Annotated in this window: 53 protein-coding genes and 2 pseudogenes (1 of these 55 only partly in view); 28 read left to right on the top strand and 27 right to left on the bottom strand. The window is 72.4% G+C overall.

The features are described from left to right. From JWP64_RS29135 to JWP64_RS29150, 4 genes are all read left to right on the top strand, one after another. On the top strand, positions 1-503 hold a 503-nt coding region (locus JWP64_RS29135), incomplete at its 5' end, for a sugar phosphate isomerase/epimerase (RefSeq protein WP_297503328.1). A 9-nt stretch (positions 504-512) separates the two neighbouring features. After that, the gene (locus JWP64_RS29140) at positions 513-1,400 is read left to right on the top strand and encodes an alpha/beta hydrolase (RefSeq protein ID WP_297503330.1); all 888 of its coding nucleotides are present in this window, start codon (positions 513-515) and stop codon (positions 1,398-1,400) included. Between the two features lies 1 nt (position 1,401). Continuing rightward, complete coding sequence (locus JWP64_RS29145) at positions 1,402-2,496, top strand: agarase (RefSeq protein WP_297503332.1); 1,095 nt, start codon at positions 1,402-1,404, stop codon at positions 2,494-2,496. A 1-nt stretch (position 2,497) separates the two neighbouring features. After that, positions 2,498-3,310 (top strand): mycofactocin-coupled SDR family oxidoreductase, encoded by an 813-nt coding sequence (locus JWP64_RS29150; RefSeq protein WP_297503334.1) that lies wholly within the window; start codon positions 2,498-2,500, stop codon positions 3,308-3,310. A 40-nt stretch (positions 3,311-3,350) separates the two neighbouring features. On the opposite strand, the gene JWP64_RS29155 is transcribed toward JWP64_RS29150, so the two are convergent. From JWP64_RS29155 to JWP64_RS29170, 4 genes are all read right to left on the bottom strand, one after another. Continuing rightward, positions 3,351-4,892, bottom strand: a complete 1,542-nt coding sequence (locus JWP64_RS29155) for an adenylate/guanylate cyclase domain-containing protein (protein ID WP_297503336.1) — start codon at positions 4,890-4,892, stop codon at positions 3,351-3,353. A 141-nt stretch (positions 4,893-5,033) separates the two neighbouring features. Further along, positions 5,034-5,858: a MaoC/PaaZ C-terminal domain-containing protein gene (locus JWP64_RS29160; RefSeq protein WP_297503535.1), complete on the bottom strand. Its 825-nt coding sequence runs from the start codon at positions 5,856-5,858 to the stop codon at positions 5,034-5,036. Continuing rightward, positions 5,858-7,213 carry a 3-oxoacyl-ACP reductase gene (locus JWP64_RS29165; RefSeq protein ID WP_297503338.1) on the bottom strand — a complete coding sequence of 452 codons (1,356 nt, stop codon included), beginning with the start codon at positions 7,211-7,213 and terminating at the stop codon, positions 5,858-5,860. The genes JWP64_RS29160 and JWP64_RS29165 overlap by 1 nt, the downstream gene beginning before the upstream one ends. Positions 7,214-7,247: 34 nt before the next feature. Then, positions 7,248-8,543, bottom strand: a complete 1,296-nt coding sequence (locus JWP64_RS29170; protein WP_297503340.1) for an acetyl-CoA C-acetyltransferase — start codon at positions 8,541-8,543, stop codon at positions 7,248-7,250. Positions 8,544-8,656: 113 nt separating this feature from the next. On the opposite strand from JWP64_RS29170, the gene JWP64_RS29175 reads away from it, so the two are divergent. Both JWP64_RS29175 and JWP64_RS29180 read left to right on the top strand, forming a co-directional pair. Then, positions 8,657-9,316 carry a TetR/AcrR family transcriptional regulator gene (locus JWP64_RS29175; protein WP_297503341.1) on the top strand — a complete coding sequence of 220 codons (660 nt, stop codon included), beginning with the start codon at positions 8,657-8,659 and terminating at the stop codon, positions 9,314-9,316. Then, the gene (locus tag JWP64_RS29180; protein WP_297503343.1) at positions 9,313-11,253 is read left to right on the top strand and encodes an acyl-CoA dehydrogenase; all 1,941 of its coding nucleotides are present in this window, start codon (positions 9,313-9,315) and stop codon (positions 11,251-11,253) included. Before JWP64_RS29175 ends, JWP64_RS29180 begins: the two co-directional genes overlap by 4 nt. A gap of 95 nt (positions 11,254-11,348) precedes the next feature. Here JWP64_RS29180 and JWP64_RS29185 read toward each other — a convergent pair whose 3' ends face one another. Beyond that, positions 11,349-11,699 carry a tetratricopeptide repeat protein gene (locus JWP64_RS29185; RefSeq protein ID WP_297503345.1) on the bottom strand — a complete coding sequence of 117 codons (351 nt, stop codon included), beginning with the start codon at positions 11,697-11,699 and terminating at the stop codon, positions 11,349-11,351. Positions 11,700-11,751: 52 nt separating this feature from the next. Here JWP64_RS29185 and JWP64_RS29190 point away from each other — a divergent pair, with 52 nt between their 5' ends. Then, positions 11,752-12,381, top strand: a complete 630-nt coding sequence (locus JWP64_RS29190) for an HAD-IA family hydrolase (protein WP_297503347.1) — start codon at positions 11,752-11,754, stop codon at positions 12,379-12,381. Between the two features lie 8 nt (positions 12,382-12,389). On the opposite strand, the gene JWP64_RS29195 is transcribed toward JWP64_RS29190, so the two are convergent. Continuing rightward, on the bottom strand, positions 12,390-12,761 hold the full coding sequence (locus JWP64_RS29195; RefSeq protein WP_297503349.1) for a helix-turn-helix domain-containing protein: 372 nt from the start codon (positions 12,759-12,761) through the stop codon (positions 12,390-12,392). A 98-nt stretch (positions 12,762-12,859) separates the two neighbouring features. Here JWP64_RS29195 and JWP64_RS29200 point away from each other — a divergent pair, with 98 nt between their 5' ends. Beyond that, the gene (locus JWP64_RS29200; RefSeq protein ID WP_297503351.1) at positions 12,860-13,675 is read left to right on the top strand and encodes an NAD(P)H-binding protein; all 816 of its coding nucleotides are present in this window, start codon (positions 12,860-12,862) and stop codon (positions 13,673-13,675) included. A 55-nt stretch (positions 13,676-13,730) separates the two neighbouring features. Here the strand turns inward: JWP64_RS29200 and JWP64_RS29205 are convergent, their stop codons facing one another. From JWP64_RS29205 to map, 3 genes are all read right to left on the bottom strand, one after another. Then, positions 13,731-15,263 carry an acyl-CoA synthetase gene (locus JWP64_RS29205; protein WP_297503352.1) on the bottom strand — a complete coding sequence of 511 codons (1,533 nt, stop codon included), beginning with the start codon at positions 15,261-15,263 and terminating at the stop codon, positions 13,731-13,733. Positions 15,264-15,300: 37 nt separating this feature from the next. Beyond that, positions 15,301-16,902 carry an acyl-CoA synthetase gene (locus JWP64_RS29210; RefSeq protein ID WP_297503354.1) on the bottom strand — a complete coding sequence of 534 codons (1,602 nt, stop codon included), beginning with the start codon at positions 16,900-16,902 and terminating at the stop codon, positions 15,301-15,303. A 78-nt stretch (positions 16,903-16,980) separates the two neighbouring features. Further along, positions 16,981-17,751, bottom strand: a complete 771-nt coding sequence (map, locus tag JWP64_RS29215) for a type I methionyl aminopeptidase (RefSeq protein ID WP_297503356.1) — start codon at positions 17,749-17,751, stop codon at positions 16,981-16,983. Between the two features lie 31 nt (positions 17,752-17,782). Between map and JWP64_RS29220 the strand changes: the two genes are divergently transcribed. The 3 genes from JWP64_RS29220 to JWP64_RS29230 all read left to right on the top strand — a co-directional run bounded on the left by JWP64_RS29220 (position 17,783) and on the right by JWP64_RS29230 (position 21,250). Then, complete coding sequence (locus JWP64_RS29220) at positions 17,783-18,043, top strand: helix-turn-helix transcriptional regulator (RefSeq protein ID WP_297503358.1); 261 nt, start codon at positions 17,783-17,785, stop codon at positions 18,041-18,043. A gap of 50 nt (positions 18,044-18,093) precedes the next feature. After that, positions 18,094-20,394: an FdhF/YdeP family oxidoreductase gene (locus tag JWP64_RS29225; RefSeq protein ID WP_297503360.1), complete on the top strand. Its 2,301-nt coding sequence runs from the start codon at positions 18,094-18,096 to the stop codon at positions 20,392-20,394. Positions 20,395-20,632: 238 nt separating this feature from the next. Beyond that, complete coding sequence (locus JWP64_RS29230) at positions 20,633-21,250, top strand: AMP-binding protein (RefSeq protein ID WP_297503537.1); 618 nt, start codon at positions 20,633-20,635, stop codon at positions 21,248-21,250. 360 nt (positions 21,251-21,610) lie between these two features. Here the strand turns inward: JWP64_RS29230 and JWP64_RS29235 are convergent, their stop codons facing one another. Both JWP64_RS29235 and JWP64_RS29240 read right to left on the bottom strand, forming a co-directional pair. Continuing rightward, positions 21,611-22,516, bottom strand: a complete 906-nt coding sequence (locus tag JWP64_RS29235; RefSeq protein WP_297503362.1) for an NADP-dependent oxidoreductase — start codon at positions 22,514-22,516, stop codon at positions 21,611-21,613. Continuing rightward, entirely contained in the window at positions 22,513-23,694 is a 1,182-nt protein-coding gene (locus JWP64_RS29240; protein ID WP_297503364.1) for a pyridoxal phosphate-dependent aminotransferase, read from the bottom strand. The genes JWP64_RS29235 and JWP64_RS29240 overlap by 4 nt, the downstream gene beginning before the upstream one ends. Before the next feature lie 57 nt (positions 23,695-23,751). Here JWP64_RS29240 and JWP64_RS29245 point away from each other — a divergent pair, with 57 nt between their 5' ends. Next, positions 23,752-25,092, top strand: a complete 1,341-nt coding sequence (locus JWP64_RS29245) for a glutamine synthetase family protein (RefSeq protein WP_297503367.1) — start codon at positions 23,752-23,754, stop codon at positions 25,090-25,092. Here the strand turns inward: JWP64_RS29245 and JWP64_RS29250 are convergent. Beyond that, positions 25,086-26,765 carry an SDR family oxidoreductase gene (locus JWP64_RS29250; protein WP_297503369.1) on the bottom strand — a complete coding sequence of 560 codons (1,680 nt, stop codon included), beginning with the start codon at positions 26,763-26,765 and terminating at the stop codon, positions 25,086-25,088. The genes JWP64_RS29245 and JWP64_RS29250 overlap by 7 nt on opposite strands. Positions 26,766-26,920: 155 nt before the next feature. Between JWP64_RS29250 and JWP64_RS29255 the strand changes: the two genes are divergently transcribed. After that, entirely contained in the window at positions 26,921-28,201 is a 1,281-nt protein-coding gene (locus JWP64_RS29255; RefSeq protein WP_297503371.1) for a multidrug effflux MFS transporter, read from the top strand. A 64-nt stretch (positions 28,202-28,265) separates the two neighbouring features. Here the strand turns inward: JWP64_RS29255 and JWP64_RS29260 are convergent, their stop codons facing one another. Beyond that, a complete protein-coding gene (locus JWP64_RS29260) occupies positions 28,266-28,808 on the bottom strand; it encodes a PadR family transcriptional regulator (RefSeq protein ID WP_297503373.1) in 543 nt (180 codons plus the stop codon). A gap of 93 nt (positions 28,809-28,901) precedes the next feature. Between JWP64_RS29260 and JWP64_RS29265 the strand changes: the two genes are divergently transcribed. Next, on the top strand, positions 28,902-30,269 hold the full coding sequence (locus JWP64_RS29265) for a carotenoid oxygenase family protein (protein WP_297503375.1): 1,368 nt from the start codon (positions 28,902-28,904) through the stop codon (positions 30,267-30,269). Then, positions 30,266-30,907 carry a VC0807 family protein gene (locus tag JWP64_RS29270; RefSeq protein WP_297503377.1) on the top strand — a complete coding sequence of 214 codons (642 nt, stop codon included), beginning with the start codon at positions 30,266-30,268 and terminating at the stop codon, positions 30,905-30,907. The genes JWP64_RS29265 and JWP64_RS29270 overlap by 4 nt, the downstream gene beginning before the upstream one ends. Here the strand turns inward: JWP64_RS29270 and JWP64_RS29275 are convergent. After that, entirely contained in the window at positions 30,894-31,529 is a 636-nt protein-coding gene (locus tag JWP64_RS29275; protein WP_297503379.1) for a hypothetical protein, read from the bottom strand. The genes JWP64_RS29270 and JWP64_RS29275 overlap by 14 nt on opposite strands. A 172-nt stretch (positions 31,530-31,701) precedes the next feature. Here JWP64_RS29275 and JWP64_RS29280 point away from each other — a divergent pair, with 172 nt between their 5' ends. Beyond that, positions 31,702-32,562 (top strand): tetrahydrofolate dehydrogenase/cyclohydrolase catalytic domain-containing protein, encoded by an 861-nt coding sequence (locus JWP64_RS29280; protein WP_297503382.1) that lies wholly within the window; start codon positions 31,702-31,704, stop codon positions 32,560-32,562. Positions 32,563-32,626: 64 nt separating this feature from the next. On the opposite strand, the gene JWP64_RS29285 is transcribed toward JWP64_RS29280, so the two are convergent. From JWP64_RS29285 to fdhA, 3 genes are all read right to left on the bottom strand, one after another. Beyond that, positions 32,627-33,532, bottom strand: a complete 906-nt coding sequence (locus JWP64_RS29285) for an alpha/beta hydrolase (RefSeq protein ID WP_297503385.1) — start codon at positions 33,530-33,532, stop codon at positions 32,627-32,629. Positions 33,533-33,563: 31 nt separating this feature from the next. After that, a complete protein-coding gene (locus tag JWP64_RS29290) occupies positions 33,564-34,565 on the bottom strand; it encodes a helix-turn-helix domain-containing protein (RefSeq protein WP_297503387.1) in 1,002 nt (333 codons plus the stop codon). 90 nt (positions 34,566-34,655) lie between these two features. Continuing rightward, on the bottom strand, positions 34,656-35,870 hold the full coding sequence (fdhA, locus tag JWP64_RS29295; protein WP_297503389.1) for a formaldehyde dehydrogenase, glutathione-independent: 1,215 nt from the start codon (positions 35,868-35,870) through the stop codon (positions 34,656-34,658). Between the two features lie 111 nt (positions 35,871-35,981). Here fdhA and JWP64_RS29300 point away from each other — a divergent pair, with 111 nt between their 5' ends. After that, the gene (locus tag JWP64_RS29300; protein WP_297503391.1) at positions 35,982-37,856 is read left to right on the top strand and encodes an ABC transporter ATP-binding protein; all 1,875 of its coding nucleotides are present in this window, start codon (positions 35,982-35,984) and stop codon (positions 37,854-37,856) included. A 367-nt stretch (positions 37,857-38,223) separates the two neighbouring features. On the opposite strand, the gene JWP64_RS29305 is transcribed toward JWP64_RS29300, so the two are convergent. Genes JWP64_RS29305 through JWP64_RS29315 form a run of 3 tightly spaced genes read right to left on the bottom strand, consistent with a single transcriptional unit; the run spans position 38,224 to position 41,102 of the window. Then, complete coding sequence (locus JWP64_RS29305) at positions 38,224-38,703, bottom strand: bifunctional nuclease family protein (protein WP_297503393.1); 480 nt, start codon at positions 38,701-38,703, stop codon at positions 38,224-38,226. A gap of 59 nt (positions 38,704-38,762) precedes the next feature. Then, the gene (locus JWP64_RS29310; protein WP_297503395.1) at positions 38,763-39,503 is read right to left on the bottom strand and encodes an SDR family oxidoreductase; all 741 of its coding nucleotides are present in this window, start codon (positions 39,501-39,503) and stop codon (positions 38,763-38,765) included. Beyond that, entirely contained in the window at positions 39,504-41,102 is a 1,599-nt protein-coding gene (locus JWP64_RS29315; RefSeq protein WP_297503396.1) for a helix-turn-helix domain-containing protein, read from the bottom strand. A 126-nt stretch (positions 41,103-41,228) separates the two neighbouring features. Here JWP64_RS29315 and JWP64_RS29320 point away from each other — a divergent pair, with 126 nt between their 5' ends. Next, positions 41,229-42,320, top strand: a complete 1,092-nt coding sequence (locus JWP64_RS29320; RefSeq protein WP_297503398.1) for an LLM class flavin-dependent oxidoreductase — start codon at positions 41,229-41,231, stop codon at positions 42,318-42,320. 100 nt (positions 42,321-42,420) lie between these two features. Next, entirely contained in the window at positions 42,421-43,032 is a 612-nt protein-coding gene (locus JWP64_RS29325) for a TetR/AcrR family transcriptional regulator (protein WP_297503400.1), read from the top strand. Between the two features lie 72 nt (positions 43,033-43,104). Here the strand turns inward: JWP64_RS29325 and JWP64_RS29330 are convergent, their stop codons facing one another. Both JWP64_RS29330 and JWP64_RS29335 read right to left on the bottom strand, forming a co-directional pair. Then, positions 43,105-43,905 (bottom strand): alpha/beta hydrolase, encoded by an 801-nt coding sequence (locus JWP64_RS29330; RefSeq protein WP_297503402.1) that lies wholly within the window; start codon positions 43,903-43,905, stop codon positions 43,105-43,107. A gap of 44 nt (positions 43,906-43,949) precedes the next feature. After that, complete coding sequence (locus JWP64_RS29335; RefSeq protein WP_297503404.1) at positions 43,950-44,969, bottom strand: LLM class flavin-dependent oxidoreductase; 1,020 nt, start codon at positions 44,967-44,969, stop codon at positions 43,950-43,952. 247 nt (positions 44,970-45,216) lie between these two features. Here JWP64_RS29335 and JWP64_RS29340 point away from each other — a divergent pair, with 247 nt between their 5' ends. Next, positions 45,217-46,239, top strand: coding sequence for a hypothetical protein (locus JWP64_RS29340; protein WP_297503406.1), 1,023 nt, complete (start codon positions 45,217-45,219; stop codon positions 46,237-46,239). Further along, a pseudogene (locus tag JWP64_RS29345) lies at positions 46,154-46,741 on the top strand (FBP domain-containing protein); the annotation flags it as partial. The gene JWP64_RS29340 and the pseudogene JWP64_RS29345, both read left to right, overlap by 86 nt. Before the next feature lie 9 nt (positions 46,742-46,750). On the opposite strand, the gene JWP64_RS29350 reads toward JWP64_RS29345, so the two are convergent. Then, positions 46,751-47,155, bottom strand: coding sequence for an SRPBCC family protein (locus JWP64_RS29350; protein ID WP_297503408.1), 405 nt, complete (start codon positions 47,153-47,155; stop codon positions 46,751-46,753). 133 nt (positions 47,156-47,288) lie between these two features. Between JWP64_RS29350 and JWP64_RS29355 the strand changes: the two genes are divergently transcribed. Beyond that, positions 47,289-48,425 (top strand): hypothetical protein, encoded by a 1,137-nt coding sequence (locus JWP64_RS29355; protein WP_297503541.1) that lies wholly within the window; start codon positions 47,289-47,291, stop codon positions 48,423-48,425. Positions 48,426-48,586: 161 nt separating this feature from the next. Here JWP64_RS29355 and JWP64_RS29360 read toward each other — a convergent pair. Beyond that, a pseudogene (locus JWP64_RS29360) lies at positions 48,587-48,892 on the bottom strand (AraC family transcriptional regulator); the annotation flags it as partial. Between JWP64_RS29360 and JWP64_RS29365 the strand changes: the two are divergent. The 3 genes from JWP64_RS29365 to JWP64_RS29375 all read left to right on the top strand — a co-directional run bounded on the left by JWP64_RS29365 (position 48,840) and on the right by JWP64_RS29375 (position 49,687). After that, entirely contained in the window at positions 48,840-49,064 is a 225-nt protein-coding gene (locus JWP64_RS29365; protein WP_297503543.1) for a hypothetical protein, read from the top strand. The pseudogene JWP64_RS29360 and the gene JWP64_RS29365 overlap by 53 nt on opposite strands. Continuing rightward, positions 49,061-49,300, top strand: a complete 240-nt coding sequence (locus tag JWP64_RS29370; protein WP_297503410.1) for a hypothetical protein — start codon at positions 49,061-49,063, stop codon at positions 49,298-49,300. Before JWP64_RS29365 ends, JWP64_RS29370 begins: the two co-directional genes overlap by 4 nt. 111 nt (positions 49,301-49,411) lie before the next feature. Further along, a complete protein-coding gene (locus JWP64_RS29375) occupies positions 49,412-49,687 on the top strand; it encodes a hypothetical protein (protein ID WP_297503411.1) in 276 nt (91 codons plus the stop codon). Between the two features lie 76 nt (positions 49,688-49,763). On the opposite strand, the gene JWP64_RS29380 is transcribed toward JWP64_RS29375, so the two are convergent. Together JWP64_RS29380 and JWP64_RS29385 are read right to left on the bottom strand one after the other, a co-directional pair. Continuing rightward, entirely contained in the window at positions 49,764-50,756 is a 993-nt protein-coding gene (locus JWP64_RS29380) for a Gfo/Idh/MocA family oxidoreductase (RefSeq protein WP_297503413.1), read from the bottom strand. Then, on the bottom strand, positions 50,757-52,223 hold the full coding sequence (locus JWP64_RS29385; protein ID WP_297503415.1) for an oligopeptide:H+ symporter: 1,467 nt from the start codon (positions 52,221-52,223) through the stop codon (positions 50,757-50,759). Between JWP64_RS29385 and JWP64_RS31755 the strand changes: the two genes are divergently transcribed. Continuing rightward, positions 52,180-52,557, top strand: coding sequence for a helix-turn-helix domain-containing protein (locus JWP64_RS31755; protein ID WP_366890790.1), 378 nt, complete (start codon positions 52,180-52,182; stop codon positions 52,555-52,557). The two genes, JWP64_RS29385 and JWP64_RS31755, sit on opposite strands and share 44 nt — an antisense overlap. 448 nt (positions 52,558-53,005) lie before the next feature. Then, the gene (locus JWP64_RS29395) at positions 53,006-54,787 is read left to right on the top strand and encodes an FAD-dependent monooxygenase (protein ID WP_297503419.1); all 1,782 of its coding nucleotides are present in this window, start codon (positions 53,006-53,008) and stop codon (positions 54,785-54,787) included. 157 nt (positions 54,788-54,944) lie between these two features. Here JWP64_RS29395 and JWP64_RS29400 read toward each other — a convergent pair whose 3' ends face one another. Next, entirely contained in the window at positions 54,945-55,439 is a 495-nt protein-coding gene (locus JWP64_RS29400) for a hypothetical protein (protein WP_297503421.1), read from the bottom strand. 366 nt (positions 55,440-55,805) lie between these two features. Between JWP64_RS29400 and JWP64_RS29405 the strand changes: the two genes are divergently transcribed. Then, positions 55,806-55,845 carry the start of a Rieske (2Fe-2S) protein gene (locus tag JWP64_RS29405; RefSeq protein WP_297503423.1) on the top strand. The gene runs 515 nt beyond the window's last position, so the window shows 40 of its 555 coding nt (coding positions 1-40); it begins with the start codon at positions 55,806-55,808; its stop codon lies beyond the right edge, outside the window.

Below are 55,845 nucleotides of genomic sequence, written 5' to 3' on the forward strand. Positions count from 1 at the left end.
GCGCCGGGGAGAAGGGCGTCAAGCTCATCATCGAGAACTGCGTGATGGAGGGCTGGCACCCCGACGGCTACCCCGGCAACCTCGCCTACTCCCCCGAGCTGTGGGAGTGGATGTTCTCGCTCGGGCTGTACCTGAACTACGACCCGAGCCACCTCGTGTGGATGGGCATCGACCCCGTCGAGGCACTCAAGCCCTACGTCGACCGGATCCCGCACGCCCAGGCCAAGGACATCCAGCTCTTCCCGGAGAAGCGGAACCACTACGGGTGGCCGGGCAAGGCCGTGGTCCGCGAGGACCCGTTCGACGTGGGGTGGTGGCGCTACCGCGTCCCCGGGCTCGGCGACGTCGACTGGCTCCGCGTCGTGGACGCGCTCTACGAGGGCGGCTTCGACGGCGTGCTGTCGGTCGAGCACGAGGACCCGGTCTGGGGCGGCACCGAGGACAGGATCCACACCGGGCTGCAGGTCGCGCACCGCACGCTGCGCCCGCTGATCGTCGCCTGAGGAGGCGCTATGAAGATCGTCGACCACGAGGGGAACCCCGTCCGCCACGGCCGCGCGACCGTGAACGGGGTGCGCCTGCACTACCTCACGGCGGGCAGCGGCGAACCCGTCCTGCTGCTGCACGGCGTGCCGAAGACCTCCTACCACTGGCGGCACGTGATCCCCCTGCTCACGCCGCAGTACACCGTGGTGGTCCCGGACATGCGCGGCCTCGGCGACTCCGAGCACGCGACGAGCGGCTACGACATGCGCAACGTGGCCGAGGACTTCGCGCAGCTGATGACCGAGCTGGGCCACGAGCACTTCCGCCTCGTCGGCGAGGACTGGGGAGCCGCCGCGGCGTACCAGCTCGCGTCGGCCTACCCGAAGCGCGTCCGGCAGCTCGTCTACCAGGAGATGATCCTGCCTGGCTTCGGTCTGGAGGACTACTCGTTCCTCACCGCGGAGAACGTCCGCAGCTACGTGTGGCTCTGGCACATCAACTTCTACTCGGTGCCCGAGTTCCCGGAGATGCTGATCAACGGGCACGAGCGGGAGTACTTCTCGTACTTCATGAAGCACGAGACGCACGATCCGGCGGCGATCACGCCCGACGCGCTCGACGAGTACGTGCGGTGCTACTCCTCGCCCGGTGGCGTGCGCTGCATGTGCGAGATCTACCGGGCGACGCTGACCGACGGCGACCAGAACCGCGAGTCCGCGAAGACGAAGCTGCCGATGCCGGTCCTCGCCGTCGGCAGCGAGCACTTCATCGGCGCCGACAACGAGCGGCAGATGAGGGAGGTCGCCGACGACGTCCGCGCCGTGATCCTGCCGTGGGGCCACCAGCTGGCCGAGGAGTCGCCGGACGAGCTCGCCGGGCGCTACCTGCGGTTCTTCGCCGGGGAGGAGATCTGACGTGGCGGCCTTCACGATCCGGGACGGGCGGCTCGTCGACCCCGACGGCGCCCCGTTCCTGTCCCTCGGCCTCAACCACGCCGACGAGACCGCGCTGAAGTTCCCGCGCAACGTCGACGTCTGGCGCGAGCGGTACGGCTCCCGGGAGAGCTGGATCCGCGACGGGGTGGTGTCCGACCTGCGCAGCTGGTCCTTCAACACCCTCGGCTGGACCCAGGAGTACGTCGCCGGTGGTTGGGGCGAGGCGCTCGACTGGTTCGGCGACCCGATCGACCTCAAGCACTCCACGCCGTGGTCGGCGGCCGAGCTGCGTGGGGCCGGGATGCCCTACGTCGCACAGCTGCCCGTGCAGGAGATCGAGGACTGGAACGGTCACCCCGCGTTCCGCCCGCTGGACGACGACTTCGAGGTCTGGTGCGACTACCTGGCCCGCAGCATCGTGGTCGAGCACGCGGAGTCGCCGGACCTGCTCGGGTACTTCCTGGTGGACATCCCGGCCTGGCTGCCGCACTCGTCCGGCCGGGACTTCGCCGAGCTGCAGGGACTCGACCCGGCCGAACGGGAGAAGCGGCTCTACGACGTCGCGAGCCGCTACTACGAGACGGTCGCGGCCGCGATCCGCCGCTACGACCCGGACCACCTGATCCTGGGCGACCGGTTCAACGGCAACAAGGGCATCCCCGAGCCGGTCCTGCGGGCGATGGCGCCGCACGTCGACGTGCTGTCGGTGCAGTACTTCACCGAGCCGACCGCGGAGTCCCGCACGCGGCTGCACGACGACCTGGCGGCGTGGCGCGAGCAGTGCGGCGACAAGCCGGTGATCGTCGCCGACGTCGGCAACTGGACGCCCACGCAGCTCAACCCGCACCGCGAGGGCCTGCCCGACCACGCCGCGCGCGGCGCCGACTACGGCGCAGCCCTCGACGCGGTGCTGCACGAGCCGTGGCTGGCGGGCTGGCACTGGTGCGGCTACGTCGAGAACACCGGTGGCCGGGGCTGGGGCCTCAAGGACCCCTGGGACGAGCCCTACCGCGACCTCACGGACGCGATCACCGAACACAACCGCCGCGCGCTGGCGCGGTACGGAAGGAACTGAGATGGGACAGCTGGACGGGAAGGTCGCCGTGATCACCGGCGGCGGCCGGGGACAGGGCCGCTCGCACGCGATCCGGCTGGCGGAGGAGGGCGCGGACATCGTGGTCTGCGACATCACCGAGCAGGTCGGGTCGGTGCCGTTCCCGACCGGGCGCCCGGGTGACCTCGAGGAGACCGTGGCCGCGGTCGAGAAGCTCGACCGGCGCTGCGTCGCGCTGCAGGCCGACGTCCGCAGCACCGCGGACATGAACCGGCTCGCGGACACCGCGATGAAGGAGTTCGGGCGGATCGACATCCTGCTCGCCAACGCCGGCATCCTCAGCCTGTCGGAGAACACCTGGGAGCTCGACGACGAGACCTGGGACGACATGATCGACATCAACCTGACCGGCGTGTTCAAGGCCTGTCGGGCCGTGGTGCCGCACATCCGGGCCGGCGGCAGGGGCGGCTCGATCGTCATCACGTCGTCGATCGCGGGGCTGCGCGGCGTCGCGGGCTGCACGCACTACGCGGCGGCCAAGCACGGCATCGTCGGCCTGATGCGCACGCTGGCGCGCGAGCTGGCGCCCGAGTCGATCCGGGTGAACACGCTCCACCCCACGGGCGTGGACTCGCCGATGTCGAACAACGACTTCTTCCCGAAGTGGCTCGACGAGCACAAGGAGCTCGGCGACGCGATGCGGTTCAACCTGATGCCGGTCGACGCCATGCCGATGCGCGACGTCTCCGACGTGGTCGCGTTCCTCGTCTCCGACGCCGGCAAGTGGGTCACCGGCACGACCATGCAGGTGGACGCGGGCTTCATGCTCAAGTGACGACCGTCCCGGGTGACCGGTCCCGGACCGCCGGGACCGGTCACCCGGCGGGGGCGGGGACCGCGATCCGGGTGGCCTCGGTGCGGCCGCGGAGGACGACGGAGTCCTCGACGCGCCAGCGCTCCGCCTCCCGCCCGCTCGCCAGTGACACCGCCGCGCCCGAGGCGACGACGCCGCCTGGCGCGGTCTTCGCCAGCTCGGTGAGCCGCGCGGCCTCGTTCACCGGGTCCCCGATCACCGTGTACTCGTAGCGGCGGACGTCCCCGACGTTGCCCGCGACGGCGTCCCCCGCGGAGACGCCGATGCCGGCGGTGAGGTCCGGCAGCTCCTCGGCCAGCCGTTCGGCCAGCTCCCGGCCCGCGGCCAGCGCGCACCCGGCGACGTCCGGGAGGTGGTTCGGGGCGCCGAAGACGGCCAACGCGGCGTCGCCCTCGAACTTGTTGATCCAGCCGCCGTGCCGCTCCACCACCTCGACGACCACGGCGAAGAACGCGTTGAGCACGCCCACGACCTCGGTCGGCGGGCGCTGCGCGGCCATTGCCGTCGACCCGACGAGATCGACGAAGAGCACCGCGACCCGCCGCACCTCGCCGCCGAGCTCCACTCCGTCCGACGCCGCCGCGGCCCGCGCGACCTCGTGCCCGACGTGCCGGCCGAACAGGTCCCGGATCCGCTCGCGCTCGGCGAGGCCCTCGGCCATGGTGTTGAACCCGGCCTGCAGCCGGCCGAGCTCGGTGTTGTCGTAGACGGGGACGCGGACGTCGAAGTCGCCCTGCTCCACCCGCTGCATCGCCCGCCGCACCGCGACCACCGGGTCCGAGGTCGCCCGCGCGGCCCCGATCGTCGTCAGCACCCCGGCCAGCAGCGCGCTCCCGCCGATGGCCAGCACCATCACCGCGAGCCGCTCCGCGGTGACGTCGCCGAACACCAGGGCCGCGACCCCCGCGAGCAGCAGCCCACCGACCGGGACCGCGGTGCCGAGCGCCCAGAACAGCACCGCCCGCACGAGCACGCCGGGGATGAACCGCCGCTGCCGGGGCGGGGTGCGGGACAGCACACGGGAGGCGGCGCCGCGCAGGATCCGCTCGGTGAGCAGGTAGGACAGCGAGCAGGTCGCGATTCCACCGATCGTGATCGTCTCGGCGATCTGCATGGCGAGCCGCGGGGAGAAGCGCAGGTTGAACAGTCCGAACAGGACGACGGCGCCGATCCAGAGCGTCGCCAGGATCGTGACGATCCGCAGCGGCCCGTAGAGCACGAGGTGGCGGATCCGGCGTTCCGGGTCCCTCCGCGCGGTGCGCCCCAGCCGGAACCGCAGGCTGCCCCACACGAACCCGAGCGGCACGCAGACCACGAGGTAGCCCGCGAACAGCAGCACGTTGACGACGCGGGCCCGCCCGGGATCGGCGAGCTCGCCCGTGGGGAGCACCCACGCCCCGAGCACGAACACGATCAGCGCACCGCCGACGTTCGCCACCGCCACGACGGCGGCCAGCAGCAACCGGACCGGCCAGCCGATGACCGAGCGTCCGGGTCTCAGGTCACGGCTGCGGGGGAGCGCACGCGACGGCAGGTCCGCCATGGCGGGAGTGTAGGCCGAACGGCCGCGCACCATGGAGCCACAACGCGCTCCTCGGACCCCGAACTCTCGCGTTATGGAGCCACAACGCGCTTTTCAGGCCTCCGAGGTCGCGTTATGGCTCCATAACGCGAGTTCGGGAGGTCAGTGGACCTGGGCCGCGAGGTGGGCTGCGGAGGTGCGGCGGTTGCGGACGGACAGGTTCCAGCCGCCCCTGGCGGGCTGCGTCACCAGTTCCACGGCGGACGGCAGCAACAACGGCTTCCGGAACAGCACCTCGTACGTCGCCGCGTCCGGGACCCGGCCCTGCAGCGCCGCGACCGCGCGGGCCGCCGTCCACATCCCGTGCGCGATGGCCCGCGGGAAACCGAAGGCCCTGGCCGTCAAAGGGTTCAGATGGATCGGGTTCACGTCCCCGCTGACCGCCGCGTACCGGCGGCCGGTGTCCTTCTCCACCCGCCAGACCGCGGACGCCGGTCCGTCCACATCGGACATCTCGGGCATCTCCCCGGCGAACCCGGTGGGCGCGGACCCGCCGCGGGCCAGGTACGTGCTCCGCCCGTCCCAGACCGGTTCGCCGGCCACGGAGACGGCCGCGACCAGGTCCACCTGCGCGCCCTTGGGGTGCGCAGCGAACCGCTCCGCCCTCACCCGGACATCGAGCGGCTCGCCGGCCCGGATCGCCCGGTGCGCGGTGATCCGGTTCGCGACGTGCACGAGCCCGGGCAGCGGCAGCGGGAACGCGCGGCACGCCATCAGCTCGACCTGCAGCGGGAACGCGAGGACGTGCGGGTACGTCATCGGAAGGGTGTCGGTGAGCGCGAACCCGCAGACCCGCGCATAGTCCGCGAGATGCCCGAGATCGACGGTGAGACCCTCGCGCGCGATCTCCCGGTCCGGCAGCGTCTTCCCGCGGCCGGGGAGCACCGCCCCGACCGCGGCCTTCGCATAGAGCGCCCCCAGAGCCATCACGCCCCCAGGATCGACTGGCCGCACACCCGCACGACCTGCCCGTTCACGCCGCCGCTCGAGGACTGCCCGAGCCAGCCGATCGTCTCCGCGACGTCGACCGGCAGGCCGCCCTGGCGGAGGCTGTTGACCCGGCGCCCGGCCTCGCGGGTGCCGAGCGGCATCTTCTGGGTCATCTCGGTCTCGATGAACCCCGGCGCGACGGCGTTGATCGTCGCCCCGCGCTCGGCGAACCGCGGCGCGTACGCCCGCACCATGCCGATGATCCCGGCCTTGGACGCCGCGTAGTTCGTCTGCCCGCGGTTGCCCGCGATCCCGCTCTGCGACGAGACGCAGACGATCCGGCCGGCCTCGCGCAGCACGGTCTCGTCGGTGAGCAGCGCGTCGTTGATCCGCAGCTGCGCGGCCAGGTTGACGGCCAGGACCGAGTCCCAGCGCGCCGCGTCCATGTTGGCCAGCAGCTTGTCCCGGGTGATCCCGGCGTTGTGCACCACCAGGTCCACCCCGCCGTGCCGCTCGCGCAGGTGCCCGAGGAGCCGCTCGGGCGCGTCGGCGGCGGTGATGTCCAGCTGCAGCGCGACACCCGCGGTGCGGTTCGCGACCTTCGCCAGGTTCTCGCCCGCCGCCGGGATGTCGACGGCGACGATCGACGCCCCGTCCCGGGCCAGGGTGTCCGCGATGGCCGCACCGATCCCGCGCGCGGCGCCGGTGACGACGGCGACCCGCCCGGCGAGCGGCCGGTCCGGGTCGATCGGATCGTCCATCCCGACCGGGTCCTGCGGCGCCCCCACCGGCACGCCGACGTGCACGACCTGCCCGTCGACGTACGCGGAGCGCGCGGACAGGAAGAACCGCACCGAGCTGTCGACGGCGGCGGGCAGCGCGTCCGCGGCGACGACCAGCAGGTTCGCGGTCGCCCCCGCCCGCAGCTCCTTGCCGATCGAGCGGACCAGCCCGTCGAGGGCCTGGGCGACGGCGGCCGCCTCCCCGGTCGACGCCTCCGCCGGCTCGGGCCCGAGCACGAGCAGCCTGCCCGACGGCGCGATCTTCCGCACCGCCGGCGTCAGGATCTGCTGAGCCGCGGCGAGGTCGGCGAGGGACGCGGCGGCCGTCAGGTCGAGGACGACGGCGGCCAGCTTGTCCTCACCGGCGCTCTCGACGACGCTCTGCCCAGACTCCTCGACGAGTGCTCCGATCGGCTTCGCGAACCGGCCCGCGCCCACGGCGCTGACCAGCGCGGGGCCCGGCAGCAGGGGCCGGCCGGGCTCGTGGCGCCGGAGCAAGGGAACGCGCGGCACGCCGAGCCGGCCGGCGATGCCGGTGTTGGAGAAGTCCCGCAGGCGGTCGTTGCTCATTTCTCCTCCGCGGAAAAGATCACGTCGTCGGTCCTCACTTCACAGCCTCCAGGATCGCGACGACGCCCTGCCCACCCGCGGCGCAGATCGAGATGAGCCCGCGCCCGGAGCCCTTCTCGTGCAGGGCCTTCGCCAGCGACGCGACGATCCGTCCGCCCGTCGCGGCGAAGGGGTGCCCCGCGGCGAGCGAGGAGCCGTTGACGTTGAGCCTGCTGCGGTCGATCGAGCCGAGCGGGCTGTCCAGGCCGAGCCGCTCCTTGCTGAACGCCGGGTCCTCCCAGGCCTTCAACGTGGCGAGCACGGTGGACGCGAACGCCTCGTGGATCTCGTAGAAGTCGAAGTCCTGCAACGTGAGCCCGTTGCGCTCGAGCAGCCGCGGGACGGCGTAGACCGGCGCGGTGAGCAACCCGTCACGGCCGTGCACGTAGTCCACGGCGGCGGTCTCGGCGTCCACGAAGTGCGCCAGGACCGGGAGCTTGTGCTCGGCGGCCCACTCGTCCGAACCGAGCAGGACCAGCGCGGAGCCGTCCGTGAGCGGGGTCGAGTTCCCGGCCGTCATCGTCGCGTCCTCGCCGCGGCCGAACACGGGCTTCAGCTTCGCGAGCTTCTCGACGCTGCTGTCCGGGCGCAGGTTGTCGTCCCGCGTGACCCCCAGGTACGGCGTGACGAGGTCGTCGAAGAAGCCGCGGTCGTAAGCGGCGGCGAGGTGCCGGTGGCTGGCGGCGGCCAGCTCGTCCTGCGCCTCGCGGGAGACACCCCACTCCTTCGCGGTGATCGCCGCGTGCTCGCCCATGGACAGGCCGGTGCGCGGCTCGGAGTTCTGCGGGATCTCCGGGACGATCTGGCCGGGGCGCAGCTTGCCCAGCAGCTTCAGCCGGGCGCTCGCGCTCCGGGCGCCGTTGAGCGCCACCAGGATCCGGCGGAGGTCCTCGTTGACGGCGATCGGCGCGTCGCTCGCGGTGTCCACACCACCCGCGACGCCGCTCTCGATCTGCCCCAGCCTGATCTTGTTGGAGACGGCGATGGCGGCCTCGAGACCGGTGCCGCAGGCCTGCTGGACGTCGTAGGCCGGGGTCGACGGGGCGAGCCGGCTGCCGAGCACGGCCTCGCGGGTGAGGTTGAAGTCCCGGGAGTGCTTGAGCACCGCCCCGGCGACCACCTCACCGAGGCGCTCGCCGGCCAGCCCGTAGCGGGCCACCAGCCCGTCGAGCGTGGCGGTGAGCATGTCGAGGTTCGACGCGCGGGCGTACTTGCCGTTGGCGCGCGCGAACGGGATCCGGTTGCCCCCGATCACCGCGGCCTGGCGGGTCTGACGAGTCTTCGCGGCCATGAGCCCTTCTCTCCTGTGGGGGTGCCCTGCCTGTCCCGGTGCCCTGTCCTGTCCGGGTGAACAGCATTACCCACGAGTAGCTTGTACCCAAAGTACACGGTACTGTGGGTTTCATGAAGACCGCCCGGGACCGTCGGGACAGCCGGTGGGACACCCACCGGGAGCAGCGGCGTGTCGAGCTGGTCGCCGCCACCATCACCGCGGTCCGCCGGCACGGCGCCGGTGTCGGCATGGACGACATCGCCGCCGAGGCCGGCACCAGCAAGACCGCCGTCTACCGGCACTTCCGCGACCGCACCGGCCTGTACGTGGCCGTGTGCGGGACCGTCGCGAAGGTCCTTGTCGGACAGATCCGCAAGGCCACGGACCGGGAGTTCGGCGCTTCCGGACGCGGGCCCCGCTTCGCCCTCTCCGAAGGTATCGACGCATACCTGCGACTGATCGAGTCGGACCGTGAGGTCTACCTGTTCGTGGTACACCGGCCGCTCCTCGATCCCGCGGTCCACGCCGCGGACCCCGTGACCGACCTCGTCGCCATGATCGGCGACCACGTCGCCGGCGTGATCGCGAAGCAGTTCCGCCGCAACGGCCAGGACGACCCCGCCCGCGCCCGCTCGTGGGGGCACGGGCTCGTCGGCCTGGTCCGCGGTGCCGCGGACGACTGGATCACCCGGCCCGACGGCACCACCCGCGACGAGCTCACCGCCCGTCTCACCGACCTCGCCTGGGCCGGACTCGCCGGCCCGGCACCCTCCCCGGAGGTGACCGCATGACCGCCACACCCTCAGTAGAAGCACTCCGCACCGTCCTCGACGGCCGCTGGGCGAACGTCCGCGAGGACGTCCGATCCCGGATGGGCCTGTTCCGGCCCGCGAACCCGGACCTGAGCACCGAGGAGTACCGCGCCCGCGTCCTCGAGCTCGTCGAGGAGCTCGCGAAGACCGGGCACCCGCACACCGGGTTCGCCGAGGAGTACGGCGGCAAGGGGGACGTCGGTGGGGTCGTCGTCGCCTTCCAGGCCCTCGGCTACGGCGACCTGTCCCTCCTGGTCAAGGCGGGGGTGCAGTGGGGCCTGTTCGGTGGCGCCGTGCAGGTCCTCGGCACCAAGCGTCACCATGACGAGTACCTGCGCCGGATCATGGACGGCGAGCTGCTCGGCTGCTTCGCGATGACCGAGACCGGCCACGGGTCGGACGTCCAGCACCTGCGCACGACCGCGACCTACGACCCGTCGACGCGCGAGTTCGTGATCGACACCCCGGAGCCCGGGGCGCGCAAGGACTACATCGGCAACGCCGCACGGGACGGGCGGATGGCCGTCGTGTTCGCACAGCTGGTCACCGAGGGCACCTCGCACGGCGTGCACGCGTTCCTGACTCCGATCCGGGACGACGAGGGCAAGGCCATGCCCGGTGTCGAGATCTCCGACTGCGGGCAGAAGGCCGGGCTGAACGGCGTCGACAACGGCCGCCTCACGTTCGACCACGTGCGCGTGCCGCGGGAGGCGCTGCTCAACCGGTTCGCGGATGTGGCCGAGGACGGCACCTACTCGAGCTCGATCGAGAACGAGAACCGCCGGTTCTTCACGATGCTCGGCACCCTGGTCCGCGGCCGGATCAGCGTCGCGGGCGGCGCCGGCAGCGCCGCCCAGAAGGCGCTGGCCATCGCGATCCGCTACGGCGAGAAGCGCAGGCAGTTCAGCGACCCGGCCTCCGGTGAGGAGGTGGTGGTCCTGGACTACCGCGCCCACCAGCGCAAGCTGCTCCCGGCGCTCGCCACGACCTACGCCCTGCAGTTCGCCCAGGACGACCTGGTAGCCGAGATGCACCGGCTGCAGTCGCCCGGCGCCCCGGAGGACGAGGCCGCACAGCGCGAGCTGGAGAACCGCGCGGCCGGGCTCAAGGCCGTGGGGACATGGCACGCGACGGCCACGATCCAGGCCTGCCGCGAGGCCTGCGGCGGGGCGGGCTACCTGTCCGAGAACCTGATCCCGCAGCTCAAGGCGGACACGGACGTCTTCACGACGTTCGAGGGTGACAACACGGTGCTGCTGCAGCTCGTCGGCAAGGGACTCCTCGGGGACTACGGCAAGCGGGTCGGGAAGCTCGGCCCGCTCGGCATCGCCCGGTTCGCCGGGGAGCAGGTGCTGGCGTCGGTGACCGAGCGGACCGGCGCCAACAAGCTCCCGAGCCGGCTGCCCGGGCGCGGCTTCGCGCCGCGGGACCGCGCGCAGCAGCGGAAGCTGATCACGGACCGCGCCGAGCACCTGCTCGCCGGGCTCGCCCGCCGGATGCGGCCCGCGCTGAAGAAGGGCGCGGACCAGTTCGGCATCTTCAACGCCGCCCAGGACCACATGCTCGCCGCGGCCCGCGCGCACGTCGACGCGCTGGTCTTCGAGTCGTTCGTGGACGCGATCGGACGGGTCACGGACCCGGCGGTGCGGGCGCTGGTCGAGACGATCTCCGACCTGCACGCGCTCGCGGTGATCGAGCGGGACCGGGCGTGGTTCCTGGAGCACGGCCGGCTCACCGCCGCCGAGAGCCGGGCCGTCACGGGCGCCGTCAACGACCTGTGCGCGGAGCTGCGGCCGCACGCCCGGCTCCTGGTCGACGCCTTCGGGATCCCGGAGGGCTGGCTCGCCTGCCCGATCCTGGCGGACGAGGGGGCCACCGAGGCCGACTCCGAGCCCGTCCCGTCCATGGTGGGCTGAGTCCCGCCCCTTGCATGCATGAACGGCACTCTCGCGCGGTAGTTCCGCACGGGAGTGCCGTTCATGCGCCAGAGGCAGGGCGGGGCAGAGGCGGGTCAGGCCACGCGTGCCTCGCAGGAGTCGCGATCGGCCGCGTACTCCGGGTCCAGCGCGGCGGCCAGCCGCAGGTGGACCAGGGCCTCGGCGTGCCGGCTCTGCCGCTGCAGGGTGCGGCCGAGCAGGGCGCGGGCGTAGGCGTCGGCCGGGGCGAGCTCGACGGCGCGGGTCAGCTCCTCCTCGGCCCGCCGCAGCTGGGCGGACCGGTAGTAGGCCCGGCCCAGCAGGAGGCTGCCCGCGGCGCCGTCCCGCAGCTGGTCGGCCAGGGGCTCCAGCATCGCGAGGGCCTCCAGCGGCCGGCCGCCGTCGAGCTGTCCCTCCGCGAGCCGGTAGATCAGTGCGGTGTCCATGTCCACCACAACCCGATACCCCCTCCCCGTATTTCTGCCCTATCGTCGGACCGTGACCGTCGTCAGACCCGTGACGGACCTCCGCGCGGTGCGCGCTGTCCTGTTCGACATGGACGGGACGCTCGTCGACTCCGACGCCGCCGTGGAACGGGCGTGGCGCACGTGGGCGGCCGAGTACGGCGTCGATCCGGAGCGGGTGATCCGCGTCGGGCACGGCCGTCCGTCGTGGGACACGATCCGCGAGGTCTGCCCGGACCTCGACGACGCGGAGAACGTCCGGGCGGGGACGCGCCAGCTCGAGCTGCAGCACACCGATCTCGCCGACGTCGTCGCGACGCCGGGCGCGCACCGCCTCCTCGCGTCGCTGACGCTCCCCTGGGCGATCGTCACCAGCGCCGACCGCAGGCTGACGGCCGCGCGTCTCGGCGCCGCAGGGATCACACCGCCGGAGGTGGTGATCACCATCGAGGACATCGTGCGAGGCAAGCCCGACCCGGACGGCTACCTGCAGGCGGCGGCCGCGCTGGGCGTCCCGCCGGAGGAGTGCCTGGTCGTCGAGGACGCGGACGCGGGGCTCGCCGCCGCCCGGACCGCGGGCGCGCGCACCGCCGCACTGCGGGGCCTCGCCGGAGACGTCCCGATCGGGACGCTCGACGACCTCGTCCCCCTGCTCACCGGCTGACCCGCGGGTCAGCCCCGGGCTGCGACGACCTCGGGCACCCGGTCGTTGATCCAGCCGATCAGGCCCGCGAGGTGTTCGGTGAGCCCCCGGCCCAGCTCGGTGAGGCTGTAGGTCACCTGCGGCGGCGCGGTGGTGGCGACGACCCGGTCCACGAAGCCGTCGGACTCGAGCGTCCGGAGCGTCTGCGCCAGCATCTTCTCGCTGACCCCGCCGACCTCCCGGCGCAGCGCGCTGAAGCGCAGCTCGTCCCGCGACAGCGCGACGAGCACGAGCACCGCCCACTTGGACGTCACGTGGTCCAGGACGGCGCGCGCCGGGCAGTCCTTGTCGAACGCGTCACCCGGGCCGGGCCACCTGACCGCTTCCACCTGCGCGCTCACATCTGCTCCCTGTCCTTACCGAAAGGTACGTACTTACCAGAAGTGAGTACATCACCGTAGCGTCGAAGGCGCAACGAACCGAGGAGAGGAACACAGAGATGATCGTGGTGACCGGCGTGACCGGCAATCTCGGGCGCGTCGTCGTCGAGGACCTGCTGACCAGGGTCCCCGCCGACCAGCTCGCCGCCGTGGCACGCACTCCGGAGAAGGCCGCGGACCTGACCGGGCGCGGCGTCGACGTCCGCGCCGGGGACTACGACGACCCGGCGAGCCTCGAGGCCGCGTTCGCCGGTGCGGACGTCGTCCTGCTCGTCTCGTCCCCGGACGTCACCCCGGGCACCCGGGCACGGCAGCACGGGAACGCCATCACCGCGGCGAAGGCCGCCGGCGTCGGACGGATCGTCTACACGAGCGCGATCAAGGCGGACAGCGGCCCGGGCTTCCTCACCGACCACGCCGCGACCGAGCAGCTGCTGCGGGAGTCCGGGCTCACCAGCACGGTGCTCCGCAACAGCTTCTACTCGGACTTCTTCGTCAACTCGGGCGTGGTGAAGGCGGCCGTCGAGGCCGGGGAGGTCGTGTCCGCGGACGGCGGGAAGGCCCTCAACACGGCGACGATCAGGGACTTCGGGCTCGCCGCCTCCGCCGTGCTCACGGGCAGCGACCACGACGACGCGTGCCACGAGCTGCGGGGTCCGCTGTGGACCTACGACGACCTCGCCGCCGTGATCGCGGAGGAGTCCGGGACGACGGTGGTGCACCGGGAGATCCCGCTGGCCGAGGCCGGCGAGGGCGCCTTCATCGCCCAGCTCGTCAGCGACGGGTTCTTCGCCGAGCCGTCGGACGCGCTGGAGAGGCTCCTCGGTCGCCCCGCGACGGGAATCCGGGAGCTCGTCCGGGCCGCGCTGGCGTAATCCCGCGTCAGTCGGGGTCGTGCGCGTGGAACCTCGCTCTAGCGAGGTTCCACGCTCACAGGCGGTACATCTCGACCACCCGGCGCTTGACGAGCTTGCCCGTGGGCGTCCGGGGCAGGGACTCCACGAAGTCCACGGTGCGGGGGCTCTTGTAATGGGCGATCCCCTCCCGGACGAAGGCGAGCAGCTCGGCCTCCAGCTCCGGGCCCGGGGTGACCCCGTCGGCGGGCACCACGACCGCCTTGACCTGCTCGCCCATCTCCTCGTCCGGCACCCCGATCACGGCGATGTCGTGTACCGCGGGGTGCAGGGCGAGGCAGTCCTCGATCTCCTGCGGGTAGATGTTCACCCCACCCGAGATGATCATGAAGGACTTGCGGTCCGTGAGGTGGAGCCAGCCGTCGTCGTCGACGTGGCCGACGTCCCCCGACGTCGCCCAGGTCGGGTGTGCGGGGTGCTGGACGGAGCGGGTCCTGGCCTCGTCGCCGTGGTAGCGGAAGGGCAGCTCGTCCCGCTCGAAGTAGATCGTGCCGATGCCGCCGGGCGCGAGCTCGGTGCCCGCGTCGTCGCAGATGTGCAGGATCCCGACCTTCGCCTGCCCGACCGAGCCCGGGTGCTCCAGCCACTCCGCCGAGCTGATCCGCGTCGAGCCGAGGGACTCGGTGGAGCTGTAGTACTCCTCGAGCACCGGACCCCACCACTCGATCATCGCCCGCTTGACCTCGACGGGACACGGCGCGGCGGCGTGCACGGCCACCTTCAGCGACGACAGGTCGTACCGCGTCCGGACCTCGTCGGGCAGCTTCAGCATCCGGACGAACATCGTCGGCACCCACTGGCTGTGCGTGATCCGGAGGCGCTCGATGTCCGCGAGCGCCTGCTCGGCGTCGAACCGGTCCGCGATGACGAGCGTCCCGCCGAGTGCGTGGACCATCGCTCCGAAACGGAGCGGCGCGGAGTGGTACTGGGGCGCGGGCGAGTAGTAGACCGTGTCCGGGCCGAAGCCGTAGGCCTCGCCGAACGCGGCGGCGACGGTGCTGCCCGGCTCGTCGACCCGGCGGTTCGGCAGCCGCGGCTCGATCCCCTTCGGACGGCCCGTGGTGCCGGAGGAGTAGAGCATGTCCGCTCCGCACGGCTCCTCGTCCAGTACACCGGACGGCTGCGTGGCCAGGGCGGCCTCGTAGTCGTCGTGGCCGGCGGCGGCGCCGCCGGCGACCAGCCGGTGCTCGACGCGCGGGGTCAGCGGCACGATCGCCTCGGCCTGCTCAGCGAGCCCGCCGGTGACGACGAGGACCCGCGCCTCGCAGTCGTCGACGATGTAGGCGATCTCCGGCGGGGTGAGGTGATGGTTCACCGCCGTGACGTACAGGCCCGAGCGCAACGCAGCCCAGTAGACCTCGAAGACCTCCGGCGAGTTCTCCGCGACCATCGCGATGTGGTCCCCACGGCGCAGGCCGTACGCCCGCAGGACCCGCGCGAGCTGCGAGGACCGGTCGTCGAGGTCGCGGTAGGTCAGCGTGCGGCCGTCGCCGGCCATCACGATCGCGGCCTTGTCCGGGGTGGTGCGCGCGTACGTGCCGGGATACATCAGGCCTCCTCCACGGACCGGCGGGACAGGACCGGGCTCACGTGGCGAGGTCGGCGTGCTCCACCCGGAGGTCCTTCTTGAGGATCTTGCCGCTGGGGTTCTTCGGCAGGGACTCCGCGAACACGACGTACTTGGGCCGCTTGTACCCGGCGAGCACCTCGCGTGCGTGGGCGTCGACCTGTTCCTTCGTCAGCGTGACGCCCTGCTTCGGCACGACGACCGCGGTCACGGCCTCGATCCAGTGCGGGTGGCTGATCCCGAACACGGCGACCTCGGCGACCCCGGCGAGCAGGTAGATCGCCTCCTCGACCTCCCGGCTGGCGACGTTCTCGCCACCGGTCTTGATCATGTCCTTCTTGCGGTCGACGACGGTCAGGTAGCCGTTCTCGTCGATGATCCCCAGGTCGCCGGAGTGGAACCAGCCGTTCCGGAACGCCGCTGCCGTCTTCTCCTCGTCGTCGAAGTAGCCCAGCGCGGCGTGCGGGCTGCGGTGCACGATCTCGCCGACCTGCCCGGTCGGGACCTCGTGGTCCGCATCGTCGACGACGCGGGTCTCCACGTTCAGCGACGCGCGGCCGGCGGATCCGGCGTGCGGCAACTGCTCGTGCGGACGCAGGATGGTGGCGAGCGGGGACATCTCGGTCTGCCCGTAGAAGTTCCAGAACTGCACGTCGGGCAGGCGCCGGGACAGCTCGCGGAGCACCTCGACGGGCATCGCCGACGCCCCGTAGTAGCCCTTGCGCAGGCTCGAGAGGTCCCGGGTGTCGAAGTCCGGGTGGCGCAGCAGGGAGATCCACACCGTCGGCGGGCAGAAGACCTTGGTGGCCTTCTCCCGCTCGATCGTCGCCAGGAGCGTCGCGGGATCCGGCCCGGGCAGGATGATGCTGGTCGCGCCCAGGTAGACGTCGACGGAGAAGAAGCAGTCCAGCTGCGCGCAGTGGTACATCGGCAGCGTGTGGACCTCGACGTCGTCGACGCTCATGCCGCCGTCGATGGTGCAGGAGACGTACTGCGCGATCAGCGACCGGCTCGACAGCATGACGCCCTTGGGCCGGGACTCCGTGCCGGAGGTGTACATCAGCCGGAGCGGGTCGTCGTCGGCCACCAGGACCTCCGGCGACGACGGGTCGCCGGCGTCGATCCAGGAGTCGACGTCCTCCCAGCCGTCCGGGGCACCGCCGCCGGCCAGGGGGATCGAGCCGCGTACGCCGTCGGTGAGGCCGGCGCCCGAGAGTGCCTTCTCCGCGGTGGGGATCAGGGCGTCCTCCGCGACCATCCCGACCGCGCCGGAGTGCCCGAGGATGAACGCGATCTCCTCCGCGCCGAGCATGAAGTTGACCGGGACCAGCACCACGCCGAGCTTCGCGGTGGCGAAGACGAGCACCGCGTACTGCCAGGAGTTGTGGCTGAGCAGCGCCAGCCGATCCCCCTTGACCAGCCCGCGGCCGGAGAGGGCGTGGGCGCAGCGGTTCACGGCCACGTCGAACTCGGCGAAGGTGACCCGGCGCTCGCCCGCGACCACGGCGAGCTTGTCCGGGTAGCGCAGCGCGGTACGGCGCAGCAGATCGCCGACCGAGTGCTGGCGCGCACGAGCGATCGACTCGGCGGTGACGGGGGTGAAGGGCGCGACGTCGGACACGCCCGAATACTGCACGAACGGCCGAGCGGTTAGCCAGACCCGCGGCGCGAGCCGGTTGATCGGCGGACGGGACCGACCTCACGCCGCGGTGAGCACCCGCGGGCCGTCCTCGGTGATCGCGATCGTGTGCTCCGCGTGCGCGGCCCGGGAGCCGTCCGCGGTGCGCAGGGTCCAGCCGTCGGGGTCGTGCCGGTAGGCGTCCGTGCCGCCCGCGATCAGCATCGGCTCGATCGCGATGACCAGCCCGGGGCGCAGGACCAGCCCGCGTCCGGCCGTCGCCTCGTTGGGGACGTGCGGATCCTCGTGCATCGAGCGGCCGACGCCGTGCCCGCCGTGGTCGGCCAGCATCCCGTAGCCCGCACCCCGCGCGACCTGGGCGATCGCGTGCCCGACGTCGCCGAGTCGGGCGCCCGGGACCGCCGCGGCGATGCCCGCGGCGAGCGAGCGCTCCGTCGCCTCGATCAGGGCCAGGTCGCCGGGGTCCGCCGGCGCGCCGACGACCATGCTGAACGCCGCGTCCGCGCACCAGCCGTTCAGGTGGACGGCGCAGTCGACGCTGAGCAGGTCCCCCGCCCGGAGCTTCGTGCGGTCCGGGATCCCGTGCACGACGGCGTCGTTGAGGCTCACGCAGAGCACGCCCGGGTACGGCATCGGCGCCCAGCGCGGGTGGTAGCCGAGGAAGCTCGGCCGAACCCCGGCCTCGCGCATCAGCCGGTGGGCCAGCCGGTCCAGATCGGCCGTGCGCACACCGGGCGCGGCCGCCTCGCGCACCGCGGCGAGGATTTCGTGGACGACGGTGCCGGCCGCGTCGACGGCGTCGACCTCCGTGCGGGTCTTCATCTCGATCACACGATAACTATACCGGTATTACTATTCGGGCATGGTGCGCATCCCGCTGACCCCTGCCGATCGCGAGCGCGGGGAGCGGCTCGGCGCCGTCCTGCGCGAGGCCCGTGGAGACCGCAGCATCGGTGAGATCGCAGCCCTCGCCGGGGTCTCCGCGGAGACCCTCCGGAAGATCGAGACCGGACGGATCCCCACCCCGGCGTTCTTCACCGTCGCCGCGCTCGCCGCCGTCCTCGACCTGTCCCTCGATCGACTTCCGGGCGCCGCGGAATCGGTCCGAGCAGGGAGAACCTAGACTTGATCGCCGGTGGCCGACCGTCACCGTCCGCCACCCCGGAGGTCTGTGTGTCCACCCCACCCATCGATCCGCCCGTGGACGCCGAGGAGGCGCACCTCGAGGTCGGCAAGCAGAAGCGCGCTGCTGCCGGCCTCCCCGCGGTCCGGGTGAGCCTCACCCGGGCGGTCAAGGAGATGGGCGTCGCGAAGACCGCCCGGAACCTGCTGAAGCTCAACCAGGTCGACGGCTTCGACTGCGTGAGCTGCGCGTGGCCGGACCCGTCGCCGGAGCACCGGCACACCGCGGAGTTCTGCGAGAACGGCGCGAAGGCCGTCGCGTGGGAGGGCACCCGTTCCCGGGTGGACCGCAAGTTCTTCCGCAGCCATCCGGTGTCGGACCTGCAGACGCGCACCGAGTACTGGCTGGAGAAGCAGGGCCGGCTCACCGAGCCGATGATCCGCCGCCCCGGGGGGACGCACTACGAGCCGCTGAGCTGGGAGGACGCCTTCTCCGTCATCGGGGAGGAGCTCACCGCCCTGGACAGCCCGGACGAGGCGCTGTTCTACACCTCCGGCCGGGCTTCGAACGAGGCCGCGTTCGTCTACCAGCTCTTCGCCCGGGCGTTCGGCACGAACAACCTGCCGGACTGCTCGAACATGTGCCACGAGTCGACGTCCGTGGGCCTGGCCGAGACGATCGGGATCGGCAAGGGCTCGGTGTCGCTGCAGGACGTGCACGAGGCCGAGCTGATCGTCATCTCCGGGCAGAACCCCGGCACGAACCACCCGCGCATGCTCTCGGCGCTGGAGATCGCCAAGAAGAACGGGGCGAAGATCCTCGCGATCAACCCGTTGCGCGAGGCCGGGCTGCTCAAGTTCGACAACCCGCAGAACGCGCGCGGCCTGACCGGGCTGGGCACGGACCTGGCGGACCGGTTCCTGCAGATCCGTTCGGACGGGGACCTGGCGCTGTGGCAGGCGTTCGGGCTGCTCCTGCTCGAGGCGGAGGACCGCAGCCCGGGCACCGTCGCGGACCGGGACTTCATCTCCCGCCACACCCTCGGGTACGCCGAGTGGGAGAAGAACGTCCGCAACCTGGACAAGCAGAAGGTCCTGGAGGCGACCGGGCTCGAGTGGTCGGAGATCGAGGCCGCGGCGGACATGCTGCTCGCCTCGAAGCGCACGGTGCACTGCTGGGCGATGGGTATCACCCAGCACCGCAATGCCGTCGCGACGATCAAGGAGTTCGTCAACGTCGCCCTTTTCCAGGGAATGATCGGCAAGCCCGGCGCCGGGCTGTGCCCGGTCCGCGGCCACTCCAACGTCCAGGGCGACCGGACGATGGGGATCTGGGAGAAGGCCCCGGACACCTTCCTGGACGCCCTGGGCGCGGAGTTCGGTTTCGAACCCCCGCGCGAGCACGGCCACGACGCCGTGGCGTCCGTCCAGGCCCTGCGCGACGGCAGGGCGAAGGTCTTCGTCGGACTCGGGGGGAACTTCGTCGCGGCGATGTCGGACACGGCGGTCACCGAGGCCGCCATGCGCAAGGCGTCGCTGACCGTGCACGTCTCCACGAAGCTCAACCGCTCGCACGTCACCACCGGCAGGACGGCGCTGATCCTCCCGACGCTGGGCCGCACCGAGCGCGACCTCACCGGCGGGCGCGAGCAGCGCGTCACGGTGGAGGACTCGATGTCGGCGGTACACGCCTCCCGCGGCCGGGCGACGCCGGCGAGTCCGATGCTGCGCTCCGAGGTCGACATCATCTGCGGTATCGCCCGCGCCACCCTCGGGGAGCGCCACGACATCCCGTGGACGGAGTTCGCGCAGGACTACGACGCCATCCGCCGGCGGATCGGCCGGGTCGTCCCGGGCTGTGAGGCCTACGCGGACAAGATCGAGCGGCGTGGCGGGTTCGTCCTGCCGCACCCGCCGCGGGACACCCGCACGTTCCCCACCAAGGAGAAGAAGGCGATCTTCTCCGTCAGCCCCGTCGAGGTCACCTCGGTACCCGAGGGCCGGCTGGTCCTGCAGACCCTGCGCAGCCACGACCAGTTCAACACCACGATCTACGGGCTCGACGACCGTTACCGCGGGATCCACTCCGGCCGGCGCGTCGTGTTCGTCTCCGCGGCGGACCTGGACGAGCTGGGCTTCCGGGACGGGGACATGGTGAACCTCGTCAGCGAATGGGAGGACGGCGTGACCCGGCGCGCGGACGCGTTCCGGCTCGTCGAGTACTCCACCCCGAAGGGCTGCATCGCCGCCTACTACCCGGAGACCAACCCGCTGATCCCACTGGAGTCGCAGGCGATCGCGAGCGGCACCCCGACGTCGAAGTGGGTCGTCGTCCGGTTCGAACGCGCCTGATCCCCGGTCGTCCCGAAGCGGCGTTCCGGCATCCGCCGGGACGTCGCTTCTCGCGCCGGCACGCCACTGCCTGACGCCGCGCATTCGTGACCGAAGAGGACCACCGCAGATTCGCGACATTTCCACGCCGTCCGCCGAGCGCCGGCTGAGACTTCGCCATCGGACGTTCCGGCCGTTCCGGCGAACTGACGGACCGCCGACGCGTGCGCGGTCGACACCACCGGGACCAGACGATCCGCTGACGCCCGGGAGAGCGCCTCGACCATCTCTTCGCCGAGCTGGCGGCGCAGCGCCCGGACAGCGACGCGCACTCGACCGCCGTCGAGACCGTCGGGCAGCGGTCGCTCACCTTCCGCGAGCTCGACGCCGGGCCAACCGGCTCGCCCGGCACCTGCGCGAAGACGGCGTCGGTCCCGGTGAGCGGGTCGCGCTCCTGCTGGACCATCCGCTCGAGGCCCACACCGGCATGCTCGCCGTACTCGAGTGCAACGCCGCCTACGTCCCGCTCGACGCCGGCTTCCCTCCGGACCGGATCGCCCACATCGTCTCCGACTCCGGGGCCCGCACCGCCGTCATCCCCTCCCACCTGCGGGAACTGATCCCCGACGAGGTCGGCGCCGTCGAGGTGGACACGGGCTCCGACGCCCTCGGCATCCGCCCCGGGTGGCCCGCCGTCCTCCGCCGAGGCCGGGATCCCGACGGACGAGCCGGCTACCTCATCTACACGTCCGGTACGACCGGGCGGCCCAAAGGGTGTGGCGGTCGGGCACTCGGCGATCTGCAACTTCGTCCGGGTCGCGGGCGGGCTCTACGGATCACGAGCGGCTCGGGAAGCTGCTCCCCCTGTTCCTGTTGATTTCCGCCGGGACGCCGATGAAGGCGCTGGTGCTGCGGGCGCTGGGGTCCGGGTCGGCAGGCGGCTCCTCGACGACGGCAGCGCATCCCCGAGCACACGCTCACCACGCTCGGCGACGCCGTCACGCTCAACTCCGGGGCGACGATCCAGCGCCACTCGCCGGAGGACGGCGCCTTCAAGTCCGACCGCACCGAGATCGGCGACGGCGCGACGGTCGGGGTGCCCGCCTTCGTGCACTACGGCGTCACGATGGGCGCGGGGTCGTGCTGGACGGCGGACTCGTTCCTGATGAAGGGCTCGGCCGTGCCGGCCGGCGCCCGCTGGGCGCGGCAACCCCGCCGCCCCCTGCTGAGCCGAGGGCTAGGCGAGGCGGATCGCGACCTTCCCCAGGGCGTGACCGCTCTCGACGATCCGCAGCGCCGAGCCGGCGTCGGCGAAGGGGCGGACGTCGGTGACGTGCGGGTCGAGCTCCCCGGCCGCGACGAGACGGGCCACCTCGGTCAGGACGGCGGTGCTGCGGTCCCGGAGCACATCGCCGCCACCGAGCTCCTTGGCCAGCTCCTTGTCCGCCACCGAGCGGACACGGGACGGATCCTCGGTGAGCTCCGCGACCGTGCGCAGGGACTCGCCCCCGACCAGGTCGAACACCGCGTCGACGCCCGCGGGCGCGGCCGCGCGGATCCGCTCGGCCACCCCGCGGCCGTAGGCCACCGGCGTGGCGCCGTAGGAGGCGATCAGGTCGTGCTTCGCCGGGCTCGCGGTTCCCACCACGACCAGGCCGCGAGCCCGCGCGAGCTGTACCGCCGCGATGCCGACCCCGCCACCGGCCCCGTTGACCAGCAGGGTGGCACCGGCCCGGAGGGCGAGACCGGTGAGGGCGTCGTAGGCGGTGCCGGCGGCGACGGGGAGCACCGCGACGTCCTCGGGCGAGACGCCGTCGGGGCGATGCGCCGCGAACGAGGCCGTGACCAGGGCGAGCTCCGCCCAGCCGCCGACCATCCCGGGGCAGCCGCCGAAGACCTCGTCACCGACCGCGAAGCCGTCGACGTCGGGGCCGACCTGCTCGACAGTCCCTGCGACCTCCCGGCCCAGCACCGCGGGACCCGCGACGCCGTAGGAGCCCTCGCGGAGCTTCCAGTCCCCCGGGTTCACCCCGGCCGCCCGGACCCGGACCAGGAGCTCGCCGGGGCCGGGGACGGGCACCGGCACGTCGAGGAAGGCCTCGTTTCCCGGGCCGCCGACCGTGGTGAAGCCGTACGCCCTCATGACAGGGCCTTCTGCAGGTTCGCCAGCCGGGACACGGCCTCGGTCAGCACCTCGTCCTTCTTGCAGAACGCGAACCGCACCAGCGTCCGGCCCAGGTCCGGGTCCGCGCAGAACACGGACACCGGGACCGCGGCGACGCCGACCAGATCGGGTAGCCGCCAGCAGAACTCAGCCCCGTCCGCCACCCCCAGCGGTGCGACGTCGGTGACCACGAAGTAGGTCCCGGAAGACGGGTACACGGTGAGCCCGGCGGCGCGGAGCCCCGCGGAGAGCAGGTCCCGCTTGCTCTGCAGGCCCGACGCCAGGTCGTCGTAGAAGGAGTCCGGCAGGGCCAGCGCGTTCGCGATCGCGGGCTGGAACGGCGCCCCGCTCACGTAGGTCAGGAACTGCTTCGCGGCCCGCACCGATCCGAGGAGGTCAACGGGCCCGTGCACCCAGCCCACCTTCCAGCCCGTCACCGAGAACGTCTTGCCCGCGGAGGAGATCGTCAGCGTGCGGTCCGCGAGACCGGGCAGCGTCGCCATCGGCACGTGCTCGCGGCCGTCGTAGAGCATGTGCTCGTACACCTCGTCGGCGACGATCACGGCGTCGAACTCCACGGCCAGCTGCCCGAGGAGCGTCAGCTGCTCCCGGTCCAGGACGGTGCCGGTGGGGTTGTGCGGGGTGTTGACCAGCACGACCCGGGTGCGCTCGGAGAACGCGGCGCGCAGCTCCGCCGGGTCGAAGGCGAAGGTCGGCGATCCCGATGAACCGGGCCGCAGCGGCACCGCCCGCAACGTGGCTCCGGACAGCGCGATCGTCGCGGCGTAGGAGTCGTAGTACGGCTGGAACGTGACGACCTCGTCCCCCGGCTCGCACAGCGCGAGGATCGCGGACGCGATCGCCTCGGTGGCGCCGGTGGTGATCAGCACCCGTTCCGGGTCGACCTCCTGGCCGTAGAAGCGGCGCTGGTGCTCCGCGACGGCGGTGCGCAGCGCCGGGATTCCCGGTCCGGGCGGGTACTGGTTGACGCCTCCGATGACGTTCGCGGCGACGTCGGCGAGCAGCGAGGGCGGCCCGTCCGTGTCCGGGAAGCCCTGGCCGAGGTTGATCGCGCCGGTCCGCAGGGCCAGCGCCGACATCTCGGCGAAGATCGTGGAGGTGAAGGGCCGCATCCGCGCCGCCATGGGTTCGCGCACGTCACCACCCTGACATGCGCTGGACCGGCGAACCGGCCCGGGCCATGCTGACCGGTCATGAGCCGAGTCGACGGGACCATCCGCGAGCTGTCCGACGCCGGCGTCGCCGGGCTGACGATCGCCTGGGCCGACAACAACGGGATCCCGCGCTCCCGGACCGTGCCGATCGCGGCACTGCACGACGTCGCCCGGACCGGGGTCGGCGTGACGCCGCTGTTCGCCGTCTTCGACAGCTCGGACGGGATCACCTTCGCCCACCCGGGGCTCGCGACGCCGTCCGGGGACGTGCGCCTGGTCCCGGACCCCCTGCGCATCACCCGGCTGGCGGGCCAGCCCGCGCTCGCCTGGGCGCCCGGGACGATCGTGACCGCCGACGGGGAGCCCTGGCCCTACGACCCGCGGTCCGCGCTGCAACGGCAGGTCGAAGCACTGGCCGAGGCCGGGCTCACCGCGCGCGCGGGCTACGAGCTCGAGTTCGGGGTCTACCTCGACGACGGGATGACCCCCGCCCACCACGGCCCCGCGTACGGCCCGGCGGCGCTCACCGAGATCGACGGGTTCGTCGGGGACGTGCTGCACGACTTCCGCGCCAACAGCCTGCGGATCGACCAGCTGCACGCGGAGTACGGCCCGGCCCAGGTCGAGGTGGCGCTCGGCGCGGCGGACCCGGTGACCGCGGCCGACGAACAGCTCCTCGCCCGGCAGACGCTGCGGGCCGCGGCCAGGAAGCACGGCCTGTGCCTGAGCTTCGCGCCGCTGCCGTCGCAGGCGTCCGCGGGCAACGGCTGGCACCTGCACACCTCGTTGTGGCGGGGAAACCACAACCTGCTCGCCGGCGGCCCGGAGGGACCGGACACGGACGGCGCCGCCTACGTCGCCGGGATCCTGCGGGACCTGCTCGCCGTCGCCGCGGTCAGCGCGCCGAGCCTCGGTTCGACGGCGCGGCTGCGGCCCGGCTTCTTCGCCGGCGCCTACGCGTTCTGGGGTGTGGAGAACCGGGAGGCGCCGCTGCGGTACGTGCCCGGGTCGGCGCTGCTCGGCGAGGAGCGCGCGAACCTCGAGCTCAAGACGTCCGATGCGTCCGGCAACCCGTACCTCGCGCTGGCCGCCGTGCTCGCGGCCGGCGCCGCAGGGGTGGCCGAAGGCCTCGTCCCGCCCCTGCCGGTCGCCGAGGACCCCGGCACGTGGAGCGATGCCGAGCGCGCCGCGAACGGGATCGTCGCACTGCCCACCACGCAGGCCGGTCAGGAGGAGGCGCTGCTGGCCAGCCCGCGCGTCACGGCCGCGCTCGGCCACGACCTGCTCGGCGCGTTCCTCGCCGTCCGTCGGTCCGATGCGGCGGCGGCCGAGGGCAAGGACCTCGACGACGTCCTCAGCGCGCTCCGCTGGCGCTACTGACCAGTCCTCGCCGCGGCCCGCAGCAGGCCGGGGGTGAGCCGGGACAGGGCCAGCGCAACGTGCGCCTCGGGCGTCACCGGGGCCAGCGCGACGTCCTTCTCCACGGCGCGCACCACGAGCTCCGCGACCTTCGACAACGGGTAGTTCCGTCGCGCGATCAGTGCGTTCGCGGAGCGCCGCTGCTCCCCGGCCGTCGACTCGTCCACGCCGACCATCCGGGCGGAGGACACGATGTCCGTCGGCACGAACGCGGGGCACAGCGCGGTCACGCCGATCCCCTGCCCGGCCAGCTCCGCGCGCAGGCACTCGGACAGCATCAGCACCGCGGCCTTCGTGGTGCAGTAGGCCGGCAGGCCCGCGACCGGCGTGAACGCCGCCGCCGAGGCGACGTTGACGATGTGCCCGCCCTCGCCGTGCTCCCGCAACTGCGCACCGAAGAGCCGGCAGCCGTGGATCACCCCCCACAGGTTGACGTCCAGGATCGCCTCCCAGTCCTCGACGCCGGTGTCCGCGAACGGCCCTGACACGGCGATCCCCGCGTTGTTCACCACGACGTCCGGCACGCCCGCCTCCGCCGCGACCCGGTCGGCGAAGGCGGCCATCGCGTCGCCGTCGGACACGTCGACCTCGTACGCCAGGCCGCCGGTCTCGAACGCGGTCTCCTTCGCCGTGGCCAGGTTCCGGTCCGCGGCGACGACGAGCGCGCCGCGCCGCCCGAACGCGTGCGCGACCGCGCGGCCGATCCCGCTCCCCGCCCCCGTCACGACGACGACACGGCCGGCCCAGCGGCCTACACCCTTCGCGACCGTCCGGGCCCGGCGCAGCGATGGCGCCTCCGCCGCACCGCCGACGTGCGCGGCGAGCTCACGGACGCACCGGGCGACGACGTCCGGCCGCTCGCGGGACAGCCAGTGCCCCCCGGGAACGGTCCGGACCTGCAGGTCGTCGACGTACAGGGCGATCTGCGTCTGCAGCGCGGGCGTCACGAACGGGTCGTCGGCGGGGGCCAGGACCTGCACCGGGACATCCGTTCGGATCGGCGCGCCGACCGGACCGCCGATGTTCTCGCGGTACAGCTCGAGGCCGCGGACGGCGTCGGCGGTCCGGGGCCGCGGCACGCCCGCGCGGCGCGACATCACAGCGCCGATCAGGCCGGAGCGCCAGCCGAGCTCGGGCAGCACCGGGGCCCTGAACAGCACCATGTAACAGGACGCGAGGGCCTGGCGGACGCGGTCGCGGCGCCGGGCCCGGCTGTAGAAGGCGGCGACGTGCTCACGCGACGGACCGGAGATCGACGTGAACGACGCGACCCGCCCGTCGAGCGCCCCGTGCGTCACCGCGTGCCAGGCCTGGGTGGAGCCCCAGTCGTGGGCGAGCAGGTGCACCGGCGCGCCGGGCGAGACCTCGTCGACGACGGCGCGCAGGTCCGCGGCGAGCCGCTCGATCCCGTACCCGGCCCGCTCCCCGGGGGCGTCGGAGGCGCCGGCGCCGCGGACGTCGTAGGTCGCGACCCGGTGGGTGGCCGCCAGCTCCCCGACCACGCCGTCCCAGACGGTGTGGTCGTCCGGATAGCCGTGCACCGCGACGACCACCGGCGCGCCCTCCGGGCCGCTGACCTGCACCGCGAGCCGGAGCCCGTCCGTCGTGGTGATCACTGTCGCGCTGCTCGGCATGGGGCAACCCTAAGTCGCCCGGATCACAGCGAAACGCGCGCGGGAACATCACCCGGACGGGTGGGCTTGAGATTGACGGTGGGTCGCGCCGTGGGGGAGCGACGATGCCGGCGCGCCACCGGCCCCACCACGGACCAGGAAGTCGAAGGTGCCGCGTGACCACCACCCCTGATCGCACTCAGACCGAGAACCGAACTCAGGGCACCGCCGCCCCCACGACTCCCGCCACCCCGCCCGGGCGGCTCCGGACCACCCTGCTGCTGGGCGCGCTCATCGCGCTCGGGCCGCTCACCATCGACATGTACCTGCCGGCCCTGCCGACGCTGACCGCGGACCTGCAGGCCACGGCTTCGGCCGTGCAGCTGACGCTCACCGGCACCCTGGTCGGCCTCGCGCTGGGCCAGCTGATCCTCGGCCCGCTCTCGGACTCGCTCGGCAGGCGGCGTCCGCTGCTCGCGGGGACGGCGCTGCACGTGCTGGCGTCCCTGCTGATCGTGTTCGCCCCGAACATCGCCGTGCTCGGGGCGCTCCGCGTGCTCCAGGGCGTCGGCACCGCGGCAGGCGCGGTGATCGCGCTGGCCGTGGTCCGGGACCTGTTCTCCGGCCGGGCCGGGGCCACCCTGTTCTCCCGGCTGATGCTCGTGATGGGCGCCGCCCCGGTGCTCGCGCCGACCATCGGCGGCGAACTGCTCCGCTTCACGGACTGGCGCGGGATCTTCGTCCTGCTCGCCGTCTACGGGGCCGCGCTGATCGCGCTCCTCTCGGTCATGCTCGGCGAGACGCTCCCGCCGGAGCGCCGCCGCAAGGCGGGCGTGGCCAGCACCCTGCGCACCTACGGTGGGCTGTTCCGGGACCGCACCTACGTCGGCCTGGTCCTGGTGGCGGGGCTCGTCATGGCCGGGCTGTTCGCCTACGTCTCCGGCAGCTCGTTCGTCTACCAGGAGCAGTTCGGCCTCGACGAGCAGCAGTTCGGCCTGCTCTTCGGCGCCGGCGCGATCTGGCTGATCGCCGGCACCCAGCTCAACGCGGCCCTGCTGCGGCGCTTCGAACCGCGGCAGCTCCTGCCGGCCGCGATCGCCGGCGCGATGCTGGCCGGGCTCGCGCTGCTGATCCTCTCGTCGACCGGGACCGGGGGGCTGCCCGGCGTCGTCGCGCCCCTCTGGGTCGCACTGTTCTTCTGCGGGATCTCGATGCCCAACGGCCCGGCGCTCGCGCTCGCCCGGCACGGCGAGTCCGCCGGGACCGCGGCGGCGCTGCTCGGCGCGGTGCAGTTCGGCGTCGGGGCGCTGGTCTCGCCGCTGGTGGGCCTGCTCGGCAACGACGCGCCCGCGATGGGCGCGGTCATCTTCGCGGCCCTGCTGGTCGCGCTGCTGGTGCTCGTCACCGTCGTCCGGCCGTGGCAGCTGGCGAACCTGGACGAGGACGCCCCCGCCTGACCGCACCGTGGAGCCACAACGCTCTTCAGGCCCCAGAATTCGCGTTGTGGCTCCACAACGTGGGTCAGGTCTGGGCGCGTGCCAGTTCCTTCTCCAGGCGCTCGATCGCCCAGACCGCCCAGCTGTGCACGGCGTCGTACTGCCGCACGCCGAACTCCGCGGCGAGCAGGCCGAACCCCTCCGGGCTGGTGAACGGCACGTCGTCGTTCTCCACCCGGATCCGGCGCAGCTCGTCCGCGCCCTCCCGGGTGCGCTCGGCGATCCCGCGCAGCAGGATCAGCGCGTCCTTCGGGTCCAGGGCGGAGATCAGGAACATCCGCAGCACCTGCTCGTTGCGGACCCGGCCCGCCCGCGGCGGCGCGAACAGCCATTCCCGCAGCTCGGCGCGGCCCTCGGGGGTGACGGCGTAGGTCCGGCTACCGCGCGCGCCCTCGTGCGTGACCTCGACGAGCCCGCGCTCCGCCAGCCGGTTCAGCTCCGGGTAGATGCTCGTGTGCCCGGCCTGCCAGGCGTAGCGGCCCAGGTCGCCCTCGAACGACTTCGTCAGCTCGTACCCGCTCGAGGGCCGGACGGCCAGCAGACCGAGCAACGCATGCGTCAGCGACATGCGGCGAGCTTATCTTCCATTGCTGACATGTCACCATTGACATGTCGCGGGATACGGGTGCAGAGTCGTCGGCACACCGAGGAGGACGCGACGATGACCACCAGCACCTCACCGCTCTACCTGACCGGGCACCTCGCCCCCGTCCCGGACGAGATCGAGGCCCGGGACCTGCCCGTCACCGGCATCCTGCCCCCCGAGCTGACCGGCCGGTACTTCCGCAACGGCCCCAATCCGCTCCCCGGCCAGGACCCCGGCCACTGGTTCATGGGCGCCGGGATGCTGCACGGCATCCGGCTCCGGGACGGCCGGGCCGAGTGGTACCGCAACCGCTGGACGCGGACGAGGGCCCTGGAGGGGCATCCCTTCCTCCGGCCGGACGGCACGTTCGACCGGACGGCCGTCGTCGCCAACACCCACGTCGTCGAGCACGGCGGGAAGATCATGGCGCTGGTCGAGAACGGTTTCCCGTACGTCGTGACGCCGGAGCTCGAGACGGTCGGTCCGGACGACTTCGCGGGCCGCCTCACCACCGCGATGACCGCCCACCCCAAGACCGACCCGGCCACCGGTGACCTGCACTTCTTCGGCTACGGCTTCGCCCCGCCGTTCCTCACCTACCACCGGCTCGACGCCGCCGGGACGCTCGTCGAGAGCGCCGCGATCGAGGTCCCCGGGCCGACGATGATGCACGACTTCGCGATCACTGCGCACCACGCGGTGTTCATGGACCTGCCGATGACGTTCCGGTTCCGGCAGGGCATGCCCTACGCCTGGGACGAGTCCTACGGCGCCCGCCTCGGCGTCATGCCGCTGGACCGGCCGGGCGAGGTCCGCTGGTTCGCGATCGACCCCTGCTACGTCTTCCACGTCGGCAACGCCCACGAGGACGCGGCCGGCCGGGTCGTCCTGGACGCCGCGCGGTACGCCCCCGCGGACGTCGCCGTCATGTGGGACGCCCTCGGCCCCAACCCGGCAGGTCACGCCTCCGCCGCCGCGTCGACCGGCCTCGCCCGGCTGCACCGCTGGACCCTGGACCCGGCCACCGGCGCCGTGACCGAGAGCGCGCTGGCCGAGCGCGGGCTCGAGTTCCCCACCCTCGACGACGAGCGGGTGGGCCGCCCGAGCCGCTATCTGTACGCGGTCGCGGACCCCGGACACGCGGGCGGCGAGAGCGCGATCCTGCGCTACGACGCCGAGCAGGGCAGCACGTCCGCGCACTCGCTGGGCGCGGACGTCATGGCCGGCGAGGCGGTGTTCGTGCCGGTCGCCGGCGTCGACCGCGCCGAGGACGAGGGCTGGCTGCTCTCGATCACGACGACCCGGGACGGGAAGGCGTCCGAGCTGCTCGTGCTCGACGCCTCGGACGTCTCGGCCGAGCCGGTCGCGACCGTCACGCTCCCGCGCGGCGTGCCCGCGGGCTTCCACGGATCCTGGATCGCGGACGCGCGGGAGGAGTCGTGATCGCCGTGACCGACGAGGAGATCCGGTCGCGGCCCGCCGGGGCGGGGCCGCTGGGTATCGTCCGCGGGCTGGCGTGGGACGTCGGGCTGCCCGTCGCCGTGTACTACGCGCTGCACCTGCTGGGCGCGTCGGACTGGGTGGCCCTGCTGGCCGCCACCGGGGTCGCCGGGTTGCGACTGGTCTGGACGGCGCTGCGGGACCGCGCGCTGAACGCGTTCGCCCTGGTGATGCTGATCGTCTACGGCATCGGGTTGGTCCTGGCGTTCGCCACGGGAGATCCCCGCCTGCTGCTGCTCCGCAGCTCGATCACGACCGCGGCGGTCGGGGTCGCGTTCCTGGTCAGCGCCGCGCTCGGCCGGCGGCCGCTGACCCTCGCGGCCCAGCAGAGCTTCTCCCCGGGGTCCGCGGCGGAGCTCGCCGAGGGGTACCGGACGCAGCCGCTGACCCGGCACGGCCACCGGGTGAGCTCGACGGTCTGGGGCGCGGGCCTGGTCGCCGAGTCCGTGCTCCGGATCCCGATCGTGTTCCTACTGCCCGTCGACGTCGCGGTGGGGCTGTCCGAGGGTCTGCTCGTCGCGACGTTCGCGCTGCTGATCCTCTGGAACGGCCGGTACGTCCGGCGGCTCACGCGGTCCTGACGGGCTCCGGCTCGCGGACCACGAACAGCGGCAGGAAGAGCTGGGTGAGCGGGCCGATCGCCAGGGCGTAGAGCACGGTGCCGACGCCGACGGTCCCGCCCAGCAGCCAGCCCGTCCCGAGCACGACGATCTCGATCGCCGTCCGCACCAGCCGGATCGACCGGCCGGTGCGGGCGGCGAAACCCGTCATGAGCCCGTCGCGGGGGCCCGGGCCGAGCCGGGCGCCGACGTACGCGGCGGACGCGACGCCGTTGAGCACGATCCCGCCGGCCATCATCGCGAGCCGCGGGACCAGGCCGGTCGGCGCGGGGAGCAGGGCCAGCGCGGCGTCGACGGCGAACGCGATCACCACGACGTTGGCGAGCGTCCCGATCCCCGGGCGCTGCCGTAGCGGGATCCACAGCAGGAGCACGGCGACACCGGTCACCGCGGTGATCGCACCGAAGCTGATCGGGAGCCTCGTCGCGAGCCCCTGGTGCAGGACGTCCCACGGGTTGAGGCCGAGGCCGCCGCGGATCTGCATCGCCATCGACGTCCCGTAGAGCGCGAGGCCCGCGAACAGCTGAGGCAGGCGGCGGAGCGGGGCATGGGTGACGGGCAGGGGGCGGAGGTCGGGGGCCATACCGTCGATCGTCCGCCCGATCGGGGCGGATACCGATGGCCAATCGGAGGGACGTGGCATCCTTGGGGGCGAGCGCGACTGGCGGCAGGACAGAGGATGGCATCGACCATCGGGGAGCCGAGAAGTCCGTGGGGGTCGACCGCCTGGGCACCCACGATCATCGGGAGTCCGCATGACCGCACGTCTGTTGCCCGGTAAGCCCGTCGCCGAGAGGGTCCTGGCGGACGTCACCGCCCGCGCCTCGGCGTTGCGCGAGCGCGGGATCACCCCCAGCCTGGCCACGATCCTCGTCGGCGACGACGACGCCAGCGCCGGCTACATCCGGATCAAGCAGAAGCAGGCCGCCGAGCTCGGCATCGACTCGCCGCACACCCACCTCCCCTCCGACGCCACGCAGGAGGACCTGGTCCGGGCGATCACCGGGTACAACGAGGACCCGTCCGTGCACGGCCTGCTGATCCAGTACCCCGTGCCCGGCCACCTGGACTACGACGCCGCGCTGTCCGCGATGGACCCGGACAAGGACGTCGACGGCATGCACCCGACGAACATGGGCCGCCTCGCTGTCGGCCTGCCCGGCCCGCTGCCCTGTACCCCCGCGGGGATCGAGGAGCTGCTGGCGTTCCACGAGATCCCGGTGTCCGGCCGCGAGGTCGTCATCCTGGGCCGGGGCGCGACGCTCGGCCGGCCGCTCGCGATGCTGCTCACCCAGAAGCGCCCGACCGCGAACGCCGCGGTGACGGTCGTGCACACCGGCGTCCCGGACTGGGATCGCTACACGAGGCGCGCGGACATCCTCATCGCCGCCGCCGGCGTCCCGGGGATCATCCAGCCGGAGCACGTGAAGCCGGGCGCGACGGTCGTCGGGGGCGGGGTGCGGTACTCCGGCAAGAAGCTGCTCCCGGACGTCGACGAGTCCTGCGCGGAGGTCGCGGGCGCGATCACGCCGCGGGTCGGCGGCGTGGGGCCGACCACGGTCGCCATGCTCTTCCGCAACGTGATCGCGGCAGCGGAGAAGGCGTCGGGCGTCTGACGATCTTCACGAACGGCACTTTCGCTCACCAGGTATGAGCGAGAGTGCCGTTCGTGCATCCCGATCAGGTGCCCAGGTGCCGCACGAAGAAGTCCCGCGCCGGCGGGCTCGCGTTGTCGAAGCCGTCGACGTAGGCGTCGAAGTGGCCGCCCGGCATGATCACCAGCTCCTTCGGCTCCCGGGCGTGCTCGTAGGCGTCGATGGCCAGATGGGCCGGGGTGAGGTGGTCGCCCGCCGCGACGAGCATCAGCAGCGGCGTCGGGCTGATCCGGCCGATGTGGGCGACCGGCTCGTACTCCCCGAGCATCTCGACGGTCCGCAGCGTGACCTCGTTGCGCCAGGACGGGGCGCGGAGCTTCCCGGTCTCGATGAACCAGGTGTACGAGTCCGGGGTCGGCAGCGCGGACGGGGCGTTGGGGTCCTCGTCGACGACCGGCACCATCGCGGGCGGGCCCCCGGCGTAGCGGGCCGCACGGTCGGCGTCGAACATCTCGCGGAAGCCGGCCCGGAAGTCCGCGCGGACCAGCTCCCCGATGTTGGCCGAGCCGCTGACCAGCGGGACCTGCGACACGACGGCCTTGACGCGGCGGTCGATCGCGCCCACGACGAGCACGTGGCCGCCGGAGTAGCTCGAACCCCAGATGCCGATCCGGGTGGCGTCGACCTCGTCCAGCGTGGTCGCGTAGGTGATCGCGTGGCGGTAGTCCCGGACCTGCGCGACCGGGTCGATCTCCTGGCGCGGCTCGCCGTCGCTGGCGCCGAAGTTGCGGTTGTCGAAGACCAGCGCGTTCAGCCCGGCCGCCGCGAAGACCTCGGCGAACGAGTCCAGGTACATCTCCTTCACGGCCGAGAACCCGTGCGCCATGACGACCGTCGGGGCGCGGCCGCTCGCCCCTTCCGCCCGGTAGAACCAGCCCCGCAGGGTCGTGCCCTCCGCGTCGAACTCGATGTCCCGTCGTGTCCCGGTCATCCCGGCCTCCTCAGGTCGCGTGACCCGAGTCTCAGCCGGTGGTCGCCTCGGCGGCTTGAACGGCCGCGCCACCTTCCGGCCGGTTCGCGCCAGACCCCGGGGCACCGGCCCGGTAGTCGCTGGGCGAGCAGCCGTAGACGGCCCTGAACGCCCGGCTGAAGTGGCTGCCGTCGGCGAAGCCCCAGCGGTGGGCGATCGACGTGATCGGGGCGGCCCGGTCGACCAGCTCCTCCCGGGCCCGCGCGAGCCGGCGGACGCGGACGACCTCCCCGACGGTGTGCCCGGTCGCACTGAACGTGCGGTTGACGGTCCGGACGGACACCCCGTGGGCGCGCGCCACCGCAGCCGGGGTGATGTCGTGGCCGAGCAGGTGACGGTCGATCCACCGCTCCATCGACGCCCGGAGCGCCGGGGCGGCCGGCCGGCCCTCCACCACGCCCGAGTCCGCCCGCGCCGCCCCGACCAGCAGTTCCAGGGTCGCGTTCCGGGCCGCGGCGACCGCGGACGGGCCGAGCGTGGGCAGCGCCTCCCGCAGCGTGTCGAGGTAGCCGCGCAGGAGCCGGACGGCGGGGGCACCGCCGTCGAGCACGGTCCCGGTGCCCAGCCACGCCCGCCCGCCCACCTCCTCGAGCGCCGCGCGCGGCACGAGCAGGCTCCGCTTGGCGAGCGGTTCGTGGACGGCGAACGACGCCGGGGTGGTGCTGTCCCAGAGCACGGCGTCGCCCGGTCGTAGATCCAGCCGGGCGCCGCCCTGCTCGACGCTCTCCCGCCCCTCCAGCGTCATGAGCACGACGACGAACTCGCCGTCCGTCGCGGCGATCTCGCCGCGCCGGCGCACCCCGGAACACGGCCCGCACTCGCAGTCGACGAGGGCCAGGTCGTCGATCCACCACCGGCGGGCCCGGGCCGCGAAGGGACGGTCCGGATCCCGCGGCAGGCGTGCCTGCCAGGGCAGATGGGTCGCCGAGAGCAGCGACGCCCAGCCGTCGGGCCCCTCGGCGGGACCCGACGTCCAGTACTCGGAAGCCGTCACGGCACACCCCTGTCGTCCGACACCGGCGGCGAACAGGCTCGACGGTAGCGACGGACCGGGCGTTCCGCGACGGTCCCCGGGAGGTCCGGGTCAGGCGGCGGACCCGGTGGCCCCGTGCGGGTCGATCACGTACTTGCGCGCCGCGCCCCGGTCGAACTCCTGGTATCCGCGGGGTGCGTCGTCGAGGCTGATCACGGTGGCGTTCACCGCGTCCGCGATGTGCGCCTTGTCGTGCAGGATCGCCATCATCAGGTTGCGGTTGTAGCGCAGCACGGGGCACTGGCCGGTGGTGAAGCTGTGGCTCTTGGCCCAGCCCAGGCCGAGCCGGACCTTGAGGGTGCCCTCCTGGGCGTCCGGGTCGCCGGCCCCCGGGTCCCCGGTCACGTAGAGGCCCGGGATACCGAGCTTCCCGGCCGCGCGGGTGACCGTCATGATGTCGTTGAGCACCGTCGCGGGCGCCTCACCCCCGCCGTGCCCGCTCGCCTCGAACCCGACGGCGTCGACCGCGCAGTCGACCTCGGGCGCGCCGAGGACCTGCTCGACCTGCTCCACTAGCGTGGCGTCCTGGGAGATGTCGACGGTCTCGCAGCCGAACGAGCGGGCCTGCTCCAGACGCTCCTTGTTGAGGTCGCCGACGACCACGACGGCCGCGCCGAGCAGGTACGCGGAGTACGCGGCGGCGAGGCCGACGGGACCCGCGCCCGCGACGTAGACGGTGGAACCGGTCGTGACGCCCGCCGTCACCGCGCCGTGGTAGCCGGTCGGGAAGATGTCCGACAGCATCGTCAGGTCGAGGATCTTCTCCATCGCCTTCTCGCGGTCGGGGATCTTGATCAGGTTGAAGTCGGCGAAGGGCACCATCACGAAGTCGGCCTGGCCGCCCTCCCAGCCGCCCATGTCGACGTAGCCGTACGCCGAGCCGGCGCGGGCGGGGTTCACGTTGAGGCAGACGCCGGTGTTCTGCTCGCGGCAGTTGCGACAGCGCCCGCAGGCGATGTTGAACGGGACCGTGACGATGTCCCCGATGTCGAGGAACTGGACGTCGGCGCCCTTCTCGATGATCTCGCCGGTGATCTCGTGGCCGAGGGTCTGCCCGGGCGGGGCGGTGGTCCGGCCGCGGACCATGTGTTGGTCCGAGCCGCAGATGTTGGTGGTGACGTTCCGCAGGATCACCCCGTGCGGCGCCTCGCGGCTCATCCCCGTGGCCCGCGCGACGTCCTCGGGCACCTCCAGCTTCGGCATGTCGTGGTCCTCGACGGTGACCACGCCCGGCTCCTTGTACACGACGATCCTGTTTCCACCCATGACCCCTGCCTACTCCGGCGTGGCGCCGGTCACAACCGCTGGATGACGTCCGCGGGAGCGGATCTTCACGGCCTTGACCTGAAGTCGGCTTCAGCTCCTACCGTCCGGCCGATGGACATGAACGCCTGGAGCGCCCTGCGCACGGTCTCGCGGGAGCAGGAGGCGGCCCGAGCGCCCGTGCCGGTCACCGCGCGCAGGATCGCGTCGTTCGCGCGGCCGCACCGGCGGCGGATCGGAGGCTTCCTGCTGCTCAGCGTGATCGGGGCGGTCCTGACGGTCGCGACGCCGCTGCTCGCCGGCCGGGTCGTCGACGCGATCGACGCGCGGTCCGAGATCGACGTCGTGCTGCGGCTCGCCGGGTTGATCGCGCTGATCGCGGTGGCGGAGGCCGGGATCGGACTGCTCACGCGCCTGCTGTCGGCGACCATCGGCGAGGGCCTGATCCTGCGGCTCCGGACGGCCGTGTTCGACCACGTCCAGCGGATGCCGGTCGCGTTCTTCACCCGGACCCGCACCGGAGCGCTGGTCAGCCGGCTGAACAACGACGTCCTCGGCGCCCAGCGGGCGTTCAGCGACACCCTCTCCGGCGTCGTCGGCAACCTGGTGACGCTGGTGCTCACGCTCGTCGTCATGATCGGGATCTCGTGGCAGGTCACGCTACTCGCACTGCTCCTGCTGCCCGTGTTCGTCGTCCCCGCGCGCCGGATGGGGCGCCGGCTCGCCCGGCTGCAGCGCGAGGGCGCGGACCTGAACGCCGCCATGAGCACCACCATGACCGAACGGTTCTCCGCGCCGGGCGCCACGCTCGTCAAGCTGTTCGGGCGGCCGGACGAGGAGTCCGCGAAGTTCGCCGCCCGCGCCGGCCGGGTGCGGGACATCGGGGTGCGTTCGGCGATGGTGCAGTGGGTGTTCATCACGGCGTTGACGCTGGTCTCGGCGCTGGCGCTCGCCCTCGTCTACGGCCTCGGCGGCGTGCTGGCGATCGGCGGCGCCCTGGCGCCCGGAGCCGTCGTCTCCCTCGCGATGCTGCTGACCCGGCTCTACGCGCCGCTCACCGCGCTGGCCGGCGCCCGGGTCGAGGCGATGAGCGCGCTCGTCAGCTTCGAGCGGGTCTTCGAGGTCCTGGACCTGGAACCGATGATCCGCGACGCACCGGACGCGCGTCCCGCGCCCGAGGGCCCGACGGCGCTCCGCTTCTCTCGTGTCCGGTTCGGCTACCCCGCCGCAAACCGGGTATCGCTGGCATCACTGGAGGAGGTCGCGACGCTGGACACGCGCGGCGGCGAGAAGGTGCTGCACGACGTGTCGTTCGAGGTCCCGGCCGGGCGGATGGTCGCGCTCGTCGGCTCGTCCGGCGCCGGGAAGTCCACGATCGCCCAGCTCACCGCCCGCCTCTACGACGTCGACTCCGGCTCGGTGTCCCTCGGCGGCGTCGACGTCCGGGAGCTGCGCGCCGAGGCCATCCGCGGCGCCGTCGGTTTCGTGACGCAGGACGGGCACCTGTTCCACGACACGATCCGGGCGAACCTGCTGCTCGCCCGACCCGGCGCGACCGACGACGAGCTGTGGGGCGCCCTGCGCCGCGCCCGGCTCGGCACGCTGGTCGGCGGCCTGCCGGACGGTCTCGAGACCGTCGTCGGCGAGCGCGGCTACCGGCTCTCCGGCGGGGAGCGGCAGCGGCTGACGATCGCGCGGCTGCTGCTCGCCCGGCCCCGGGTCGTCGTGCTCGACGAGGCCACCGCCAGCCTGGACTCGACCTCCGAGGCCGCCGTGCAGGCCGCGCTGGGTGAGGCGCTGGAGGGCCGCACCGCGCTCGTCATCGCGCACCGGCTCTCGACGGTCCGGAACGCCGACGAGATCCTCGTCCTGGAGGCGGGAACGATCGTCGAACGCGGCAGCCACGAGACCCTGCTGGCCCGTGACGGCCGCTACGCGGAGCTGTACCGCACCCAGTTCGCCGACCCGGCGACCGACACGGCCGCCTGACCACCCGTTCACGCACACGTCGCCGTGCTCACGCACAGGTTCGAACCTGTGCGTGGGCACGTCATCCTGTGCGTGACCGGTCCCCGATGAGGACGCCGACCCCGTCGAGGAAGCGGGCCAGGCCGAACTCGAACAGGACGTCCAGGTCGAACAGGACGTCCGGCGCCATGAAGACCGGACGGAGTTCGGGACCGCCCCGGACTCCATGAGCGCCCGCGTCTCCCCCTCGTGCGCCGACAGCCCTGCCGGGCCCAAGCAAGATCGCTTCGCGGGACCGGTGTGCTGATCATGACGGCGTCATCCCGGCACCGATCCGACTCCCACAGATTCGCGACGGGGCGGAGCGTCGGTTGCCGCAGAGCAGAGGTCAGCGGAAGTCGTCGGGGTCGACGTCCGCGAGGAACTCCTTGAACTCCCGCAACTGCTCCGCGGGCGGGGCGTCGCTCCCGTTCGGGAAGAGTTCCGCGGTGGGCTGGCCGACCTCGTCGAGGATCTCCTCCGCCATCCCGATCGGCAGGCTCTCCCGGATCGCGATCGCCAGCGCGTCGCTCGGCCTGACCGGCACCCGGACCCCGCCGGAGATCACCAGGTCGGCCGAGAACACGCCGTCGACCAGGGACGTGACCTCCGCGCCCTCGAGCTTCGCGCCCAGCGCCTCGACCACCGGGACCAGCACGTCCTGGCTCAGCGAGGTCTCGTCGTCCCGTGCGCCGGCGGAGATCACCTCGGCCTGGGCCGGGCGCAGGAAGACCGGGACGCAGCGTTCGCCGTCCGCCTCGCCGAGGATCAGCACCGGCTGCCGGGAACGCGCGTGGACGACGAGCCGCAGCACCCGCATCGCGCGCATGGCCCCAGTCTGGCGGCGCCCGGGCCGGTCACGGGTCTCACAGTGAGACGGAAGGAGACTCAGCCCCGCCCGATGAAGGGCATCGTCGTGGCGGTGATGGTCAGGAACTGCACGTTCGCGTCGAGCGGCAGCCCGGCCATGTACAGCACCGCGTCCGCGACGTGCCGGGCGTCGAAGGTGGGCTCCGGGCGCACGCTGCCGTCCGCCTGCCTCGCGCCGGTCGCGATCCCGGCCGTCATGTCCGTGGCGGCGTTGCCGATGTCGATCTGGCCGCAGGCGATGCCGAACGGTCGGCCGTCGAGGGACAACGACCTGGTCAGGCCGGTGATCGCATGCTTCGTCGCGGTGTAGGCGGCGCTCCCGGGCCGCGGGACGTGCGCGGAGATCGAGCCGTTGTTCACGATCCGCCCGCCCTGCGGCTCCTGCGTCCGCATCAGTGCGAACGCCTCCCGAGCGCAGAGGAAGGAGCCGGTGAGGTTCGTGCCGACCGCGGCCAGCCAGTCCTCGACCTCGACCTCGTCCGGCGTGCCGGACGGGCCGAACGTGCCGGCGTTGTTGACGAGCAGGTCGATCCGTCCCCAGTGCTCGCGGACCGCCGCGAACAGAGCGGCGACCGACGCGGGATCAGCGACGTCCGTGGGCACGACCAGCGCCGACGGCGACCCCGCGGCCGTCTTCTCCAGGGCCTCCCGGCGACGGCCGGCCAGCGCCACCTCGTACCCGGCGCCGAGCAGGGCCTCGGCGATCACCCGTCCCAGCCCGGACCCGGCCCCGGTCACCACCGCCACGCGAGCGTTCATTCAGCCAGCTTCGCAGCTCAGATCGAGGATGCCGAACGCGAGCCGGGCGGTGAGCAGCGCGTCGAAGTTCCGCACGTCCAACCCCGTCACCTCGGCGACCCGGCCCAGCCGGTACCGCACGGTGTTCTCGTGGACCCCGAGAGCCCGCGCGGCCGCCCTGACCTGGGCCGCCGCATCCAGGTAGGCCCGCAGCGTCTCGAGCAGGCCGGCCTCGCGCAGCGGACCGAGCACGTCCTCGGCGAAGCGCCTGGCCTCGTCGACCCGGCCGCTGTTCGCCACCAACCGCAACGCCCCCAGCTCCTCGACGGCGAGCACGCCGGACTCCCGGCCGAACGCGGCGGCGAGCTCGTCGACCCGGCCCGCCTCGGTCTGGGCACGGGGGTAGTCGCCGGGACCCGTGCACGTCTCCGAGACGACGACGCGGCGCACTCCCGCGCCGTCGCCGAGCCCGTGCAGCACCGCGGCCGCGACGGCCCGGGAGGCCGCCGGCACCAGCAGGATCACCGCGCCGGGGACCGCGACGGCCGGGGGTTCCGCGCCGAGCAGGCGGGACGCGGCGTGCACCACGAGCGACCGGCGGACGGCCGCGGGCAGGGGCGACGCGGGGCCCGGGACCGCGAACCGGAACAGCACGTGCGGCTCGTCGAGCGCGATCCCGCAGGCGAGGGCCCGGCGCTCGAGACGGGAGTCTTCGCCTCCGCGCAGCAGGTCCGCGAGCAGGTCGTCCCGCTCGCAGCCCGCAGCCTCGTCGTGCCGCGAGTCCGCGAGCAGCCGCAGCGACAGCACCGCGGCGCCCTGCTCGGCGAGGCAGCCGTCGAGCGGCCCGAGCCGGCCGCCCATCTCGACGACCCCGAGGTACCCGCTCAGCCTGCCCTCGGCGACGAGCGCGGCGACGAGATGCCGGTGCCCGATCCCGAGCGCGGGCCGGGCGGGTACGGTCGCGGTGGGCCGGTCCGCGTCCAGGCCGGCGAGGACCTCCCGCACCCCGGCCACGGCCCTGAGGTGCGGTGCCAGTGCGGGTGCGCGGTCCAGGCCGAGCCCAGGTGGCGCCGCCCACCCCCGGACCTCGAGGTCCGTCCCGTAGAGCACGACGGGCTTGCCCGCGAGGTCGGCCAGAAGCGTGACGACGGAGGGTGCGTCCGCCCCGCCGAGCGCGGCCCGCACGAGCCGGGAGCGCAGCGCCTCCTGGCGTTCGAGCAGGTCCAGCCCGCGGGTGAGCCGGGCGCTCGCGGCGGTCTGGGCGGCCAGGGTCCCGGCGAACCGGGCGACGCAGTCCGCGAGGACGGCGTCCGCCTCGTCGAAGATCCGTCCCCGCCGGTCGACGACCTGCAGCAGGGCGAGCACGTCCTCCCCGGCGGGCACGGGGACGACGAGGCGCGCGGAGCCCGGACGCGCCCGGAACCGGCCGTCGTCGTCGCGCAGGACGACCGTGCACCCCGCGGCGCCCAGCAATTCGGACAGGCGCTCCGCGACGGCGTTGAGGAGGTCGGGGACGGAGGTGCCGGGGACGAGCGCGGCGAGGTCGGACAGCGCCGCGACCACGGCGGCCGGGTCGGCCGGGCCGCGGGGGGACCGATCGATGGTCGCCAGCACCGACATCGGCACCCTCCTCGGTGAGACCCGTTGACCAGCGGTGACGTGCACCACTACCGTGACAGCCCTAACGGGCGTTAGGCAAGGGTCCGCAAGGAACTCACCCCCACGGAACTCGACGAGGAGAGCCGCATGGACGTCGGTGTACTGCTGGTGTTCCAGAACTGGCACGAGAACCTGAGCGACGCAGACATGTTCCGGCAGGAGGCCGAGCTCGGCGTCCAGGCCGAACAGCTGGGATTCGACTCGGTCTGGGCGGCCGAGCACCATTTCGACGACTATTCGATGTGCCCGGACAACCTGCAGCTGATGTCGTATCTGGCAGGCCGGACGAGCCGTATCAAACTGGGCACCGGCGCGGTCATCCTGCCGTGGAACGACCCGCTGCGCGTCGTCGAGAAGGTGACGATGCTGGACATCCTGTCGCAGGGCCGCGTCGTCTTCGGGATGGGCCGGGGCCTCGCGAAGATGGAGTACGAGGGCTTCGGGGTGGACATGAACACCTCGCGGCAGAAGTTCGACGAGGCCGGCGAGATGATCCTGCGCGGGCTGCGGAACGGCTACGTCGAGAACGACGGGCCGATCTACCAGCAGCCCAAGGTCACCGTGCGGCCCGGCGCGGACCCGGGGACGGACTGGGCGGACCGGCTCTACGGCGTCGCGATGTCGCCGGACTCGGTGCCCGCGGTGGCGAAGCTCGGCGCCCGGATGATGACCTTCATGCAGTACCCGGCGGAGCAGCACGCGGAGGCGATCAACCGCTACCGCGACATCTACCGCTCCGAGCACGGCAAGGAGCCGGGCCCGGTCCTCACCCAGGACTTCGTCTACTGCCACGAGGACCCGGCCGAGGCGGAGGCGACGGCGCGGGAGTACCTGAGCCGCTACTTCCTCTCTGTGATCAAGCACTACGACTTCGCCGGCGAGCACTGGCGGGACACGAAGGGCTACGAGGCCTACCAGGCGGGCGCGGACATGATCCGCGAGGCCGGCATGGAGGCCGCGGGCGCCGGCTACGCGGACACCCAGGTCTGGGGGACGCCGGAGCAGATCGTCGAGAAGTACCGGCACCGCCTGGAGGTCCTGGGCGACCACCAGCCGAACATCGCCCCGTCCTTCGCCGGGCTGCCGTTCGACAAGGTGCGGGCGAGCCTGAAGCTCTTCGGCGAGAAGGTCGTGCCCGAGCTCAAGAAGATGGGGGTGAAGACCCCGGTACCCGCCTGACCTGGCCCTGCGGGTCCCCGGGACGGTCCTTCCCGGGGGCCCGGGGTGGGCGTGGTTCGATGGCGCCCTCCCCAGTCGTCCCCGCCGGAAGGGACCGTCGATGACGGCAGCCGAGCAGCAACCCGCCGCGCCGCGGACCCGCTCCGGCGCCCGGCGCGCCGAGATCGTCGCGCTGGCCAGTCGCATGTTCCGCGAGCGCGGCTACCACGCCGTCGGCATGCGGGCGATCGCCGAGGCCGCGGACATGCAGGCCGCGTCGCTCTACCACCACTTCCGCAACAAGGAGGAGCTCCTCCTCGAGGCGATCTTCGTCGTCGACCGGGACCTGGTGGTGGACCAGCTCCCGATCCTCGACGGCGAGGGGGACCACCGCGAGCGGCTGGCGCGGCTGGTCCGCGGGCACGTGCTGCACGTCGGCGCCAACCGGGACGCCTGGTGGGTCGCCGGTCGGGAGCTCCGCGCGCTCTCCCCGGAGAAGCTCGACGCCGTGCAGGTCTACCGGCGCCGCTACCAACACGCGATCGCGAACTTCCTCGCGGCGGGCGTCGCGGCCGGGGAGTTCGCCTGCCCGGACCCGCGACTGACCGCGCTCGCCGTGCTCGACATGCTCAACGGGCTCAACGGGTGGTTCACCCCCGGCGGCCGGCTGGGGATCTCCGAGCTCGCGGACCGGTACGCGGAGCTGGCGGTCCGGCTCGTCACGGCCTACTAGACGCCTTCGGCGCTCGTGCGCGGAAATCGTCGCCCTGGCAACGATTTCCGCCCACAGGCGTGTCAGCGCACCTCAGCGCACGAAGGCGAGGAGCTCGGAGAGGTAGGTCTCGGCGTCCTCGACGAACGGAGCGTGGCCCACGCCGGGGAACTCGACGAGCCGGGCGTCGTGGAACAGCGGGATCGCGGCCTTCGCACCGTCGAAGGCCACGAACGCGTCCTCGGTGCCGTGCAGCGAGAGGACCGGGCAGCGGATCGTGCCGATCAGGTCCCGCTGGTCCAGGGCGATCAGCGAGCGCATGGTCTCCGTGGAGCGAGTCCCGGTCTGCATGAACTGCAGCCAGAACCCCTCGACGACGTCGTCCCCGACCGGCTTGGCGCACACCGCGCCGGCGATACCGCGGAACGTCGTCGGGCGGTCCGCCTCCAGGCCGGCGAGGATGCCCTCGACGTCCGCCGCGGTGCCGCCGTAGGGCCACCCCTCCGTCTGGGTGTACCGCGGGGTGGCGCCGCCGGTGAGGACCAGGCCGCGGATGTCGTCGCCCAGCTCCGCGGCGGCCGCCGCTACGATCGCGCCGCCGAGGGACCAGCCGTCGAGCACGGGCTCGCGGAGGCCGAGGTGCCGGACGAGCGCGACGACGTCCGAGGCGATGGCCTCGATCGAGACGTCGTCGAAGTCCTTGTCCGAGCGGCCGCACGCGCGGTGGTCGATCAGCGCGACCTCGTGACCGGCCTTGAGCAGCGCGGTGAGCGTGGTATCCCAGCACTGGGTGGTCGCGCCCCAGCCGTGGACCAGCACGACCGGCCGCCCGCCACCGCCCCGGTGGTGCTCGTAATAGACCTGCTTGCCGTTCTCCACGTCGAGAAAAGCCATCGGTTCTCCTGTGTCGTCGTGACGGGGTGGGATCCGTGGCCCGTTCACGCCCCCGAACGGAGGCGGGCACGGACCTCGGGGGCCACCTTCGTGGCCAGGTACTCGATCCGTTCCGAGCCGCTGTCGGTGGACTCGCCGGGCAGCTGCGCCCAGAAGTGCACGTCCTTGACCTGCGGGCGCTCGCGGAACAGGGCGGTCAGCTCGGTGACGGCGGTGCTCGCGTCCCACAGCACGTAGGCCCCGGCCTCGAGGATCTGCGCCGGGTCCGAGAACTGCGGGATCTGCTCCGGCGGTCCGAACGCACCCCACGCGATGTACTGGTTGAGCTGGTAGAGCGCGTGCTTCCCGATCCGGGCCCAGACCCGCTCGGGGTCCTCCGCGACGATCGCCCACTGCCCCGCATAGATCCGCGCGTCCGCGACCGACCCGCCCTGGCGCTCGACGGCGTCGAGGTAGACCTGCTGGTGGGCGTTCTGGGTGGAGAGGAAGCCGTCCGCGATCCGGGCCGCCCGCTCGATCGCGACGTCCGCCATCGCCCCCACCAGCAGTTGGGGCGTCCGCTCGGGCGCCGGGGTCACCGTGAGGCCGGCGGGGAGCCGGAACCGCTTGCCGTCGAAGCCGCTGTCGTCACCCGCCCAGGCCCGCCGGATGATCTCGACGCCCTCCTCGAGCAGGCTCGGGCGGTTGCGCACCTGCTGCCCGAACGCCTCGAACTCGCGCTTCCAGTAGCCCTGGCCGACCCCGAGGTCGAATCGGCCGCCGGTGAGCAGCGACAACGTCGCCGCATCCTCGGCGAGCCGGACCGGGTCGTGCAACGGCGAGACGATCAGGTTCGTCCCGATCCGCAGGCTCGACGTCCGCTCGCCGATCGCCGACGCGAGTACGAACGGCGAGGGGCTGTAGCCGTCGTCGCAGAAGTGGTGCTCGGTGAGCCAGACCGACCCGACGCCCTGCTGCTCGGCCCAGCCGATCTGGTCCAGCACCTCGCGGTAGAAGGAGCCGAAGGGGCGGCCGGGGTCGGGGTTGCGGAAGTCGTACCAGAGCCCGAACGTCGGATCGGCCACGCCGCCACCTCCGTGTGCGGGCGGGCCACGCCGCCCGCCGTCCGCACCGAGGCTGGCCGGGCGGGGCCCGCTTGTCACGCGCCCCGGCTCCGTCGCGTTGTGCACCCTTCCAAAGCGGCCCTCCGCCCGGGCGGCCCGCCCGGGGCCCCTGCCGTAACGGCGTCACGCGATCACCGATGAACGGGTACTCGCTCCCCGCGAACTCGGAGATCCCATGCCGCCTCGTCCCGGGGCACGCCACGCCGGCGTGCCCGCCCCCGTCCTGCTCGACGCCCGGCGGAGCGTGACCGTCACCCGCGAGGAGCACCACCAGGACGTCCTCGCGCAGTACGCGCCGGCGCCGGGCGCGACCCGCCGGATCGTCGCCGACCTCGCGTTCTGCCGGATCGGGGCGGGCAGGTACCGGGGCGAGCGCGGGATCGAGGTGCGGCTCGGCGGGCGTCGGGTCGGCGAGCTGACGCACCGGATGTCCGAACGCTATGCGGGCACGGTCGGGGCGGTGCTCGGGAGCGGGCGGCGGCCGGACTGCGAGGCCCTGGTGAAGCACGGCGACCGCGGGCTCGAGGTGGAGCTGTGGCTACCGGACGCCTCGCAGCCGGCCCCGACGGTCGCGGGCCCGGTGGAGCCGGTGACGGACCGGTTGCCGCAGGTCCCCGTCCCGCGCGGGACGCCCCCGCCCACCCCCTCGACGGCGGTGCTCCCTCGACGAGGCGGCCGCCCCGACCAGACCTCGGTGGTCGCCGGGCCGGCCCCGGCCGCGTCCGGCGCGAGCCGGCCCACCCCCTCGAGGCCGGGGATCCTCCTGGAGCCCCGGCGGCGCCGGCTGCGGAAACCCCACTGGGCGGCGGCGAGCGCCGTGGGCGTGGTGCTCCTGGCGATCGGGATCGGGGCGGGGGACGGCGGGGAGGACCCCGCGGAGGTTTCCGCGAAGACGAGCACGACGCTGCCGGATCCGACGCCGGTCCCGGAGGTGCCGGTCGCCGCGACGCCCACGCTCGCGCCGACGACGACGGGGCGGGCCGCGACGCCGCCCCGGGCACCGTCGGTGGCCGCGGAGCGGGCCGCCCCCACCACGACGCGGGCGCGGGCGGCCACGCCGACCACCACGCGCCCGGCCGCACCGGCGGGCTGCAGCCCGAACTACAGCGGCTGCCTCCCGATCACGGATGACCTCAACTGCACGGATGTCACCGGCACGGTCCAGGTCCTCGGCAGGGACATCTACAGGCTGGACGGCGACGGCGACGGTTACGCCTGCAACGGCAGCTGATCACCCGTCGAACCTTGTTCTGCACCGTGACGTGCAGGTCGCGCTTCCCGGCGTCCTGCCGCTCGGGCGGGAAGTGGCGGCGGCGCAGGCCGTCGAAGCAGGCCCGGGCGGCGGCGTCGAGGAACGCGCTGACGACGAGCGGCTGCACCTGCTCAACCTGGCCGGGGAACGCGCGCGGCGCGCGTCGGCCCGACCGCAAACCGGGTGCGGTCGGTCCCCCGGACTCCCTAGGGTCCGTCCTGCGGATCTACGCCGAGCCTGCGGCGTTCCAGGTGGATGCCCCGCAAGGCCGAGGAGGGGCCGATCCGATCTCGACGCCGTCGACGACGTCCTGGGCTGGCGCGACCCGAAGGCACCGGAGCGCGGCGTCCTACTCCTCCACCACGAGGGCGGGCTCGTCGGGATCGCGCTGCGGGCCGGTGCGCGCGGAGTCCGAGCCGCAGCGATGTGCGCGCTGTGCCGGACCACCCACGCCCCCGGACGCGTGGAGCTGCTCGTGGCCCGCCGAGCCTCACTGCTCGAGCACCCGTTTGAGCGTCCGCAGGTCCGCCGCGACCGCCTCGACGTCCGCCACGAACTCCGCATCGCCCACCCCGGGCCGCCGCTGCACGGTGAACACGAGGTCCGCGCCGGGCCCGTTCGGGACGACCCGCATCGGGTTCGTGACGACCTCGCCGGACGGCAGCTCGACGTCGTGATCCAGGACACCCCACGGGTTCGGCGCGGCGAACGTCACCGCCACCCGGCCCATCGGGGAGTCCGCGTACCAGCGCCCGTCGACGCGCTCCATGCTTTCGGCGAGACCGGCCGCCCACACGGGCAGATGCACGGGATCTGCGACGTACTCCCGGACCTGCTCGGGTCTGCGCGCGATGTAGACACCCACGTGGCAGGACGTGCTGTCCGGTGTGGTCATGGCTCGGTGTCTATCAGGCACCGACGGACCGTGACGGTCCGGCGACGTACGGTTCGTCCGATCGGTAACGAAACGGCGTCGACGGCGATCAAGGACATGGCCCCCGTTCGCTCCCCGCATCGGAGTTCACCCCATGTCTTCCGCCCCCGGCCTGGCCGTGCTCGAGCCACGCCGCACCATCCTCGTCACCCAGGTCGAGGACCATCAGGACATCCTCGCCCCCCACGCCCCCGTCGACTCCGAGCGCCGCGACGTCCTCGTCGAGCTGGCCTTCTGCACCGTCTCCGCAGGCATGTACGCGGGCAGCCGCGGCATCGAGGTCCGCCTGGACGGCTACCGCGTCGGCGAGCTCACCCCGACGATGTCGCACCGCTACGCGGAGCTCCTCGAGCAGGTCTACGCCGCCGGCCAGCAGCCCGGCGCGGAGGCCGTCGTCAAACACGGCCCGCGCGGCGTGGAGATGCAGCTACGGCTCCCGGCCCTCGACGAGTCCGAGGAACCGACGCGGATGACCCCGGTCGTCGAGCCGCTCACGTCGCACGTCGAGGACCTCCCGCAGCAGGACCAGGGGCCGGACTTCGGCTTCGTCCCCGCCCAGCAGGCCGACGGCACCTGGTTGCAGCAGGACCCGTGGCGCGAGCCCGAGACGGTGGCGGCGGCAGGCTATGCCGGCCCGTACGAGCCCGGCTACGACGCGTCCTACGACGACCGCGCCGGCGCGGTGGCCCCCGCGCCCCGCCGGTTCGAGCGCAGGCGTCTCCGCAGGTCGGCCTGGATCGCCGCGGGAGCGGTGGCGGCCGTGCTGATCGGTGTCGTGGTCCTGGTGACCAGCGGCGGGGGCGACGAGCCCACCTCGTTCTCGGCGTCCACCACGCTGCCCGACCGGGCCATGCCCGCCACGACCGCGCCCGCGCCGACGACCACCACGGCCGCTCCGGCCGAGACGACGCAGGCCGAGGCGGCCGCCACCACGCGGCGACGGGCGGCCGGACAGCTCACGCTGACGGTGGCGCCGGCACCCCGGGCCCCGGTCAACCCGACACCGGCACCCGTCACACCGGCGCCGGCCGGCGGGCTCTTCCCCGGCGCGGGTGAGACCGGAGGCACCGGCGAGACCGGTGGCCCGGGAGGCACCGAGGAGACCGCCGGCGGGGCGGGTGGAACCAGCACGACCCCGACCGACTGCCCGGACACCACGACCGGCGGAGGCGCCAGCCAGAGCCCGGGGCTGATCCAGACGCAGCCGAACTGCACCTCCGCCGCCAACTGACCCTCACCCCGCCGGCAGCGACTCCTCCCACCCCACGGGGGGACGCTGCCGGACCTTCGGCGACGTCCCGACCACCCGCTTGAACGCCCGGCTGAAACCGCCTCCGAGCGGTAGCCGAGCGTCCCCGCGAGCTGCACGACCGTCGCGTCCCCGTTCTGCAGCCGGTCTAGCGCGACGTGCATCCGCCAGCGCGTCACGTACGCCATGACCGGCTCCCCGACGAGCTCGGTGAACCGCGCCGCGAAGGACGAACGGGACAGGGCCAGTTCCGCGGCGAGCGACGCGACCGTCCAGTCCCGCGCCGGATCCCGGTGGATCAGCGCGAGCGCCCGCCCGACGTGCCGGTCCGCGAGTGCCCCGAGCCAACCCGTCCGGGCTGCGTCGTCGGTCTCCAGCCAGGCGCGGATGGCCTGGATGACCAGCACGCCCGCCAACCTGGTGGTCACGGCCTCGCCGCCGGGGCGCATCTCGTCGACCTCGAGCGCAATGAGCCGCAGGGTGTCCTGCAGGCGTTCGGTGAGCGGGGAGACCGCCGCGTTCAACCGCGGCGCCATCCGCCCCCACACCGGCCGGATCGCCGACACCACCACACCGACCACGTTCGCGGAGTTCGTGGGCTCGCTCGGGATACCAGCATGAGCGGGCTGGTCCTCGCCGCGCTCGCCGGCTGCGGACACCCCGCTGCTCATCACCGGCGCGCTCGTCTCCCTGATCGGCGGGTACGGCACCCCGTTCGCGGTGAACATCCGCTGAACAACCGGCTGGGCCGCGGCGGGGAGTGGGCGGCCTTCGCCCGGCCCTGGGCGCTCATGAACCACCTTCGAGCCGCGGCGTCGACGGCGGACACGGCCCTGCTGGCCGCGGGCCTGGGCTGAGAGCGAGGTCTCCCGGACGGGGGATGGCCACTCCGCCTCCCGCGAGGCAGAGTGGTCCCCCGGCCCGCTTCCCCCGGGACCGTCTCGTATCGGACGACCCCGGGGGAAGACGTGCAGCACGAGCAGCGGCGCTATGCCGCGCTACGCGCGGACCAGGAGACCATCGCCCGGGCGGCCGCCTGGCTGCGGCACGACGCCGTCCAGTCGCAGTACGCCGGGCTGAGCCGGCAGGAGTACGCGTTCGGCATGGCGTCCCTGCTGGACGTCGTCGCGATCAACCTGGCGGACCTGCCGCCCTCACTGCGGGAGCACGCCGTCCGCGTCTGCCGGACGATGCTCGGGGACCGGATGGACATGCCCGCCACGAGACGAACCCGGCGTCGCTGAGTTGCGGAGACGCCGGTTGTCCACAGCTGTGGATGAACATGTGGGCAACTCGAACGCCCGTTCGAGACCGACAGTCTCAGAGCTCGGCCGGCCCCTCCTGCGGCTCCATCCCCAGCTGCTCGGCGACCGCGCCCATGATGTCCTGCACCGCGATCGTGTCCGCCAACGGCATCACCGCGCTCTCCGTCCGGCCTGCGGCGATGCACTCCGTGACCTCGATCAGCTCGTGCGAGTACCCGGCCCCGGTGGCAGGCCGGGTGATCGTCTCGGGCTCGTGCCCGTTGCGCTGCAGCAGGATGGCGGACGGATGGTGGAAGCGCGGCAGCACCTCGATCCAGCCCTCGGTGCCCACCACCCGCGCCATCCCCGGGGTCTGGCAGCGCAGCGAGCCGAACGCCGTGGCCGTTCGGCCGTCGGGGTATCCGAGCAGAACCGACCCCTCGACGTCGACGCCCGTCCCGGTCAGCACACCGTGCGCATGCACCCGGTCCGGCTTCCCCAGCACCATCTGCGCGAACGAGATCGGGTAGACGGTCAGGTCGAACAGGGCGCCGCCGCCGAGCTCGAAGGAGAAGAACCGGTCGTTCGGGTCCGCGTTCTGCTTCGCGCCGAGCTCCACCTGCACGGACGCGACCTCGCCGATCGCGCCGGCGGCGATCAGCTCCCGCATCCGGACGACGGCCGGCTGGAAACGCGTCCACATCGCCTCCATGACGAAGATCCCGCGCTCCCGGGCGAGGTCCGCGATCTCCCGGGTGGCCCCGGGCGTCACCGTGAAGGCCTTCTCCACCAGCAGCGCCTTGCCGGCCCGCAAGGCCGCGAGGGCGATCGCGCGGTGCTGCGGGTGCGGGGTCGCGACGTAGAGGACGTCGACGTCCGGGTCGTCGAGGATCGCCTGGTAGGAGTCGTACGCGGTGTCGATCCCGTGCTCGGCGGCGAACGCCGTCGCCCGCTCCTTCGACCGCGAGGCGACAGCCACCACCTCCGCCCCGGGGACGTACGGGAAGTCCCGGACCACCTTCGACGCGATGCGGCCCGGGCCGACGATCCCCCAGCGGACGGAAGTCATTCAGCGCACTCCTTCCATGAGCCGGCGCAGCACCGGCGTGAGCAGGGCCACCACGGCCCCGACGACGATCGCGGCGCCCCCGAGGACACCGAAGTACGGCACCTCGGACGCGGGCGAGTAGTACCCCGCCAGCGTGCCCGACAGCGCCGAGCCGAGCGCGACCGATAGGAAGAACAGCGCCACCATCTGCGTCCGGAACGCCGCGGGCGCCAGCTTCGTGGACAGCGACAGGCCCACCGGCGAGAGCAGCAGCTCGGCGATGGTGAACACCAGGAGGATCCCGGTCAGCCCGAGCAGCGGTGCGCTCCCGGGACCGCCGCCGGCCATCGGCAGGAACAGCAGGAACGCGACGCCCATGATCGCGGTGCCGAGCGCGAACTTGACCGGCGTCGACGGCTGGCGCGGACCGAGCTTCGTCCACAGCGCAGCGAACGCCCCGGACAGCACGATGATGAACACCGGGTTGATCGACTGCACCCAGGACACGGGCATCTCCCAGCCGAACAGCGAGCGGTCCAGCCGGGAGTCCGCGTAGAGGGTGACGACCGTGAACTGCTGCTGGTAGAGCGACCAGAACACCGCGCTGGCGATCCACAGCGGGATGAACGCGAGTACCCGGCGGCGCTCGATCCGGGTGATCCGGCGGCTGGCGAGGATGAGGACGAAGTACCCCACCGCGGCGACGACGGTGACGCCGACGACGATCGCGTTCAGCCGGTCCGCACGCAGCACCCCGGTGAGCGCCAGCACCACGACGACGACGACGCCCGCGAGCGCGACACCCGCCGCGACCAGGCGATCCCTAGCCCTCAACGGAGCCGGGACCTCGGCCGCCGAGCGGGGCAGCCGGCGTCGGCCGACCGTGTACTGGGCGAGCCCGAGCGCCATGCCGAGCGCGGCGAGGCCGAACCCGTAGTGGAAGCCCAGCGTCGTCTGCAGCAGCCCGGTGAGCAGCGGTCCGAGCAGCGCGCCCAGGTTGATGCCCAGGTAGAACAGGGAGAACCCGGCGTCGCGGCGCTCGTCGCCCTCCGCGTAGAGGGTGCCAACGAGCGAGGTGGCGGTGGCCTTGATCCCGCCGCTGCCGAGCGCGACGAGCACCAGCCCGACGCCGACCCCCGCGAGGCCGGGAAGCACGGCGAGCGCGATGTGCCCGGCCATGACCAGCACGGCGCTGAAGAACAGGGTGCGTTCGGCGCCGAGGACCCGGTCCGCGATCCAGGCCGCGCCGACCGTCGAGAGGTAGACGAGCCCGCCGTAGGCGCCGATGATGCCGGTCGCCGTGGTCTCGTCGATCCCCAGACCGCCCTCGGCGGCGCTGTAGATCAGGTAGAGCAGCAGGATGCCCTGCATCCCGTAGAACGAGAACCGCTCCCACAGCTCGACGCCGAACAGGGTGGCCAGCGGGCGCGGCTGCCCGAAGAACGTGGGTCCGGAGTACGGGGCGGCGGCGCGGTCGACATCGGTCACGGCGGACACCCTCCCACCGCGGCGAACGACCGGCGGGACCACCCTGCGCCGCCCGAGTGGCTCGAGCGGCGCAGGGTGGCGCTCGAGTCACTCGGGCTGCTTGGCCGGCTCGTCACTCCGCAGCGTTCAGGACGTAGCGGACGAGCTGCAGGTCGGTCCGCAGACCGTCCGCCGACTCATCGTTGCGGGCGAGCTGTCCGCCATCCGCATCGGCCGGCAACGGCGCAATGAGCCGGCAGGGGTCGAACGACTCGAACGACTCCGGTGCGCCCCCGCCACTGCGTGGAAGGGCCGACTCCCGCACCGGCTCCACATCCCGAGAAGACCCCGTTGAACGCCCGAAAACGGGGAACGGGAGCCCGGCCGTGTCGTCCGAACTCCCGCCCCAAAGATCTCGCACCGAGACCGACAAGTTGCCTCCGCACGAGCGCCCAAGCCCGCAGCCTCACCGCCCGGCACCCCAACCTCACACTCGCACTACTCACATGACCGCGGGATCAACTACGCCGATGCCCGAGAGCCCACCGAGCTGAAGATCAAGGCCATACACTTAGGTGTTCAGCCTATTTAGGGGATTTAGCGCTTGGTGGCAGGTTCGGGAACTGTCGGCTCTGCTCTCCCGGCCGCCCGCACCGGGCCGGTCGCACACCACTTAGTTGTCGCGTTGAACGTTAAGGATTTGACAACTCTCTTGATGATTCTTTACTAGTAACGTGACCGCTTCTCGGTACGAGCGATGACATGTGTTCTGGAAGTGAATAGCAGAGCCGAGAGGGCTGACGATGGAACAGCGCGGCCAGTACGACACGGACGTGATCGTGGTTGGGGCGGGGCCGGTGGGTCTGACCGTGGCGATCGCGCTGCGGCGGCTGGGCCTGCGGATACGGGTTGTGGATCGAGCATCCGGCGCCAACCGGGAACCTCGCGCGGATGTGATCTTCCCTCGTGCGGGGGAAGCGTTGGACGCCCTCGGGGTGGGGGAGACGATCCGTCGGCATTCCTTTGAGATGATGGGCGCGGAGTTCTTCGGGGACGGGCGTCGCATGGGCTCGTTCAGAAGCGGCCGGTTCGCCTCCCGTTATCCGCGCGCCATGACCATCGAGCAGCATGACATCGAGCGGCTGCTCGGCACCGAGCTGGCCGAGCACGACGTGCACGTGCAGTGGCACATCGAGGTCAGCGGACTGCGCGATCGCGGAAGTCACGTCGAACTCACCCTGACCCAGCCGGACGGCCGCACCGAGGTAGCCACTACGGCATGGGTGGTGGCCTGCGACGGCAAGCACAGCACGGTCCGGGGCCTGCTCGGCGTCGAGTTCGAGGGGCGACGCCGGGACGATCTGCAGATCCTGCAGGGCAACGTCGTGCCGTCCTGGCCGCTGCCCTACCAGCCGGGTCACGGGTACTTCTTCCTCGCTCCGTACCGGACCGTGCTCGCCTTCCCCATCCCGGACGGCGGGTACCGGGTCTTCATCGTCCGTGACGACCCCGATCCGGATCACATGGACCCACCGACCCTGGAGGAGCTGCGGGAGCTCGTTGCCGGCGCCGCCGGACTGCCCGATCTACAGCTCAGCTTGACCGAGCCGGTCTGGCTCAACCGGGTGCGGGTCGCGGACCGCGTGGCCACCCGACTGCGGCAAGGCCGCGTCTTGCTCGCCGGTGACGCGGCACACGCCTGGGCGCCGATCGGCGGGCACGGGATGAACGTCGGAATGCTCGGCGCGCACAACCTGGCATGGAAGCTCGCCGCAGTTCATCGGGGGCAGGCCGCCGATGCCCTGCTGGACTCCTACGATGCCGAGCAGCGTGCATTCGCCTTCGGCGTGATGCGGGACATGCGGTTGAACATCACCGAGGTGCTCCTGCCACGAACCCTGCACCGGCTGCGATGTGCGTTCCTGAGGGCAACGATGTCGGCGGAGAGCGTTCAACGGCGGACCGAGTGGATGATGAGCGACTTCGGCCGCAACCACCGCCGCGGTGACCTGTCCTGGCACCGGGCCGGGCGACGCGGCCGCGGACCACGGGCCGGGGACCGGATTCCCGACATCCCGGTGGTCACCCCCGGGCATGACCAGGCGGTCAACCTCCACCACCTTCTCGGTTATGACCGGTGGACGCTGCTGCTCGCCGGCCCCCCGACCGCCCCGGCAACCCTGCAGAAGTTGCGAGACACCATCGCTGACACGACCGTCCGGGTCGAGATCGTGCCGATCGCCCCGGCCGACGCGTCCGCAGCCCGGCAACTTGGCCAGGGTAGCGAGATCCTGCTGGTGCGGCCGGACGGGTACATCGGCCTGGTCGCCCCGCTCGAGCCGATCTACGTGCGGGACTACCTCGCCACCTTCGGCTTCCCTTGCACCGACCTTGCCCGTCCGTCACCGCAGCAGACGACGCCTCGCGCGGTCCCCGCACTCCTGCGAAGGAAACGCCTGTTGAAACGACCGGCAACTGCTCGTTCGCTGAGTCGTCACGTGGTTGGCCGGCCGATGGTAGTCGGAGCAGGCTCGATCGATCAAGAAGTCGATCGGCGGGGTAGGGGCTCTACACCGACAAGGTGATGCCCTTACGGGACGATCACCGCCTGGCGTAACCCTGATGACCTCTTTATCAGACGATCGATCACGGAATTCTGGAACTGGGCATCATCGGCCAGCTGCTGGATCACTGCAGCATCAGGAACGCCGGTGCGAATGCTACCGCCATGGCTCGGCTTCGTTACCACTTGATCAATCGGGAAGGAAGGGAACGAATTCGCACGACGGCGGAGAAGACCTCCCCGAACGGCCGGTGAGAGCCCCGACGCTGCCGACGCGGTTGCAGAGGGGGCGAACTCGCCCCCCAGGTCAGTGAAAAGCGCATCACGCGCTTGCCTGTTTTCGGCCGGAACGATTCCACCTCGTAATGCAAGGTGTATTTCCGGCGCTTGTCATCGCCACCGAACGGTATCCGCACATCCCCTTGACCTGCCGCGCGCTCGAGAATATACCTCGTACCTGGGGCGTCGCCTGGATCAAGCGGGCGGCCGTCGAGATCAACAAGGTTTACCGCAGCCTGCCCTTCGACGGGAAAATCACGGTTGATCGGGATCGAGCCGCCCGCGCTCAAACTGCGCGGCGCGTCGAACACATTCATACCGTTGTACCTCAGCTGGACCAAGTCGTTGCCGAAGGCGTCCTCGGCGTCCCGGCGGGTAAGGGCCTTAAGCTTCACGGTGTGAGGCATGGAACTCTTCCCTCTTCGGAGGTGTTGGGCAACGCAATTCTTCAGCTCTTCGGAGAGCCTTTCGTAGTCATCCTGACAGACTTGCCGGGCGCATATCGGGCGAGTACTCGACAAGTTCAGCGTGCTGTGCGATGGAGTACCGATGCTACCTCTATCGTGTTCGATTCCCCTCAGGGGAACCCCCTAGGGGACCCCTGACCAAAAATGATCAACCCGCAACACGGACCCCTGGACAGGACAGCAATCCAATAGTGCGGGCGCACCAGACGGGCATCCAATTGGTCGCTTGCCCCGGCAGACGCCCGATGTTTGTCTCATTGCAGGACGTTGGGTCTCGACGACGTGGGGGGTTCGATGACGACGACGCGGAAGAACTGCTGTCCCGGGGTGGCCA

The organism is Pseudonocardia sp. (assembly GCF_025465255.1).
GTDB lineage: Bacteria > Actinomycetota > Actinomycetes > Mycobacteriales > Pseudonocardiaceae > Pseudonocardia.

Excerpts from the sequence above, each read along its gene's own strand:
- JWP64_RS29140 (WP_297503330.1), top strand. The coding sequence starts at position 513 with ATGAAGATCGTCGACCACGAGGGGAACCCCGTCCGCCACGGCCGCGCG.
- JWP64_RS29150 (WP_297503334.1), top strand. The coding sequence starts at position 2,498 with ATGGGACAGCTGGACGGGAAGGTCGCCGTGATCACCGGCGGCGGCCGG.
- JWP64_RS29155 (WP_297503336.1), bottom strand. The coding sequence starts at position 4,892 with ATGGCGGACCTGCCGTCGCGTGCGCTCCCCCGCAGCCGTGACCTGAGA.
- JWP64_RS29160 (WP_297503535.1), bottom strand. The coding sequence starts at position 5,858 with ATGGCTCTGGGGGCGCTCTATGCGAAGGCCGCGGTCGGGGCGGTGCTC.
- JWP64_RS29165 (WP_297503338.1), bottom strand. The coding sequence starts at position 7,213 with ATGAGCAACGACCGCCTGCGGGACTTCTCCAACACCGGCATCGCCGGC.
- JWP64_RS29170 (WP_297503340.1), bottom strand. The coding sequence starts at position 8,543 with ATGGCCGCGAAGACTCGTCAGACCCGCCAGGCCGCGGTGATCGGGGGC.
- JWP64_RS29175 (WP_297503341.1), top strand. The coding sequence starts at position 8,657 with ATGAAGACCGCCCGGGACCGTCGGGACAGCCGGTGGGACACCCACCGG.
- JWP64_RS29180 (WP_297503343.1), top strand. The coding sequence starts at position 9,313 with ATGACCGCCACACCCTCAGTAGAAGCACTCCGCACCGTCCTCGACGGC.
- JWP64_RS29185 (WP_297503345.1), bottom strand. The coding sequence starts at position 11,699 with ATGGACACCGCACTGATCTACCGGCTCGCGGAGGGACAGCTCGACGGC.
- JWP64_RS29200 (WP_297503351.1), top strand. The coding sequence starts at position 12,860 with ATGATCGTGGTGACCGGCGTGACCGGCAATCTCGGGCGCGTCGTCGTC.
- JWP64_RS29205 (WP_297503352.1), bottom strand. The coding sequence starts at position 15,263 with ATGTATCCCGGCACGTACGCGCGCACCACCCCGGACAAGGCCGCGATC.
- JWP64_RS29220 (WP_297503358.1), top strand. The coding sequence starts at position 17,783 with ATGGTGCGCATCCCGCTGACCCCTGCCGATCGCGAGCGCGGGGAGCGG.
- JWP64_RS29235 (WP_297503362.1), bottom strand. The coding sequence starts at position 22,516 with ATGAGGGCGTACGGCTTCACCACGGTCGGCGGCCCGGGAAACGAGGCC.
- JWP64_RS29245 (WP_297503367.1), top strand. The coding sequence starts at position 23,752 with ATGAGCCGAGTCGACGGGACCATCCGCGAGCTGTCCGACGCCGGCGTC.
- JWP64_RS29250 (WP_297503369.1), bottom strand. The coding sequence starts at position 26,765 with ATGCCGAGCAGCGCGACAGTGATCACCACGACGGACGGGCTCCGGCTC.
- JWP64_RS29260 (WP_297503373.1), bottom strand. The coding sequence starts at position 28,808 with ATGTCGCTGACGCATGCGTTGCTCGGTCTGCTGGCCGTCCGGCCCTCG.
- JWP64_RS29265 (WP_297503375.1), top strand. The coding sequence starts at position 28,902 with ATGACCACCAGCACCTCACCGCTCTACCTGACCGGGCACCTCGCCCCC.
- JWP64_RS29275 (WP_297503379.1), bottom strand. The coding sequence starts at position 31,529 with ATGGCCCCCGACCTCCGCCCCCTGCCCGTCACCCATGCCCCGCTCCGC.
- JWP64_RS29280 (WP_297503382.1), top strand. The coding sequence starts at position 31,702 with ATGACCGCACGTCTGTTGCCCGGTAAGCCCGTCGCCGAGAGGGTCCTG.
- JWP64_RS29285 (WP_297503385.1), bottom strand. The coding sequence starts at position 33,532 with ATGACCGGGACACGACGGGACATCGAGTTCGACGCGGAGGGCACGACC.
- fdhA (WP_297503389.1), bottom strand. The coding sequence starts at position 35,870 with ATGGGTGGAAACAGGATCGTCGTGTACAAGGAGCCGGGCGTGGTCACC.
- JWP64_RS29300 (WP_297503391.1), top strand. The coding sequence starts at position 35,982 with ATGGACATGAACGCCTGGAGCGCCCTGCGCACGGTCTCGCGGGAGCAG.
- JWP64_RS29305 (WP_297503393.1), bottom strand. The coding sequence starts at position 38,703 with ATGCGCGCGATGCGGGTGCTGCGGCTCGTCGTCCACGCGCGTTCCCGG.
- JWP64_RS29310 (WP_297503395.1), bottom strand. The coding sequence starts at position 39,503 with ATGAACGCTCGCGTGGCGGTGGTGACCGGGGCCGGGTCCGGGCTGGGA.
- JWP64_RS29315 (WP_297503396.1), bottom strand. The coding sequence starts at position 41,102 with ATGTCGGTGCTGGCGACCATCGATCGGTCCCCCCGCGGCCCGGCCGAC.
- JWP64_RS29320 (WP_297503398.1), top strand. The coding sequence starts at position 41,229 with ATGGACGTCGGTGTACTGCTGGTGTTCCAGAACTGGCACGAGAACCTG.
- JWP64_RS29325 (WP_297503400.1), top strand. The coding sequence starts at position 42,421 with ATGACGGCAGCCGAGCAGCAACCCGCCGCGCCGCGGACCCGCTCCGGC.
- JWP64_RS29330 (WP_297503402.1), bottom strand. The coding sequence starts at position 43,905 with ATGGCTTTTCTCGACGTGGAGAACGGCAAGCAGGTCTATTACGAGCAC.
- JWP64_RS29350 (WP_297503408.1), bottom strand. The coding sequence starts at position 47,155 with ATGACCACACCGGACAGCACGTCCTGCCACGTGGGTGTCTACATCGCG.
- JWP64_RS29355 (WP_297503541.1), top strand. The coding sequence starts at position 47,289 with ATGTCTTCCGCCCCCGGCCTGGCCGTGCTCGAGCCACGCCGCACCATC.
- JWP64_RS29365 (WP_297503543.1), top strand. The coding sequence starts at position 48,840 with ATGACCAGCACGCCCGCCAACCTGGTGGTCACGGCCTCGCCGCCGGGG.
- JWP64_RS29370 (WP_297503410.1), top strand. The coding sequence starts at position 49,061 with ATGAGCGGGCTGGTCCTCGCCGCGCTCGCCGGCTGCGGACACCCCGCT.
- JWP64_RS29380 (WP_297503413.1), bottom strand. The coding sequence starts at position 50,756 with ATGACTTCCGTCCGCTGGGGGATCGTCGGCCCGGGCCGCATCGCGTCG.
- JWP64_RS29395 (WP_297503419.1), top strand. The coding sequence starts at position 53,006 with ATGGAACAGCGCGGCCAGTACGACACGGACGTGATCGTGGTTGGGGCG.